Annotated in this window: 52 protein-coding genes and 1 other annotated feature (1 of these 53 running past the window's edge); of the genes, 45 read left to right on the forward strand and 7 right to left on the reverse strand. The window is 38.5% G+C overall.

The window, feature by feature from the left end:
• The 14 genes from dnaA (at position 1) to IGM09_RS00070 (ending at position 17,258) form a co-directional block, all read left to right on the forward strand.
• Positions 1–1,344, forward strand: coding sequence for a chromosomal replication initiator protein DnaA (gene dnaA, locus IGM09_RS00005; RefSeq protein WP_010707915.1), 1,344 nt, complete (start codon positions 1–3; stop codon positions 1,342–1,344).
• A 201-nt stretch (positions 1,345–1,545) separates the two neighbouring features.
• Entirely contained in the window at positions 1,546–2,676 is a 1,131-nt protein-coding gene (gene dnaN, locus IGM09_RS00010; protein WP_002356014.1) for a DNA polymerase III subunit beta, read from the forward strand.
• 578 nt (positions 2,677–3,254) lie between these two features.
• Complete coding sequence (yaaA, locus tag IGM09_RS00015; RefSeq protein WP_002356015.1) at positions 3,255–3,500, forward strand: S4 domain-containing protein YaaA; 246 nt, start codon at positions 3,255–3,257, stop codon at positions 3,498–3,500.
• On the forward strand, positions 3,487–4,614 hold the full coding sequence (recF, locus tag IGM09_RS00020; protein WP_002356016.1) for a DNA replication/repair protein RecF: 1,128 nt from the start codon (positions 3,487–3,489) through the stop codon (positions 4,612–4,614). The genes yaaA and recF overlap by 14 nt, the downstream gene beginning before the upstream one ends.
• Positions 4,611–6,560 carry a DNA topoisomerase (ATP-hydrolyzing) subunit B gene (gene gyrB / locus IGM09_RS00025; RefSeq protein ID WP_002359210.1) on the forward strand — a complete coding sequence of 650 codons (1,950 nt, stop codon included), beginning with the start codon at positions 4,611–4,613 and terminating at the stop codon, positions 6,558–6,560. The genes recF and gyrB overlap by 4 nt, the downstream gene beginning before the upstream one ends.
• Positions 6,561–6,615: 55 nt before the next feature.
• Positions 6,616–9,102, forward strand: a complete 2,487-nt coding sequence (gene gyrA / locus IGM09_RS00030) for a DNA gyrase subunit A (protein ID WP_010823334.1) — start codon at positions 6,616–6,618, stop codon at positions 9,100–9,102.
• 174 nt (positions 9,103–9,276) lie between these two features.
• Positions 9,277–9,579 carry a 30S ribosomal protein S6 gene (rpsF, locus tag IGM09_RS00035; protein ID WP_002356019.1) on the forward strand — a complete coding sequence of 101 codons (303 nt, stop codon included), beginning with the start codon at positions 9,277–9,279 and terminating at the stop codon, positions 9,577–9,579.
• Between the two features lie 44 nt (positions 9,580–9,623).
• Entirely contained in the window at positions 9,624–10,190 is a 567-nt protein-coding gene (gene ssb / locus IGM09_RS00040) for a single-stranded DNA-binding protein (protein ID WP_002364599.1), read from the forward strand.
• A gap of 25 nt (positions 10,191–10,215) precedes the next feature.
• A complete protein-coding gene (rpsR, locus tag IGM09_RS00045) occupies positions 10,216–10,455 on the forward strand; it encodes a 30S ribosomal protein S18 (protein WP_002356021.1) in 240 nt (79 codons plus the stop codon).
• Positions 10,456–10,611: 156 nt separating this feature from the next.
• Positions 10,612–12,636 carry a DHH family phosphoesterase gene (locus IGM09_RS00050; RefSeq protein WP_002363542.1) on the forward strand — a complete coding sequence of 675 codons (2,025 nt, stop codon included), beginning with the start codon at positions 10,612–10,614 and terminating at the stop codon, positions 12,634–12,636.
• 5 nt (positions 12,637–12,641) lie between these two features.
• On the forward strand, positions 12,642–13,094 hold the full coding sequence (rplI, locus tag IGM09_RS00055) for a 50S ribosomal protein L9 (protein WP_002356023.1): 453 nt from the start codon (positions 12,642–12,644) through the stop codon (positions 13,092–13,094).
• Positions 13,095–13,366: 272 nt separating this feature from the next.
• Complete coding sequence (gene dnaB, locus IGM09_RS00060; protein WP_002381331.1) at positions 13,367–14,734, forward strand: replicative DNA helicase; 1,368 nt, start codon at positions 13,367–13,369, stop codon at positions 14,732–14,734.
• A 237-nt stretch (positions 14,735–14,971) separates the two neighbouring features.
• Positions 14,972–16,264: an adenylosuccinate synthase gene (locus IGM09_RS00065; RefSeq protein WP_113826128.1), complete on the forward strand. Its 1,293-nt coding sequence runs from the start codon at positions 14,972–14,974 to the stop codon at positions 16,262–16,264.
• 124 nt (positions 16,265–16,388) lie between these two features.
• Positions 16,389–17,258 carry a DegV family protein gene (locus IGM09_RS00070; protein ID WP_002359214.1) on the forward strand — a complete coding sequence of 290 codons (870 nt, stop codon included), beginning with the start codon at positions 16,389–16,391 and terminating at the stop codon, positions 17,256–17,258.
• Between the two features lie 39 nt (positions 17,259–17,297).
• Here the strand turns inward: IGM09_RS00070 and IGM09_RS00075 are convergent, their stop codons facing one another.
• On the reverse strand, positions 17,298–18,929 hold the full coding sequence (locus IGM09_RS00075; RefSeq protein ID WP_002359215.1) for an ABC-F family ATP-binding cassette domain-containing protein: 1,632 nt from the start codon (positions 18,927–18,929) through the stop codon (positions 17,298–17,300).
• Between the two features lie 252 nt (positions 18,930–19,181).
• Between IGM09_RS00075 and IGM09_RS00080 the strand changes: the two genes are divergently transcribed.
• From IGM09_RS00080 to IGM09_RS00110, 7 genes are all read left to right on the forward strand, one after another.
• Complete coding sequence (locus IGM09_RS00080; protein WP_010713659.1) at positions 19,182–22,067, forward strand: sigma 54-interacting transcriptional regulator; 2,886 nt, start codon at positions 19,182–19,184, stop codon at positions 22,065–22,067.
• 202 nt (positions 22,068–22,269) lie between these two features.
• Positions 22,270–22,782: a mannose/fructose/sorbose PTS transporter subunit IIB gene (locus tag IGM09_RS00085; RefSeq protein ID WP_002385473.1), complete on the forward strand. Its 513-nt coding sequence runs from the start codon at positions 22,270–22,272 to the stop codon at positions 22,780–22,782.
• Positions 22,783–23,016: 234 nt separating this feature from the next.
• Positions 23,017–24,009 (forward strand): mannose/fructose/sorbose PTS transporter subunit IIA, encoded by a 993-nt coding sequence (locus IGM09_RS00090; protein ID WP_002356030.1) that lies wholly within the window; start codon positions 23,017–23,019, stop codon positions 24,007–24,009.
• Positions 24,010–24,043: 34 nt separating this feature from the next.
• Entirely contained in the window at positions 24,044–24,847 is an 804-nt protein-coding gene (locus tag IGM09_RS00095; protein ID WP_002356031.1) for a PTS mannose/fructose/sorbose transporter subunit IIC, read from the forward strand.
• A gap of 22 nt (positions 24,848–24,869) precedes the next feature.
• Complete coding sequence (locus IGM09_RS00100; RefSeq protein WP_002356032.1) at positions 24,870–25,781, forward strand: PTS system mannose/fructose/sorbose family transporter subunit IID; 912 nt, start codon at positions 24,870–24,872, stop codon at positions 25,779–25,781.
• Positions 25,782–25,942: 161 nt separating this feature from the next.
• Positions 25,943–26,320, forward strand: a complete 378-nt coding sequence (locus tag IGM09_RS00105) for a DUF956 family protein (protein ID WP_002356033.1) — start codon at positions 25,943–25,945, stop codon at positions 26,318–26,320.
• A gap of 247 nt (positions 26,321–26,567) precedes the next feature.
• Positions 26,568–27,095: an HdeD family acid-resistance protein gene (locus IGM09_RS00110; protein ID WP_002356034.1), complete on the forward strand. Its 528-nt coding sequence runs from the start codon at positions 26,568–26,570 to the stop codon at positions 27,093–27,095.
• A gap of 45 nt (positions 27,096–27,140) precedes the next feature.
• Here the strand turns inward: IGM09_RS00110 and IGM09_RS00115 are convergent, their stop codons facing one another.
• A complete protein-coding gene (locus IGM09_RS00115) occupies positions 27,141–27,344 on the reverse strand; it encodes a hypothetical protein (protein ID WP_002381332.1) in 204 nt (67 codons plus the stop codon).
• Between the two features lie 197 nt (positions 27,345–27,541).
• On the opposite strand from IGM09_RS00115, the gene IGM09_RS00120 reads away from it, so the two are divergent.
• From IGM09_RS00120 to mprF, 5 genes are all read left to right on the forward strand, one after another.
• Positions 27,542–28,312, forward strand: a complete 771-nt coding sequence (locus IGM09_RS00120) for a MurR/RpiR family transcriptional regulator (protein WP_010816225.1) — start codon at positions 27,542–27,544, stop codon at positions 28,310–28,312.
• A gap of 148 nt (positions 28,313–28,460) precedes the next feature.
• The gene (gene malX, locus IGM09_RS00125) at positions 28,461–30,029 is read left to right on the forward strand and encodes a maltose/glucose-specific PTS transporter subunit IIBC (RefSeq protein WP_002378674.1); all 1,569 of its coding nucleotides are present in this window, start codon (positions 28,461–28,463) and stop codon (positions 30,027–30,029) included.
• 14 nt (positions 30,030–30,043) lie between these two features.
• Positions 30,044–31,258 (forward strand): MalY/PatB family protein, encoded by a 1,215-nt coding sequence (locus IGM09_RS00130; RefSeq protein ID WP_033625233.1) that lies wholly within the window; start codon positions 30,044–30,046, stop codon positions 31,256–31,258.
• A 99-nt stretch (positions 31,259–31,357) separates the two neighbouring features.
• Positions 31,358–31,738: a RidA family protein gene (locus tag IGM09_RS00135; RefSeq protein WP_002356039.1), complete on the forward strand. Its 381-nt coding sequence runs from the start codon at positions 31,358–31,360 to the stop codon at positions 31,736–31,738.
• A 192-nt stretch (positions 31,739–31,930) separates the two neighbouring features.
• Entirely contained in the window at positions 31,931–34,522 is a 2,592-nt protein-coding gene (gene mprF, locus IGM09_RS00140; RefSeq protein WP_002370602.1) for a bifunctional lysylphosphatidylglycerol flippase/synthetase MprF, read from the forward strand.
• 36 nt (positions 34,523–34,558) lie between these two features.
• On the opposite strand, the gene IGM09_RS00145 is transcribed toward mprF, so the two are convergent.
• The 3 genes from IGM09_RS00145 to IGM09_RS00155 form a co-directional block, all read right to left on the reverse strand.
• Positions 34,559–37,174 (reverse strand): YfhO family protein, encoded by a 2,616-nt coding sequence (locus tag IGM09_RS00145; protein ID WP_002370603.1) that lies wholly within the window; start codon positions 37,172–37,174, stop codon positions 34,559–34,561.
• A gap of 543 nt (positions 37,175–37,717) precedes the next feature.
• Complete coding sequence (locus IGM09_RS00150; protein ID WP_002408152.1) at positions 37,718–38,227, reverse strand: ClbS/DfsB family four-helix bundle protein; 510 nt, start codon at positions 38,225–38,227, stop codon at positions 37,718–37,720.
• A 7-nt stretch (positions 38,228–38,234) separates the two neighbouring features.
• Positions 38,235–38,702: a VOC family protein gene (locus IGM09_RS00155; RefSeq protein WP_002364587.1), complete on the reverse strand. Its 468-nt coding sequence runs from the start codon at positions 38,700–38,702 to the stop codon at positions 38,235–38,237.
• A 64-nt stretch (positions 38,703–38,766) separates the two neighbouring features.
• On the opposite strand from IGM09_RS00155, the gene IGM09_RS00160 reads away from it, so the two are divergent.
• Positions 38,767–39,714: a helix-turn-helix transcriptional regulator gene (locus IGM09_RS00160; RefSeq protein WP_002389777.1), complete on the forward strand. Its 948-nt coding sequence runs from the start codon at positions 38,767–38,769 to the stop codon at positions 39,712–39,714.
• Between the two features lie 91 nt (positions 39,715–39,805).
• Here IGM09_RS00160 and IGM09_RS00165 read toward each other — a convergent pair whose 3' ends face one another.
• Both IGM09_RS00165 and proB read right to left on the reverse strand, forming a co-directional pair.
• On the reverse strand, positions 39,806–41,059 hold the full coding sequence (locus tag IGM09_RS00165) for a glutamate-5-semialdehyde dehydrogenase (protein ID WP_080270557.1): 1,254 nt from the start codon (positions 41,057–41,059) through the stop codon (positions 39,806–39,808).
• Complete coding sequence (gene proB / locus IGM09_RS00170; RefSeq protein WP_002389550.1) at positions 41,046–41,861, reverse strand: glutamate 5-kinase; 816 nt, start codon at positions 41,859–41,861, stop codon at positions 41,046–41,048. The genes IGM09_RS00165 and proB overlap by 14 nt, the downstream gene beginning before the upstream one ends.
• A 319-nt stretch (positions 41,862–42,180) precedes the next feature.
• Between proB and IGM09_RS00175 the strand changes: the two genes are divergently transcribed.
• The 18 genes from IGM09_RS00175 to glmU all read left to right on the forward strand — a co-directional run.
• Positions 42,181–42,666 (forward strand): dUTP diphosphatase, encoded by a 486-nt coding sequence (locus IGM09_RS00175; protein WP_002361472.1) that lies wholly within the window; start codon positions 42,181–42,183, stop codon positions 42,664–42,666.
• Positions 42,667–42,744: 78 nt separating this feature from the next.
• Positions 42,745–44,115 (forward strand): DNA repair protein RadA, encoded by a 1,371-nt coding sequence (gene radA, locus IGM09_RS00180; protein WP_002356050.1) that lies wholly within the window; start codon positions 42,745–42,747, stop codon positions 44,113–44,115.
• A 100-nt stretch (positions 44,116–44,215) separates the two neighbouring features.
• Positions 44,216–45,361: a PIN/TRAM domain-containing protein gene (locus tag IGM09_RS00185; protein WP_002368622.1), complete on the forward strand. Its 1,146-nt coding sequence runs from the start codon at positions 44,216–44,218 to the stop codon at positions 45,359–45,361.
• An 18-nt stretch (positions 45,362–45,379) separates the two neighbouring features.
• The gene (gene ispF, locus IGM09_RS00190) at positions 45,380–45,853 is read left to right on the forward strand and encodes a 2-C-methyl-D-erythritol 2,4-cyclodiphosphate synthase (RefSeq protein ID WP_002356052.1); all 474 of its coding nucleotides are present in this window, start codon (positions 45,380–45,382) and stop codon (positions 45,851–45,853) included.
• A gap of 52 nt (positions 45,854–45,905) precedes the next feature.
• Positions 45,906–47,363 (forward strand): glutamate--tRNA ligase, encoded by a 1,458-nt coding sequence (gene gltX, locus IGM09_RS00195; protein WP_002381335.1) that lies wholly within the window; start codon positions 45,906–45,908, stop codon positions 47,361–47,363.
• Positions 47,362–47,568, forward strand: a binding site (T-box leader). It overlaps the preceding gene by 2 nt.
• A 64-nt stretch (positions 47,569–47,632) precedes the next feature.
• On the forward strand, positions 47,633–48,172 hold the full coding sequence (gene epsC / locus IGM09_RS00200; RefSeq protein WP_002356054.1) for a serine O-acetyltransferase EpsC: 540 nt from the start codon (positions 47,633–47,635) through the stop codon (positions 48,170–48,172).
• Entirely contained in the window at positions 48,165–49,577 is a 1,413-nt protein-coding gene (cysS, locus tag IGM09_RS00205; protein ID WP_010713655.1) for a cysteine--tRNA ligase, read from the forward strand. The genes epsC and cysS overlap by 8 nt, the downstream gene beginning before the upstream one ends.
• Complete coding sequence (locus IGM09_RS00210; RefSeq protein WP_002356056.1) at positions 49,574–49,972, forward strand: Mini-ribonuclease 3; 399 nt, start codon at positions 49,574–49,576, stop codon at positions 49,970–49,972. The genes cysS and IGM09_RS00210 overlap by 4 nt, the downstream gene beginning before the upstream one ends.
• Positions 49,962–50,819, forward strand: coding sequence for a 23S rRNA (guanosine(2251)-2'-O)-methyltransferase RlmB (gene rlmB / locus IGM09_RS00215; RefSeq protein WP_002378685.1), 858 nt, complete (start codon positions 49,962–49,964; stop codon positions 50,817–50,819). Before IGM09_RS00210 ends, rlmB begins: the two co-directional genes overlap by 11 nt.
• A gap of 14 nt (positions 50,820–50,833) precedes the next feature.
• Positions 50,834–51,364 (forward strand): NYN domain-containing protein, encoded by a 531-nt coding sequence (locus IGM09_RS00220; RefSeq protein ID WP_010713654.1) that lies wholly within the window; start codon positions 50,834–50,836, stop codon positions 51,362–51,364.
• 85 nt (positions 51,365–51,449) lie between these two features.
• Complete coding sequence (locus IGM09_RS00225; protein WP_002383498.1) at positions 51,450–52,016, forward strand: sigma-70 family RNA polymerase sigma factor; 567 nt, start codon at positions 51,450–51,452, stop codon at positions 52,014–52,016.
• 57 nt (positions 52,017–52,073) lie between these two features.
• Entirely contained in the window at positions 52,074–52,376 is a 303-nt protein-coding gene (locus tag IGM09_RS00230; protein WP_025189153.1) for a Veg family protein, read from the forward strand.
• Between the two features lie 180 nt (positions 52,377–52,556).
• Entirely contained in the window at positions 52,557–53,408 is an 852-nt protein-coding gene (gene ispE, locus IGM09_RS00235; RefSeq protein WP_002356061.1) for a 4-(cytidine 5'-diphospho)-2-C-methyl-D-erythritol kinase, read from the forward strand.
• Between the two features lie 163 nt (positions 53,409–53,571).
• Entirely contained in the window at positions 53,572–54,525 is a 954-nt protein-coding gene (locus tag IGM09_RS00240; RefSeq protein WP_002367576.1) for a metal ABC transporter substrate-binding protein, read from the forward strand.
• Positions 54,526–54,550: 25 nt separating this feature from the next.
• Positions 54,551–55,243 carry a metal ABC transporter ATP-binding protein gene (locus IGM09_RS00245; protein WP_002356064.1) on the forward strand — a complete coding sequence of 231 codons (693 nt, stop codon included), beginning with the start codon at positions 54,551–54,553 and terminating at the stop codon, positions 55,241–55,243.
• A 161-nt stretch (positions 55,244–55,404) separates the two neighbouring features.
• A complete protein-coding gene (locus tag IGM09_RS00250; RefSeq protein ID WP_002383493.1) occupies positions 55,405–56,244 on the forward strand; it encodes a metal ABC transporter permease in 840 nt (279 codons plus the stop codon).
• 143 nt (positions 56,245–56,387) lie between these two features.
• Entirely contained in the window at positions 56,388–57,209 is an 822-nt protein-coding gene (gene purR / locus IGM09_RS00255; RefSeq protein ID WP_002381336.1) for a pur operon repressor, read from the forward strand.
• Between the two features lie 201 nt (positions 57,210–57,410).
• A protein-coding gene (gene glmU / locus IGM09_RS00260) for a bifunctional UDP-N-acetylglucosamine diphosphorylase/glucosamine-1-phosphate N-acetyltransferase GlmU (protein WP_002356067.1) crosses the window boundary here: on the forward strand, positions 57,411–57,671 show its 5' end (the start). Its footprint extends 1,125 nt past the window's final position; the window shows 261 of its 1,386 coding nt (coding positions 1–261); the start codon lies at positions 57,411–57,413; its stop codon lies beyond the right edge, outside the window.

Raw genomic sequence — 57,671 nt, forward strand, 5'->3', positions numbered from 1 at the left:
ATGCCCGACGTGGAAAGTTTTTGGCATAGCCTTGAAGAAGCCTATCAAGCGATTTTGTCGGCGCCAAGTTTTGATGCTTGGATTAAAACCACACGCCCTTTGAAATTAGACAACAATCAATTGTGGCTAGAAGTCCCTTCTGCAGTTCATCGTGATTACTGGGAAAAAAATCTTTCGGCAAAAATTGTCGAAACTGGATTTAAATTGACCGGTGCAGAAGTGATGCCCCATTTTGTTGTTGCCGATGAAAAAGACGCAGCACTGGCACAAGAACTCGAAGAACCTGCCGAAGAAGAAATTGTTTTTAGTGAACAAAGTAAAAAAGCGATGCTTAATCCTAAGTACACTTTCGACACCTTCGTTATTGGTAAAGGAAACCAAATGGCTCACGCTGCAGCGCTTGTTGTTGCGGAGGATCCGGGTTCGATTTACAATCCCCTTTTCTTCTATGGTGGTGTAGGGTTAGGGAAAACCCATTTGATGCATGCCATTGGTCATCAAATGTTAGTGAATCAACCAGATGCCAAAGTCAAATATGTTAGTAGCGAAACGTTTACGAATGAATTTATCAACTCAATTCAAACAAAGACATCCGAACAATTTCGGAAAGAATATCGCAATGTTGACTTATTATTAGTCGATGATATTCAATTTTTGGCGGAAAAAGAAGCAACATTGGAAGAATTTTTCCATACCTTCAACGATCTTTACAATGAAAATAAACAAATTGTTTTAACAAGTGATCGCCCGCCGAATGATATTCCAAAATTACCTGAACGATTAGTTTCTCGCTTTGCTTGGGGTTTGTCTGTTGATATCACCCCGCCTGATTTAGAAACACGGATTGCAATTTTGCGCAAAAAAGCAGATGCCGAGCGTTTAGAAATTCCGGATGATACACTAAGTTATATCGCTGGTCAAATTGATTCCAACATCCGTGAATTAGAGGGTGCTTTGGTCCGCGTTCAAGCCTTTGCAACTATTAATGGAGAAGATATTACCACTAGTTTAGCGGCGGACGCCTTGAAATCTCTAAAATCAGTTGGTAGTAAAAATCAATTGTCCATCTTACAAATTCAAGAAGAAGTATCCAAATATTATCATGTGCCTCTTAAAGATTTAAAAGGGAAAAAACGGGTGAAAACAATTGTAGTTCCTCGTCAAATCTCAATGTATCTTGCTAGAGAAATGACCGACAATTCCTTGCCAAAAATTGGTGCCGAATTTGGCGGCAAAGATCATACAACGGTAATTCATGCGCACGAAAAGATTCAGCAATTATTGGAAAAAGATCCAGCGATTCAAAAAGAAGTCAGTGAAATTAAAAATTTATTGAACTCTTAGGATGTGGAAAACTAAACAAAAAAGAATAAAGTTATCCACAACTTATACACAAGTGGATAACTTAGTAAAATCAATGCTCTTTTGACTTTTCCACAGAATCAACATGCCCTATTACTTTTATTATTTATTTATATATAATATACAAAACAGTGGCGTACAAAATTAGAACGTATTGAAAATACTTAAAAAGGAGTTTACATTATGAAATTAACGGTCAAACGAAGTGTCTTTTTACAAGAATTACAAACTGTTCAACGAGCAATTTCTTCTAAAACAACGATTCCAATCTTAACGGGTGTTAAAATTGTGTTATCAGAAGATGGCTTATCACTTACTGGGAGTAACGCGGATATTTCAATTGAAAGTTTTTTAAGTAAAGATGATGAAAAAGCTCAAATGACGATTGAACGCACAGGTAGCATCGTTTTACAATCTCGTTTCTTTGGCGAAATTATTCGTAAATTACCAGAAGATATGTTCACAATGGAAGTTCTAGATAACAATCAAGTTGCAATTACTTCAGGAAAAGCTGATTTTACGGTCAATGGATTAGATGCTGACAATTATCCGCACTTACCAGTAATTGATACTCAAAACCAAATGAAATTACCTGTTCATTTATTGACAAAAATTATTAGTGAAACAGGTTTTGCTGTATCGATGCACGAAAGTCGTCCAATTTTAACTGGGGTTCACTTTATTTTAGAAAATCAAAAATTACTTGCCGTTGCGACAGATTCACATCGTTTAAGTCAACGTGTGATCCCGACAGAACAAGCAGTAGAAGACTTTAACATTGTAATTCCAGGAAAAAGTTTAACTGAACTTTCTCGTTCATTAACCAATGAAGAAGAAATGGTTGAAATCAGCATTATGGAAAATCAAGTGCTATTTAAAACAGAAACAATGTACTTCTATTCTCGTTTGTTAGAAGGAAATTATCCTGATACCAACCGTTTAATTCCAACTAGCCATAACACGCAAATTGAATTTTATGTACCAGAACTGCTTTCAGCAATCGAACGTGCCTCTTTACTTTCTCATGAAGGACGTAACAATATTGTTCGCCTTTCAATTTCACCAGATTCTGTTGTTTTATATGGAAATTCACCTGAAATTGGAAAAGTCGAAGAAGCGTTAAACTATGAAAATGTTTCTGGTGAAGCGTTGGATATTTCTTTCAACCCAGATTATATGAAAGATGCGTTGCGAGCGTTTGGCGATATGAATATTACCGTGAAATTCCTTTCTCCAATTCGTCCGTTTACATTGGAGCCAACCGAAACAGAACTAGATTTCATTCAACTAATTACACCGGTTCGTACAAATTAATCATGTTTAAAAAAGACCTTCGGAAAATCACTATGATCGCCGAAGGTTCTTTTTTGTCGTCTGTTTAAAGCCGATAAACGCTGCTAGATAAGCTTTTTAAAACTAGAATAGCTTTTACGCTAATATGATTGTGAATGTTTGAACTATCGTTTGACGAATAAATTCTGCCTTTTTTTCGTGGATAAAGAAAAAAGCCCTTTAATTTTTCGTTTAAGAGCTGTTCATTTTTTTATGAACATTTCCTAGTGAAAGAAGTTTACGTTGCTTAAAACGACGCTCAGACCTCTACAAGCTACTTTTCTTCATTGCGCGCCCTCTTCGTTTGTCTTTGAGTTACCCCTAATTGTTTTTTAGTTAAACGCTACGCGTCATTTCTGCCAAATCAGGCCCCTTTTTTCTCAAGAAAATATCAATTTCCGTTTTAAAATGCTTTTTAAGAGTTTTTTTATCCTAATAATATTTTCGGTCATTTAGAATTAAAATTGCTTAGAATGAAAATTAGACAGATAAATTTGTTTTCTCTTATGAAAAAGGGTATAATATATATGAGAACGTATTAGAAAAAAGAGGGATGCACATTGAAAAAAACGTTTGTTTTAGCAACTGAGTATATAACGCTTGGTCAGTTTCTTAAAGAAATCAACGTCATTGGTAGTGGCGGCCAAGCCAAATGGTATTTGGCAGACAATAGCGTGTTTGTTGATGGCGAGTTGGAAAATCGTCGCGGACGGAAACTTTATGCGGGCATGATGATTGAGATACCTGAAGAAGGTACTTTTTTTATGGTGAAAAACGGAAACGAGTCCGACGATGCGGCTGAATGAGCTGACACTTCAGCATTATCGTAATTATGAAACAGTCAGTTTAGATTTTCCAAAAACGTTAAATCTTTTTTTAGGCGAAAACGCCCAAGGAAAAACCAACTTGTTAGAAAGCATTTATGTTCTAGCAATGACACGAAGTCATCGAACCAGCAATGAAAAAGAATTAATTGGCTGGGAACAAGCAGCAGCTAAAATTAGCGGTGTGGTTGAAAAAAAGACAGGCACCGTGCCGTTGGAAATTTTAATTTCCAACAAAGGACGTAAAACCAAGGTTAATCACATTGAGCAAAAAAGGCTCAGTGCGTACATTGGGCAACTGAATGTTATTTTATTTGCCCCAGAAGATTTATCTTTGGTGAAAGGCTCACCTCAAGTCCGCCGGAAATTTATTGACATGGAACTCGGACAAGTGAGTCCTATTTATCTTTATGATCTTGTCCAATATCAGTCTGTTTTAAAGCAACGGAACCAATACCTAAAACAACTAGCTGAAAAGAAACAAACAGATACTGTTTATCTGGATATTTTGACAGAGCAGCTAGCTGAATTTGGCGGGAAAGTTCTATACGCTCGGTTAGGTTTTCTTAAAAAATTAGAACACTGGGCAAACTTACTCCATCAAAAAATTAGTCATGGACGCGAAACGCTCACCATTGACTACGCATCAAGCATCCCAATTGACAACACGGATCTTTCCTTAGAAGCACTTCAAAATCAATTGCTCCAACAATTAATGAACAATCGTAAGCGTGAATTGTTTAAAGCGAATACTTTTTTAGGCCCTCATCGTGACGATTTGCTATTTATTGTCAATGGTCAAAATGTTCAAACGTATGGCTCACAAGGCCAACAGCGGACGACAGCTTTAAGTATTAAATTGGCAGAGATTGATTTGATGCATTCAGAAACAGGAGAATATCCTGTGTTATTACTAGATGATGTCATGAGTGAATTAGATAATGAACGTCAAATTCACTTGTTAGAAACGATTGAAGGCAAAGTTCAAACGTTCTTAACGACAACTAGTTTAGATCACATAAAAGACAAGCTAACAGTTGAACCAGATATTTTTTATGTTCAACAAGGCAAGATAGAAAGGAATTCAGCGACATGACAGAAGAAGAAAAAAACATGAGAGAACGTGCGCAAGAATATGACGCTAGTCAGATTCAAGTTTTGGAGGGCTTAGAAGCTGTCCGGAAACGTCCTGGTATGTACATAGGTTCTACTAGTGGCGAAGGGTTACACCACTTAGTATGGGAAATCGTTGACAACTCTATCGACGAAGCCTTAGCAGGATTTGCTAAATCAATTCAAGTAATTATCGAACCAGACGATAGTATTACTGTTATCGATGATGGTCGTGGAATTCCAGTCGGGATTCAAGCCAAAACTGGTCGCCCAGCTGTGGAAACAGTGTTTACAGTGCTACATGCCGGCGGGAAATTTGGCGGTGGCGGCTATAAAGTATCAGGTGGCTTGCACGGTGTTGGTTCCTCTGTTGTTAATGCTTTATCGACCAGTTTAGATGTTCGTGTTTATAAAGATGGCAAAGTGTATTACCAAGAATATCGTCGTGGTGCGGTTGTTGATGACCTAAAAGTTATCGAAGAAACGGATCGTCACGGAACCACTGTTCACTTTATTCCAGATCCTGAAATTTTTACAGAAACAACCGTTTATGATTTTGATAAATTAGCAACACGGGTTCGTGAATTAGCCTTTTTAAATCGAGGCTTACACATTTCAATTGAAGACCGTCGTGAAGGACAAGAAGATAAAAAAGAGTATCACTATGAAGGCGGGATTAAGAGTTATGTTGAGCATTTAAATGCCAATAAAGACGTTATTTTCCCAGAGCCAATCTTCATTGAAGGAGAGCAACAAGATATTACAGTGGAAGTGTCAATGCAGTATACAGATGGCTACCACTCAAATATTTTAAGTTTTGCCAACAATATTCATACTTATGAAGGCGGAACGCATGAATCTGGTTTTAAAACTTCTTTAACACGTGTGATTAATGACTATGCACGTAAACAAAAATTGATGAAAGAAAACGATGAAAAATTAACTGGGGAAGATGTTCGTGAAGGTTTAACCGCAGTGGTTTCCATCAAACATCCCGATCCTCAATTTGAAGGACAAACGAAAACGAAATTAGGGAACTCAGAAGTACGGACCGTTACGGATCGTTTATTCTCAGAATACTTTACAAAATTCTTGATGGAAAATCCAACAGTCGGTAAACAAATTGTCGAAAAAGGTATGTTGGCCTCAAAAGCTCGTTTAGCCGCTAAAAGAGCCCGTGAAGTCACCCGTCGTAAAGGCGCGTTAGAAATTAGCAACTTGCCAGGGAAGCTGGCTGATTGCTCAAGTAAAGATCCGGAAAAATGCGAATTATTTATCGTCGAAGGAGACTCGGCCGGCGGTTCAGCAAAACAAGGACGTAGCCGTGAATTCCAAGCCATTTTACCAATTCGTGGGAAAATCTTGAATGTTGAGAAAGCCAGCATGGATAAAATTTTAGCCAATGAAGAAATTCGGTCATTATTTACAGCTATGGGAACAGGCTTCGGCGAAGATTTCGATGTTTCTAAAGCACGTTATCACAAACTAGTGATTATGACCGATGCCGATGTCGATGGTGCGCATATTCGAACGTTGTTATTAACCTTGTTCTATCGCTTCATGCGGCCAATTGTTGAAGCTGGTTATGTGTATATTGCCCAACCACCACTATATGGTGTGAAACAAGGGAAAAACATCACCTACGTTCAACCGGGCAAACATGCTGAAGAGGAACTAGCAAAAGTGTTAGAAGAATTACCTGCTTCACCAAAACCAAGTGTTCAACGTTACAAAGGGTTGGGTGAAATGGATGATCACCAACTTTGGGAAACAACAATGGACCCAGAAAAACGATTAATGGCGCGAGTGAGTGTCGATGATGCCATTGAAGCTGACCAAATTTTTGAAATGCTAATGGGCGATCGTGTGGAACCACGTCGTGCGTTTATCGAAGAAAATGCCCATTACGTGAAAAACTTGGATATTTAATGTGTCGCAACGTTGTAAGAGACGCTAGAACATATATTTAGAGGGGAAAAAATTCATGAGTGAAGAAATTAAAGAAAACATTCAAGACGTCAATCTGACCAGCGAAATGAAAGAATCTTTCATTGACTACGCAATGAGTGTTATCGTAGCCCGCGCGTTACCTGACGTTCGTGACGGTTTAAAACCTGTTCATCGCCGAATCTTATATGGAATGAACGAATTAGGGGTAACCCCTGATAAACCACACAAAAAATCAGCCCGGATTGTTGGGGATGTTATGGGTAAATATCACCCCCATGGGGACAGTGCGATTTACGAATCAATGGTGCGGATGGCACAACCTTTTAGTTATCGGGCTATGTTAGTTGACGGCCACGGAAACTTCGGTTCCGTCGATGGTGACGGCGCTGCCGCTATGCGTTATACCGAAGCACGTATGAGTAAAATTGCTTTAGAAATGCTACGAGATATTAACAAAAATACAGTCGATTTCCAAGGAAACTATGATGATTCAGAACAAGAACCAGTAGTTTTACCTGCTCGTTTTCCAAACTTACTAGTTAACGGAACAACGGGGATTGCGGTGGGGATGGCAACAAATATTCCACCACACAATTTAAGTGAAGTGATTGATGCAACAAGTTTATTGATGGACAATCCTGATGTAACGACGAATGAATTGATGGAAGTGTTACCTGGACCAGATTTTCCAACAGGCGGTTTAGTGATGGGGAAATCAGGGATTCGCCGAGCATATGAAACGGGGAAAGGTTCGATTACAGTTCGTGCAAAAGTTGAATTGACTGAAATGCCGAATGGAAAAGAACGTATTTTAGTAACTGAATTGCCTTATATGGTGAATAAAGCCAAATTAATCGAACGAATTTCTGAATTACACAGAGATAAACGAATTGAAGGAATTACTGATTTGCGGGATGAATCTTCTCGTGAAGGCATGCGGATCGTCATCGATGTTCGTCGAGATGTGAGTGCCTCTGTTGTATTAAACAACTTATACAAAATGACTGCCTTACAAACATCTTTTGGTTTTAACATGTTAGCCATCGAAAAAGGCGTACCGAAAATTTTAAGCTTGAAACGTATTTTAGAAAATTACGTCGAGCATCAAAAAGAAGTCATTACTCGCCGGACGATTTTTGACAAAAACAAAGCAGAAGCACGGGCGCATATTTTAGAAGGTCTACGAATTGCCTTAGATCATATCGATGAAATCATTGCCATTATCCGTGGATCACAATCAGATGACGAAGCAAAAGCAACGTTAATTGAACGCTTTGAATTTTCAGATCGTCAAGCGCAAGCGATTTTAGATATGCGTTTACGCCGTTTAACAGGCTTAGAACGCGACAAAATTGAAAATGAATATCAAGAGCTATTGAAATTCATTGCGGACTTAGAGGACATTTTAGCCCGCCCAGAACGCGTCATTGAAATCATTAAAACAGAGTTAAATGACGTTCGCACAAAATTTGGTGATGCACGACGCACAGAATTATTAGTAGGTGAAGTCTTAAGTCTTGAAGATGAAGATTTAATCGAAGAAGAAGAAGTCGTGATTACATTAACCAATAACGGCTACATTAAGCGGATGGCAAACTCTGAATTCCGGGCGCAACGCCGTGGCGGACGTGGTGTCCAAGGCATGGGCGTTCATGATGATGATTTCGTGAAAAACCTAGTTTCTTGTTCAACACACGACACATTATTATTCTTTACGAACACTGGGAAAGTTTACCGAGCAAAAGGTTACGAAATCCCTGAATACGGTAGAACAGCAAAAGGAATTCCAGTGATTAACTTACTGGGAATTGATTCTGCAGAAAAAATTCAAGCGATTATTTCTGTTGAGGGCAAAGCGGAAGCCGGTAAATACTTGTTCTTCACAACCTTAAAAGGAACCGTCAAACGGACAGCCGTAACAGCCTTTTCTAATATCCGTAGTAATGGATTAATCGCCATTAGCTTAAAAGAAGATGATGAGTTAGTTAACGTAGTAACGACTAATGGCAATCAGAAGATGATTATCGGAACACATGCAGGATACTCTGTCACATTTGATGAAAATACTGTACGTGATATGGGCCGGACAGCATCAGGTGTTCGTGGAATCCGTCTCCGCGAAAATGATTATGTGGTCGGCGCAGCGATTCTGGATGAAAATAAAGAAGTCCTAGTCATTACTGAAAATGGTTATGGTAAGCGTACAAAAGCTTCTGAATATCCAGTTAAAGGACGTGGCGGTAAAGGGATTAAGACAGCAAATATCACTGAGAAAAATGGTCCATTAGCTGGTTTAACCACGGTCAATGGGGATGAAGATATCTTATTGATTACGAACAAAGGCGTCATTATCCGCTTTAACGTTGATTCTGTTTCTCAAACAGGACGCGCAACATTAGGGGTTCGTTTAATGAGAATGGAAGATGGTGCCAAAGTGGTAACAATGGCCGTTGTAGAACCAGAAGAAGTGGGAGAAGAAATCGTTGAAGTTGTAGAAACAACATCAGAAACAGAAGAATAACATAAAAAAGTTTCGCCAGTTGGCGAAACTTTTTTATTGGGGCTTTTCAAAACTATTTCTTGCTTTTGTCCATCAATTAGCATATAATTAGAGATTGTGAACTACCTTTTTAGGTATGTTCTCCTTGCTCTTAGCCAACTAAGAGCCTTGAAGTCCATAGGGAGGTGAAAATCAATGAGTCAAGATACGAAGTACGAAATCATGTACATTATTCGTCCGAACATTGATGAAGAAGCAAAAACTGCTTTAGTAGAACGTTTCGACACAATCTTAAAAGATAACGGAGCAGAAGTTATCGAATCTAAAGATTGGGAAAAACGCCGCTTAGCATATGAAATGAACGGATTCCGTGAAGGCATCTATCATATCGTTAATGTTACTTCTCCATCAACAGCTGGCGCAATCAACGAGTTTGATCGTTTAGCAAAAATCAATGACGATATTATCCGTCATATGATCGTGAAGGTAGAAGCATAATTTGTTTCACATGAAACATTTATTGACGAAAGGAGATGTTTTGAATGATTAATAACGTTGTATTAGTCGGAAGATTGACAAAAGATCCTGACTTACGTTACACCGCTAGTGGTTCAGCTGTTGCGACCTTTACACTTGCTGTAAACCGTAACTTTACGAATCAAAATGGTGACCGTGAAGCAGACTTTATCAACTGTGTGATTTGGCGTAAACCCGCAGAAACAATGGCTAATTATGCCCGTAAAGGTACATTATTAGGTGTTGTCGGAAGAATTCAAACTCGTAACTACGAGAACCAACAAGGTCAACGTGTCTACGTAACTGAAGTGGTTTGTGAAAACTTCCAATTGTTAGAATCTCGTTCTGCTTCAGAACAAAGAGGAACTGGCGGCGGTAGCTTTAATAACAACGAAAATGGTTATCAATCACAAAATCGTAGCTTTGGTAATAACAATGCCGGTTCTGGATTTAATAACAACAACAATAGTTTCAATCCATCATCTTCTCAGTCGCAAAACAATAACGGTATGCCTGATTTCGATAAAGATTCTGATCCATTTGGTGGCTCAGGTTCATCTATCGACATTTCAGATGATGATTTACCATTCTAAACGAATTTGATAGGAGGGAACAAGAATGGCACAACAAAGAAGAGGCGGACGTAAACGTCGTAAAGTCGACTACATCGCAGCAAACCACATCGAATACATCGATTATAAAGATACTGAATTGTTAAAACGATTCATTTCAGAACGTGGCAAAATTTTACCACGTCGTGTTACAGGTACTGGCGCTAAAAACCAACGTAAATTAACGATTGCTATTAAACGCGCACGTATCATGGGATTATTACCATTCGTTAGTGACGAACAATAATTTTATGACAATTTCCAGAACCAAAGAGCTTGCTCTTTGGTTCTTTTTTATCTTGACTAGTGTTTCACGTGAAACATAACAAGGTTCGCAGAATGAAGTGTTTTGTGATAAAATAAAGGATGAAATAACTAGTGAATCACCAGAGCAATATGCTCGTTGGAACAAGTCGCCTCAAAGGTCTGCAGAAAGATTGGAGGCAAAAAAATGCAAAAGAAGAGAATTCAAAAAAACGGTTTCTTAATTGTTGTGGGTCTTCTCTTAGTAGAATTTCTCCTCTATTTCTTACTAACAAATAAATGGCTGCTATTGGCGGTAATTATCGCATTAGATATCTTTCTCTTAGTGGTTATTCGGCTGTTGATTAGAGATGTAGAAATTACAAACGTAGAAAAGATTCAAGAAGCAAGTTCCATTGCTGAACAATCGTTGGATTATGTTGTAAATGAAGTACCTGTGGGAATTATTACGTATAACGGGGAAACACGCGCGGTAGAATGGCTTAATCCTTATGCTGCTTCTATTTTTAATAAAGACAATCAGCTAACGTTAACCGCTAGCCAAGTTACGTCTTATTTAGAATTAGCAGAACGAAACCAAGATATTTTTACGATTGACGAAAATACCTATCGCTTTAGCGTCAATAAAGAACAACATACAATTACTTTTGAAGATATCACTAAAGAAAGTAATTTGTATCAAGAAAAAGTCGAAATGCAAACGGCTATTGGCATTGTGTCTGTCGATAATTATGATGATGTCACCGATACAATGGATGAGAAAGAAATTTCTTATTTGAATAGTTTCATTACGACGATGGTTTCTGATTGGATGGACCAATACAAAGTTTTTTATAAGCGAATCAACGCAGAACGTTATTTTTTCATTGCCCAATGGGAAGATATTCAAAAAATGATGGACGAAAAATTTTCTATTTTGGATACGATCCGTAAGGAATCAGCTAACCATGAAGTAGCCATTACGTTAAGTATGGGGATTGCTTATGGGGGGCCAACATTAGATCAAACCGGGACCACGGCTCAAACAAACCTAGATACAGCTTTAGTACGTGGCGGCGATCAAGTGGTTGTAAAAGAAGCCAAAGATGAAGCGAAGCCGTTATTTTTTGGTGGAAAAACGGCAGTAACGACGAAACGTTCCCAAGTACGTTCTCGCGCAATGAGCATGGCAATTAAGGGAATTATTGCGGAATCTGCTGACATCTATATTATGGGCCATCGTTATCCAGATATGGATGCGTTAGGTTCAGCATTTGGTGTTGCTCGTTTAGCTTCGTTTAATAATCGAAAAGCGTGGATTGTTTTAGATGAAAATGAAATCATTCCCGATGTCAAAAGAGTGTTAGAGGCGATTAAAGAGTACCCAGAATTAGAAGAGCGCATTATTAGTCCTAAAGAGGCAATGAAGCGCAAGAAAGAAAGTAGCTTATTAGTTATGGTAGATTACCATAAACCGTCTCTATCGATCTCACAAGAGCTCTATGAGCGTTTTGATAAAGTGGTAATCATTGATCACCATCGACGAGGAGACGAATTTCCAGCAAAACCCTTGCTTTCTTATATTGAATCTTCTGCCTCTTCTGCTTCAGAATTAGTCACAGAATTGATCGAATACCAAAGTAATAGCGCAAATAAACTGCAGGCCTTTGAAGCAACCATGATGTTGGCGGGAATTGTGGTTGATACGAAAAGTTTCAATACACGAACGACAGCGCGAACATTTGATGTGGCTAGTTATTTACGAACTTGTGGAGCAGACTCATCTTTAGTACAATATCTATTAAGTTCTGATCTTACAAGCTATCTGGAAATGAACAACTTAATCTCTAAAAGCGAATATGTCACAAAAGATACCGTCGTTGTTGCCGGGAGTGAAGACAAAGAATATGATAGTGTCACAGCTGCCAAAACAGCGGACACATTACTTTCTATGGCAGGGATTAATGCAGCATTTGTCATTACCAAGCGGACGGATCAACAGATTGGCATTAGTGCTCGGAGTAATGGTTCAATTAATGTCCAAATTATTATGGAAAATTTAGGTGGTGGCGGTCACTTTACTAATGCGGCAGTACAATTATCAAACGTAACAGTAGCAGAAGTAAAAGAGCAACTACTTGATGTAATTCGTCAAAATATTAATGAAATGTATGAACAGGAGTGAAGGAAATGAAAGTCATTTTTTTACAAGACGTTAAAGGAAAAGGAAAAAAAGGGGACGTAAAAGAAGTGCCAACTGGTTACGCCCAAAACTTTTTAATTAAAAATGGTTATGCGAAAGAAGCCAATAAAGGGAGCATGAGTGCGTTAGCGGGTCAAAAGAAAGCCCAAGAAAAACATGAAGCAGAAGTTTTAGCACAAGCAAAAGAAATGCAAGCCTTTTTAGAAGATGAAAAGACTGTTGTAGAGATTAAGGCAAAAGCTGGAGAAGACAGCCGTTTATTTGGCTCAATTCCTTCAAAACAAATTGCAGAAGCCTTAAACAAACAATACAATGTAAAATTGGATAAACGCAAAATCGAATTAGCCAACCCAATTCGTTCTCTAGGTTACACTAACGTACCAGTCAAACTACATCATGAAGTTACAGCGAAAATTAAGGTTCATGTCGTAGCGGAATAATACAATCGATAAAAAAGAAGCCGATTTCTCCGGCTTCTTTTTTATGCAAAATAAATTACTCAAATTATTTTTATAATATTTAAAAATCAAATACACAACAATTTAAATTAACGAAAGTATTATATTTTTATTAATTGTATATTTTTAAAAATTGGAAAGTGAACTAAAAATAGAGAAATCAGCAGAGAAAAAATGTACTTTTTTTAATGAAATTGTGTTAAAATGGATAGACTAAATGAACCAGAAAGTAAGACATCGTGGGAGAGAACAAAATGAATGAATTATTGCAAGATAGGGTACCGCCACAAAATATTGAAGCGGAACAAGCCGTTTTAGGTTCTATTTTCTTAGATGCAGATGTGCTAATAGAAGCGATGGAATATGTGGAACCTAAAGATTTCTATCGTCGTAGTCATCAGTTGATTTTCCAAACGATGATGACCTTAAGCGACCGAAATGAAGCGATTGATGTAGTAACAATCAAAGATCGCCTAGAACAAGAGAATTTGTTAGAAGATGTTGGCGGACTAAGTTATCTGTCAGATTTAGCTTTAGCTGTACCGACAGCTGCCAATGTCATTTATTATGCAAAAATTGTTGAACAAAAATCGTTGCTGCGCAACTTAATCCAAACCGCTACAGAGATTGTAACTAAAGGCTTTGAGCAAGGTGAAGATGTTGAATCTATTTTGGATGATGCAGAACGAAGCATTTTAGAAGTCTCTGAAAAGCGGAATCGCAGTGGCTTTTTATCAATTTCAGATGTTCTAAATACAACTATTGCGAATATTGACCAATTATACCAAAATGATGAAGAGATTACTGGTTTACCTACAGGCTATCAAGCATTGGATAAAATGACTGCTGGCTTGCAAGCGGAAGAGCTAATCATTCTAGCGGCCCGTCCAGCGGTAGGGAAAACCGCTTTTGCATTAAATATTGCCCAAAATGTCGGCACCAAAACAGATAAAGCTGTCGCTATTTTTAGTTTAGAAATGGGGGCAGAGTCATTAGTGAACCGGATGCTTTGTGCAGAAGGATCCATTGAGGCCAGCCATTTAAGAACAGGGCAATTATCTGAAGAAGAATGGCAAAACTTAATTATTGCGATGGGTAGTTTGTCCCGTGCGAATATCTATATTGATGACACACCAGGGATTAAAATTACCGAAATTCGTGCGAAATGTCGTAAATTAGCACAAGAAAAAGGCAACCTAGGTCTAATTTTGATCGACTACCTACAATTGATTGAAGGAACTGGAAAAGAGAACCGCCAACAGGAGGTTTCTGATATTTCACGTCAATTAAAAAAATTAGCGAAAGAATTAAAAGTCCCAGTTATCGCTTTGTCACAGCTTTCTCGTGGCGTGGAACAACGTCAAGATAAACGTCCTGTGTTAAGTGATATTCGTGAATCAGGTTCCATTGAGCAAGATGCCGATATCGTTGCCTTTCTTTATCGTGATGATTACTACGATCGTGGTGAAGGAGAAGACGGCGATCATGAGCCACCAGAAGTTGACAATGTTGTAGAAGTTATCATTGAGAAAAACCGTAGTGGTGCGCGTGGAACGGTCGAATTACTTTTCATTAAAGAATATAATAAATTTTCTTCGCTTTCGCCGAGGACAGAATTTTAAAAAAATGAACTCATTTTTTGAGTTCGTTTTTTTGCTTATTAAGGGATTAAAATCAGAGAGTAAAACACGAACAATATTCGTATATTTTATTATTTTACAAAAACATAACTAAAAATGTTCGTATTTTTGACAGAAACGCTTTTGATTGTGAAAGAATATTCGATTTTTACCCTTGAAAGGGACTGGTTTTACTGGTACAATGATTCAGGACAAAAAAATTATGAACGAGGTGTTCGAATGTCATCAGTAGTAGTTGTTGGAACGCAATGGGGCGACGAAGGTAAAGGAAAAATTACAGACTTTCTAAGTGAAAACGCAGAAGTGATCGCTCGTTACCAAGGCGGAGATAACGCCGGACATACCATTAAATTCGACGGCGTAACGTATAAATTACATTTAATTCCTTCAGGGATTTTCTATAAAGAAAAAATTAGTGTAATTGGTAACGGCGTAGTTGTGAATCCAAAATCTTTAGTAAAAGAATTAGCTTATTTAAAAGAAAATAATGTTGCCACTGATAATTTACGTATTTCAGATCGTGCCCATGTCATCTTGCCGTATCATATTAAATTGGATCAATTGCAAGAAGATGCGAAAGGTGAAAACAAGATTGGGACAACGATTAAAGGAATTGGCCCAGCCTACATGGATAAAGCAGCACGGGTGGGAATCCGTATCGCTGATTTATTGGATAAAGAAATTTTTGCGGAACGTTTGCAAATTAACTTAGAAGAAAAAAATCGTCAATTCGTTAAAATGTTTGATAGCGAAGCCATTGAATTTGATGATATTTTTGAAGAATACTATGAATACGGACAACAAATTAAACAATATGTTACAGATACTTCGGTTATTTTAAACGATGCATTAGATGCTGGAAAACGGGTTTTATTTGAAGGGGCACAAGGTGTCATGTTGGATATCGATCAAGGAACCTATCCATTTGTTACTTCCTCTAATCCAGTAGCTGGTGGCGTAACTATCGGTAGTGGCGTTGGTCCATCAAAAATTAATAAAGTGGTTGGTGTCTGCAAAGCGTACACTTCACGTGTCGGTGACGGCCCATTCCCAACAGAATTATTTGATGAAACAGGAGAAACCATTCGTCGTGTCGGTAAAGAATACGGAACAACAACAGGACGTCCGCGTCGTGTCGGTTGGTTTGATTCAGTAGTTATGCGTCATTCAAAACGTGTATCAGGGATTACAAACTTGTCATTAAACTCGATTGACGTGTTAAGTGGTTTAGAAACGGTGAAAATTTGTACAGCTTATGAACTTGATGGTGAATTAATTTATCATTATCCAGCAAGCTTGAAAGAATTAAGCCGCTGTAAACCAGTTTATGAAGAATTACCAGGTTGGTCTGAAGATATCACTGGTTGGAAAACTTTAGCCGATTTACCAGCTAATGCTCGTAACTACGTGCATCGGATTTCAGAATTAGTTGGTGTGCGCATTTCAACATTCTCTGTAGGTCCAGACCGTAACCAAACGAACGTTTTAGAAAGCGTTTGGGCACAAATTTAAGCAGATTTTTAAGGGAACGTAAAGGATGGCTTATGCCAGTTCAGCCTTTACGTTCTTTTTTAATTTTATATAAAAATGAAAAACTATGGTAAAATAAAAGAAAACATGAAGGGGGCAATTGTCCGTGAATTATCAATTAGTGACAGATTCTTGTTGTGACTTGCCGTATACATACTTAAAAGAAAACCAAGTACCTTTTATTAGCATGAATATTCAAATTGACGGGAAAGAATATCGCGATGATTTAGGTGAAACGTTTGATTATCAGAACTTCTTAACGGCTATTAAAAATGGAAGTATGCCCACTACCTCTCAAGTTAATGTAGGACGCTACAATGAATTTTTCCGTCCTTTTGTGGAGCAAGGGTTACCGGTGATTTATTTAGCTTTTTCATCTGGGTTAAGTGGCTCTTATCAAAGTGCGTTGCAATCAGTAGAGATGTTAAAAGAAGAATATGATAATGTAGAAATTCATATTATTGACACAAAAGCAGCTAGCTTAGGTCAAGGGATGTTAGTCCGAGAAGCCATTCGATTACAAACAGATGGTCATTCATTAGGAGAAGTTGTTGCCTATCTTGAAGAGCAAAAAATGAAACTTCACTCGTGGGTAACGGTAGATGATTTAAAACATTTAGAACGTGGCGGACGGATTTCTAAAACAGCGGCTGCACTTGGTGGCTTAATGAACATTAAACCAATTATTCGCGTGGATGCGGCAGGCAAACTAGCATCCGTTGGTAAAACTCGTGGACGAAACAAGTCCTTGCAAAAGATTGCGCAAGAAACGATTCAAGGCATTGTAGAGCCAATGAAACAAACACTGTTGATTGCATATGCAGGAACGAAAGATGACGCGGAAAAAGTCAAAGAATTAATTGAAAAAGAAATAGAAGTTAATGAGATACTGATTTATCCTCTAGGACCCACCATTACTAGTCATACCGGAATAGGTTGTATTGCTGTGTTTTCTTTTGGTGAAAAAAGAAAATAAAAAATAGAGAAGTCATTAAAAAATGACTTCTCTATTTTTTTAATAATCTGAACTGAATAAAACGTCCATTTGTTTTTGAATTTCTGGGTTTTCCAAGAATTCGTCATAGGTTGTTTCTGCCCGATCAATGACCCCTTTATCAGAAACAGCAATAATTCGGTTCGCTAATGTTTGGATAAATTGGTGGTCATGTGAAGCAAAAAGAATTGAACCAGTGAAAGCCATCAACCCATCATTTAACGCAGTGATTGATTCTAAGTCTAAGTGGTTCGTTGGATCATCTAAAACTAAGACATTGGCTTTGGAAAGCATTAATTTTGAAAGCATGACACGCACTTTTTCGCCTCCGGAAAGAACATTGACTGGTTTTAGTACCTCTTCACCAGAGAATAACATCCGACCTAAGAAACTACGTAAGAACGTATTGTCATCTTCTTCTTTACCAGCAAATTGACGTAACCAATCTAAAATGGTTAATGGCTCTTCAAAGTCTTTGCTGTTGTCTTTTGGTAAATAAGCTTGGCTAGTTGTAACGCCCCAACGAACAGAACCTGTATCGGGAGTAATTTCGCCCATAATCACTTTGAATAACGTAGTCGTTGTAATATCTGAGTCAGCGATGAATGCCACTTTATCATCTTTTGTTAAGTTGAACGAGATATTATCTAAGATTTTTTTGCCATCAATCGTTACAGAGACATTTTCAACTTGTAATAAGTCATTGCCGATTTCACGTTCTGGTGTAAAACCAACGAATGGATAACGACGAGAGGAAGGTTGAATATCATCTAAGGTAATTTTATCTAACATTTTTTTACGAGACGTTGCTTGTTTTGATTTTGAGGCATTGGCGCTAAAACGAGCGATAAAGTCTTGTAATTCTTTGATTTGTTCTTCTTTTTTGGCATTAGATTGTGCTTGCAATTTTGTCGCTAGTTGGCTTGATTCCAACCAGAAATCATAGTTACCAACGTAAAGTTTGATTTTACTAAAGTCTAAATCTGCCATGTGAGTGCAGACTTTGTTTAGGAAATGACGGTCATGGGAAACCACGATAACGGTATTTTCAAAGTTGATTAAAAATTCTTCTAACCAATTGATTGAGCGGGTGTCTAAACCATTTGTCGGCTCGTCTAATAGTAAGACATCTGGTTTACCAAAAAGAGATTGAGCTAATAATACTTTGACTTTTTGACCAGCTGTTAATTCGCTCATTTTTTGATCATGTAATTCTTCTGGAATGTTTAGCCCTTGGAGTAAAACAGCTGCTTCAGGTTCTGCTTCCCAACCGTCAAGTTCAGCAAATTCGCCTTCTAGTTCTGCGGCACGAATCCCATCTTCATCTGAAAAATCTTCTTTCATATAGATAGCATCTTTTTCTTTCATTACTTCGTAAAGACGTTTATGTCCCATAATTACAGTTTCTAAAACAGTGTAGTCTTCGTAGTCAAAGTGATTTTGTTTCAGCGTTGCTAGTCGCTCATTAGGACCCATTGAAACCACGCCAGTTGTCGGTTGAATCTCACCTGATAAAATTTTAAGAAACGTTGATTTTCCTGCACCGTTTGCGCCGATTAAGCCGTAACAGTTGCCAGGAGTAAATTTAATATTCACTTCTTCAAAAAGTTTACGATCTGGAAATTGTAAACTTACATCATTAACAGTAATCAATTGTTTTCCTCGCTTTTAATATATTCTTGAACCTCTCTGCATTATATCGGCTACAGAACCTTTTTTCAAGGAGTTTCAATCTTTTTACAGAAACGAATAAAAAGGTGGGTTTTTTATAGAAAAAAGGCGCTTTTTTAAAATGTTTCATGTGAAACAGAATTTTTTTTCATGAAAGGGTTTTTAGTGTATTTTTTTAATGATACACTGTATCATGTAAATTAATTAGTGTATCGATTAAAGGAGCCATCAAAAATGAAGCGGATTGAAAAAATCTATCAATATGTTAAAGAGCAAACGAAGAATTTAACGCCAATGACCTTAACAAGTGATGCGGGAGTCACGACACAAGAAATTTCAGAACGTTTAAACATTCAGCGGACCAATGCTAGTAAAGATTTGAATCAACTGGTTCGTGAAGGGCGCTTGAAAAAATTATCTGGTCGACCAGTAAAATATGTCGCGCAGGTGGCGTTTCAGCATCGACCATTAACCAAGCCAGTTAAAAGTTATCGGGAAAAATCAATGGATCACTCCACAAAAACTTTTATCGAACCATTGGTTGAACCAGTAGTCACGACCAGCAAAACCCCAGAAGTTGAAGATATTTTCAAAAAAATTATCGGTTCAGCTGGAAGCATGAAAACGCCGGTTGAACAAGCCAAAGCAGCGATTTTATATCCGCCAAAAGGCTTGAATTGTTTAATTACTGGACCAACAGGTTCTGGGAAAACTTATTTTGCTCATGCCATGTTTCAATTTGCGAAGCTGAACCAAATTGTGGCCAAAGAAAAAGAGTTTGTGGTGTTTAACTGTGCAGACTATGCGCATAATCCAGAACTTTTGATGTCGCACTTATTTGGGTATGTAGAAGGGGCCTTCACAGGCGCTACGAAAGCAAAAGAAGGGATTATTGATGAAGCAGATGGCAGCATTCTGTTTTTAGATGAAGTACATCGGTTACCACCCGAAGGACAAGAAATGATTTTTTATTTTATGGATCACGGCGTGTACGCGCGTTTAGGTGAAACAGTGAAATCACATCATGCGGATGTTCGGATTATTTGTGCTACGACGGAGAATCCTACTTCTTCTTTATTGAATACTTTTGTGCGACGCATTCCGATTATCATTCAATTACCGAACTTTAGTGACCGTCCTGCGAAAGAAAAAATTGACCTCCTAAAAGTGATGGTTTCAATGGAAGCAGCGCGGATTCAACGGCGAATCTCTTTGTCAGAAGATGTGGTCAAAGCGTTAATCGGAAGTGTTTCTTATGGAAATGTCGGTCAGCTAAAATCGAATGTGCAACTTGTGACTGCGCGAGGGTTCCTTAATCAGATGGAACAAGAGGAATTAATGATTACGATGGACGAATTAACGGACAATATTAAAGAAGGCATTATGCAACTTGCCAGTAATCGAGAAGTATTGTCGGAGTTGTCGAAATATCTGGAACCGCAATTAGTGGTATCACCAAATGAATCTTTAGTAGCTATTCAGTCAGATGCCTATGAATTGCCTTACAATCTATATGAGATTATTGGAGATAAAGCGGCTCTCTTAAAAGCAGACGGCTTGGACCAAGAACTAATTAATAATTTTATTACAACGGATATCAATGTTCATTTAAAATCTTTCTACAAAGATTATGGGTTCACCTTTGATACAGAAAATAAATTGGCCGAAATTGTGGACCAACGAATTATTGATGTCACTAAGAAAATTTATAATTTTGCAGCGAAGCGGTTATCGTATTCGTTTCAACCCAACTTTATTTATGCAATGAGTTTACACATTAGTTCTTTCTTGAAACGCATCCAATTAGGCAAAGATCCTAAGCATCCTTTAAATGAAAGTATTCGAAATATGGTTTTAGATTATCCAACAGAGTTTGAAACAGCGAAAGAAATTAAAAATATTATTGAAAGTAGTTATCAGATGGAGATTCCTGAATCTGAAAGTTACTATTTAGCTGTTTTGCTCATTTCTTTAAGAGAAAATCCTGAGGCTGGCCGGATTGGCATTGTCGTGGCTGCGCACGGAAATAGCACCGCTAGCAGTATGGTACAAGTGGTTTCTCAATTGTTAAATGTTGATAATTTGAAGGCTGTGGATATGCCGTTAGATATGCCACCGAAAGAAGCTTTGCGTAAAATCGTTGAAGCAGTTGGTGAAGTGAATGAAGAAAATGGCGTACTATTATTAGTGGACATGGGTTCATTAAGTACGTTTTCAGAAGAAATTGTACGCCAGACAGGCATTGATGTGCGGACAGTAGACATGGTGACCACGCCAATTGTTCTTGAAGCGGCCCGCAAAACCGCATTAATTGATACGCAATTGGAAACACTTCACGAGTCTTTAAAAAACTTTCATGGCTATGCCGATATTCGCCAAAGTGAAACGAAACAAATCATTGAAAATTGGAAAACAAGAGCAATTATTGCTATCTGCGCTTCTGGAGAAGGAACTGCGCGCCGAATGAAAGAGCTTATTGAGGAAGCTGTCTTGCCACAAATAGACTGGCATTTAGAAGTGATTCCTTTGTCCATTGTAAATATGAAAGAAGTCTTGCCTAAAATTCAAGAAGACTATGAAATTATTGCGACAACTGGGATTACCAATCCCAAAATTGGAGTTCCTTATATTTCCATGGAAAATTTCTTTTCCGGTGAAGCAGAAAAAATTATTCAGCAATTACTAGCAGAGCGGAAAGAAGAAGTAATGAATAAGCCGTTGGACGAAGCGGCAGCAAAAGAAATTTGTCTCAAATATATGGAGCAAAGTTTCACTTTCATTAATGGAAAAAAAATCATTGAGCTGTTGTGGTCATTCGCTAAAAATATCCAAACCCAATTAGCGATGCCAGAAGAGTACACATTTTACATCAATTTGATTATGCACACATCGGGCATGTTGGAGCGTATTTTACGGAATGATACACTGACGGTTTCAGAAAAGGAACTTGGTCGATTGGTTCAAGAACCAATTTATCCAGTGATTGTGGCCTCAATTGAGACTATGGAAGAAGCTCTTAATATGGATATTCCAGCAGAAGAAGTTTATTTTATCGCACAGTTAGTCAAAAATGCCCAGTGTATCGAAGATAAAATCACCGAAATTGATACACTAGATTAATACAGAAAAATAGATACACTATTTATTAGTGTATCTATTTTTTAATTTTCTTAAAAAAACCTATAATTTTCTAGGTTTCGAACCGATACACTAAAGTTGGCACGAAACTTGCTTATAATAAGGTGTCCCTTTTTACCTAAAATTTTTAAGTAAAAAGACAAAGGTCCTAACCTTTAAAAATGAATTTAAAGGAGCATTCCCGATGGTAATGGATATTCGTTTAGCTCGAATTGATGATCGATTAATTCATGGCCAAGTAGCAACTGTTTGGGCAAAATTGACGAACATTAATCGCATTTTAGTGGTTAGTGATTCCGTTGCTCATGACAATTTGAGAAAAGCCTTGTTGGTTCAAGCTGCTCCACCTGGTGTCAAAGTAAATGTCATCACTGTTCAAAAAATGATTGATGTTTACCCTGATCCTCGTTTTGATTCGTTTCGAGCCATGTTGTTATTCACTAATCCTTTGGACGTGAAACGAGTGGTCGAAGGCGGTGTACAACTAACTTCTGTGAATATTGGCGGAATGAGTTTCAGCACAGGCAAGCGAATGATTACGAATGCAGTCGCAGTGGATGCCAACGATTTAAAAGCATTTCTGTTTTTAAATGAACAAGGTATTGAATTGGAAATTCGAAAAGTCGCAGCAGACAGCCAAGTGAATTTGATGGATTTACTGAAAAAAGAGCGTAGCAAAGAAAATAACGCCAGCTGACGTTCATTTTTACAGACGAAAGACATTGAAAGGATGTGGTGGCCTAGGACCAACATCATTGCTTCATGAACTGTATTGATAAAGGCAAGTGCTGATGTTGAAAAAAATCAAGAACTATTGAAATTTTTTCATTTATTTTTGTCAGAATCTGATTTATCTGATTTTTTTCAAAAAGTGAAAGCGTTTAGCAGTACAACCATGAAAAAAAACATCAATTATACAGGAGGTATAAAAATGGTAGGAATTATCCTAGCAAGTCACGGTGAATTTGCTGAAGGGATCTTGCAATCTGGTGCAATGATCTTTGGCGAACAAGAAAATGTAAAAGCAGTTACGTTAATGCCTAGCGAAGGTCCCGATGATGTAAAAGCAAAAATGCAAGAAGCCATTGCATCGTTTGACAATCAAGACGAAGTACTATTTTTAGTTGACCTATGGGGAGGAACACCATTTAACCAAGCGAACTCATTGTTAGAAGATCATAAAGACAAATGGGCAATCGTTGCAGGTATGAACTTACCAATGGTTATTGAAGCATATGCTTCTCGTTTCTCTATGGAATCAGCACAAGAAATTGCGACACACATTCTTGAAACAGCAAAAGATGGTGTCAAAGTTAAACCAGAAGAGTTACAACCAGCAGAAGCACCAAAAGCTGCTGCGACAGAAGATGCACAGCCAAAAGGTTCGTTACCACCAGGTACAGTTGTTGGCGATGGCAAAATTAAATTCGTGCTAGCACGTATTGATTCACGTTTATTACATGGTCAAGTAGCAACAGCTTGGACAAAAGCAACACAACCAAACAGAATTATTGTTGTTTCTGATGCCGTTGCAAAAGATGACTTACGTAAGAAATTAATCGAACAAGCAGCTCCTCCAGGAGTAAAAGCCAATGTTATTCCAATCAGTAAAATGATTGAAGTAGCGAAAGATCCACGTTTTGGCAATACAAAAGCATTATTATTATTTGAAAATCCTGAAGACGTCTTAAAAGTGGTTGAAGGCGGCGTAGAAATCCCAGAAGTAAACGTTGGTTCAATGGCTCACTCTGTTGGAAAAGTCGTTGTAAGCAAAGTATTATCAATGGGTCAAGAAGACGTTGATACGTTTGATGAATTAAAAGCCAAAGGCATCAAATTTGATGTGCGTAAAGTGCCAAATGATTCAAAAGCGAATATGGACGAAATTTTGAAAAAAGCAAAAAATGAGTTAGCAAACGCGTAACTCGCCAAATACAAATCAAAATAGGAGGCTTATCATGTCTGTTATATCAATTATTTTAGTTTTACTCGTTGCCTTTCTAGCTGGTATGGAAGGGATTTTGGATGAGTTCCAATTCCACCAACCGTTAGTAGCATGTACATTAATCGGATTAGTTACTGGTAATTTAGAAGCCGGAATTGTTTTAGGTGGTACTTTACAAATGATCGCGTTAGGTTGGGCGAACATCGGGGCTGCCGTTGCACCGGATGCCGCTTTAGCATCTGTTGCCTCAGCAATTATTTTAGTTTTAGGTGGCCAAGGTGTTAAAGGTGTTCCTTCAGCGATTGCCATCGCAGTTCCTTTAGCGGTTGCAGGTTTGTTCTTAACAATGATCGTTCGGACAGTTGCGGTTCCAATCGTTCACATGATGGATGCGGCTGCTGAAAAAGGCAACATTAAACAAGTTGAAATGTTACACATTTTCGCTGTATGTTTACAAGGTATTCGTATTGCGATTCCAGCAGGTGCTTTACTATTCATTCCTGCTGACACTGTTCGTAATTTCTTAGAATCAATGCCAGCTTGGTTAACTGATGGTATGGCTATCGGTGGTGGTATGGTCGTTGCCGTAGGTTATGCATTAGTAATCAACATGATGGCAACAAAAGAAGTATGGCCATTCTTCATTATCGGTTTCGTAGTCGCAGCGATTTCTCAATTAACATTAATCGCATTAGGTGCTTTAGGTGTCGCTTTAGCTCTTATTTACTTGAACTTATCTAAAATGGGCGGTTCTTCTAACTCAAATGGCGGAGGCAACTCTGGCGACCCATTAGGCGATATTTTAAACGACTACTAATTCTGAAGGAGGAGCAAAGAAAATGGCAGAAAAAATTCAATTAACTAAAAAAGATCGTTTAGCTGTAGCTTGGCGTTCAACATTTATCCAAGGTTCTTGGAACTATGAACGTATGCAAAACGGCGGCTGGGCATTCTCAATGATTCCAGCAATCAAAAAATTATATAAAACGAAAGAAGAACGTTCAGCGGCGTTAAAACGTCACTTAGAATTCTTTAATACACACCCATACATTGCCTCACCAATTCTTGGTGTAACATTAGCTTTGGAAGAAGAACGTGCCAATGGCGCACCAGTTGATGACGTAGCGATTCAAGGGGTTAAAGTTGGGATGATGGGTCCTTTAGCCGGTGTCGGTGACCCAGTTTTCTGGTTTACTGTTCGTCCAATGTTAGGAGCTTTAGGTGCTTCCTTAGCAATGGGTGGTAACATCTTAGGCCCAATCTTATTCTTCGTTGCTTGGAACTTAATTCGTTGGTCATTCATGTGGTATACACAAGAGTTTGGTTACAAAGCAGGTTCTAAAATTACTGATGACCTTTCAGGTGGTTTACTACAAGATATTACAAAAGGTGCTTCTATTTTAGGGATGTTCGTACTGGCCGCATTGGTTCAACGTTGGGTATCGATTAAGTTCTTACCAATTGTTTCACAAGTTAAGTTAGACAAAGGTGCTTATATCGAGTGGGATAAACTTCCTGCTGGCGGTGAAGGAATGCATAAAGCCTTTGAACAAGTGAACCAAGGCTTGGCGCTTTCACCAACGAAAGTTACTACTTTACAAGATAACTTAGATCAATTGATTCCAGGTCTAGCACCATTACTACTTACATTCTTATGTATGTGGTTATTGAAGAAAAAAGTTAGCCCAATCGTTATCATTCTTGGTTTATTCGTAGTCGGCGTAGTCGGCCACTTAATCGGCTTATTATAAGAATGACGAGGTAAGTTTATTACTTCTAATCAAAAAAAGCGGAAGAGAAGTCGAGAAACTTTTCTTCCGCTTTTTTAAACAAAGATGTAATTTTGTTTGTTTCGATCAGGAAAGAAACGTATAATAAAGAGGAATTAGTCGAATGAAATGGAGCAGATAACATGGTACAATCATTAAACACAAAAGTTGATTTAGTTATAGATGCGACGGCATTTACAGGATTAACAGATTATGGACAAATTATGATAGGTGACCGCGGGTTTGAATTTTACCATGCCAAAGATCCACGTAAGTTTATCCAAATTCCGTGGGAAGAAGTCGATTACGTGTTGGCTTCAGTAATGTTCAAAGGAAAATGGATTCCTCGTTATGCGATTCAAACCAAGAAAAATGGGACGTATACGTTTGCTTCAAAAGAGCCGAAGCGAGTGTTACGAGCTATTCGTGAATATGTTGACCCAGATCATATGGTCCAATCTTTGAGTTTCTTTGATGTCATAAAAAGAGGGATTCTCTCGATTGGGAAAAAGAAAAAATAATTTATAACTGTTACTTTTTTATAAACTAGATGAAAAAGTAACGGTTTTTTTGCGGGAAAACGAGGGACTTATTTATACAAAAAAGGCACAATTGTGCACCAAAAAAGAGACAATCAAGTGATACGTTGTTTTTAATGGAGTTATCATTGAAATGGTTTTCAGAAAGCACGATGAAAATATTTGACACCTTGTAAAATAGTAGTAACATAATAAGTGTAATAAATTATTTTATAGAGGAGTGAGTGTCATGGAACAACGACAACATCATGGAATGGACTGGGGTTCATTAGTATTAGGAATTCTATTTGTTCTGACTGCATTAATTTCTTTCCAAAATCCTGCCGGTAATTTAATTGCCATTGTGATGGTTTTTGCGATTTTTGCTATTATTAAAGGGATTTTTGAAATTTTTGTACGTAATCGTATGAAAGAATTGCTAGGCTACAAAGCTTATGCACCGATCATCTTAGGGATTATTGATATCCTAATTGGTGTTTACTTATTGTTTAACTTAAATATTGGTGTCGCTGTGTTACCATTTGTTTTTGCAATTTGGTTTTTATTCGACTCAATTTTCGGCTTATTTACTTTAGATTTTGCTAAACGAGTAAGTACAGGTTACTTCTGGTTCACATTAATTGTTGATGTTTTAGGGATTATCTTAGGTGTAATGTTATTATTTAATCCATTGTCTTCAGCATTAACTCTAAGCTTCTTAGTTGGCTTCTACTTTATGATGTTTGGTATTAGCAATATTGTATATGCTTTTAGATAAAAGAAGTAAAAAAAACAGGTTTTCCGAAAAGGAAAACCTGTTTTTTTAATAACGACGGCGGCAGTTACCATTATTTCCCGAAATTGTTCGAACAAGCCACACGATAATCGCTACGGGAACTAAAATTTTTACTGCTAGCCACAATAAGCTTCCCACGATACCGACAACGGCACTAAAGAGTGAACCGACAACTAAAAATAAAAGGACCACTAAAAGAATATTTATAAACATTGGTCGTTGATTATTCATACGTACTACCTCCAAATTTTTCCTGTTTTCTATATACAGAGTATAGCAAGAACGCGCAATAAGTACCTCCATCGGAAGGCTGATTTTTTTCTCTGGCGAATGATGGAGCCGCTGTTGGTTATTTTGGACTTTCTTATTGAAATAATCAGAATATTCTGGTGTATAATTATAAAAAAGGATTTAAAGTGAGGGATTGGATGACGACTGAGGGATTAATCGCTTTGTTAGAAAAGAAACGAAATGATTTAAGTAAAATTGAAAATCAAGTACTGGATTATATTTTGACGCATATGACGGAAATTAGTTCACAAACCATTTATGAGGTGGCGCAGGCGTTGTTTGTTTCAACAGCCACTATTTCTCGGACAGCCAAACACTTAGGTTATCGAGGCTTCCAAGAATTAAAATATGCGATCGTCCAATCGGTGCAGAGCGAGAGCACAGAAAGCGATAGTCGTAGTTTTCAAGCCATTACGCAACAATTGATCGCCAACGTGCAAGATAGTTTTCAACAGATGGATGAAGCCAAAGTCGCGGAAATGCTAAAAATGATTGAGTGCGCGAATACGATTGAAGTGTTCGGTGTTGGTGGCAGTTTTCCTATTTGTACTGATTTTGCACGAAAGCTAACATTTTTAGGAAAAAAAGCCTATGCACGATCTGATTGGGATGAACAAGCGGCAGCAGTTAAGAATCTGGATGGACGGGATTTAGCCATTTTTGTCAGTTATACAGGAGAAACTAAGGGGATTTTAGCGTATGCACGTGTAGCGCAGGAACAGCAAGTGCCGATGATTAGTTTGATTTCGACTAAAGGAAGCACCTTGGAAAAATTGTCGACGACGACGTTATTTGCCAAAGGGACGACACGTTATCATCAGCGCGTGGATTTAAGTTCAAGAATTGCTGTCATTTGTTTGTTCGATACGGTTTTATTAATGTACGCAGAGGCAAAGCAGCCGCGGTAATTTTATGCAACACCATACTAAATGATGTAAGGGGATACAGAAAAAGTGTAGCCTCTTTTTTCTTTGTTTTGGGCTAGTTATAATGAGGGCAATGAATGTAAACGCAATCATTTTTAGTTTTGTAAAGAATGAATGGAGGAGTTAAGAAATGGCAGTAAAGAAAAAGAAAGCGACTTTCTGGGAGTTTTTCCAAGGATTAGGCAAAACGTTTATGTTGCCAGTGGCTTTATTAGCTTTTATGGGGATTTTGTTGGGATTAGGAAGTTCTTTTTCCAGTGAATCTATGATTGAAACAATCCCGTTTTTAGGAAAGCCCGCAGTAAAAATTATTTTCCAATTTATGTCGACAATTGGTGGTTTTGCGTTTGCCTATTTACCTGTCATGTTTGCAATGGCCATTCCGTTGGGGTTAGTTCGGAAAGAAAAAGGAATTGCTGCGTTTTCAGGTTTCGTAGGCTATACGGTGATGAATTTAGCGATTAATTTCTATTTAGTGCAGACGAATCGCCTCGTGGATCCTGAACAGTTGCGGGAAGCTGGCCAAGGAATGGTTTTTGGGATTCAAACGATTGAAATGGGCGTTCTCGGTGGAATTATCGCGGGGCTTATTGTCTATAAGTTGCATAATCGATTTTATACGGTGCAACTACCAGATAGTTTTGCCTTCTTTTCTGGCGCACGGTTTGTGCCAATTATTACTTCATTAGTGATGGCCTTCGTGGGCTTAGTCATTCCGTTAGTTTGGCCACTTTTCGCGCTAATGATTATGGCGATTGGCCAACTTATCCAACGTTCTGGTATTTTTGGGCCTTTTCTGTTTGGGTCAGGGGAACGTCTACTGTTACCGTTTGGGTTGCATCATATTTTGGTTTCCATGATTCGTTTTACTGAAGCAGGGGGTTCAGCGGTGGTGGCTGGCAAAGAAGTGTTTGGTGCGTTAAATATTTTCTATGCAGAATTGCAAAATAATTTACCGATTTCACCAAGCGCAACAGCTTTCTTGTCACAAGGGAAAATGCCGACCTTTATTTTTGGCTTACCAGCGGCGGCACTTGCGATGTATCATACTGCAGCTCCGGCGAATCGACATAAGATTAAAGGCTTACTCCTTTCGGGTGTAATTGCTACGGCTATCACTGGCATTACAGAACCAATTGAATTTTTATTCTTATTTATTAGTCCATTATTATGGCTGTTTCATGTCATTATGACTGGTCTAGGTTTCATGGTAATGGCTTTATTGGGTGTTGTGATTGGAAACACTGATGGCGGGCTACTGGACTTTGTTATTTTTGGCTTGTTACAAGGAACTTATACAAAATGGTGGTGGGTTCTCATTGTCGGCGCTATCTGGTTTGTTGTTTATTATTTCGTCTTTAAAACAGTCATTGTAACCTTTGATTTAAAAACACCTGGACGAGACAAGGTCTTAGATGAGACTGAATATACCGATCAAGAAGTTCAATATAAGAAAACGGGTGGCTATGATGCGCCTGGGATTTTAGCGGCTTTGGGTGGGCAAGAGAATATTCAAGCTATTGATAATTGCATTACGCGTTTACGTTTAGTGTTAGCAGATGCTAATAAAGTAGATGATGACAAATTAAAGCAATTAGGGGCTTTAGGCGTCGTGCATTTAGATGCGCAGAATGTGCAAGTGATTATCGGAACCAAAGTGACAACGGTCCGTAATCAATTAGAGATGATTTTAGGTTAGAAAAAAGACAGAAGGTGAAGAGTGTGTCGTTTGATAAAGCAATTGATCGACGAGGAACGTATTGTACACAGTGGGATTTTGTAGAAGATCGATTTGGGGAAGCGGACTTGCTTCCCTTCACTATTTCCGATACGGATTTTGCTGTGCCAGAGGCAGTTCTGGCAACATTACAGGAGCGTTTGAAACATCCCGTATTTGGCTATACGAGGTGGAACCATCCACAATTAAAAGAAGCAATTCAAACGTGGTACCAGACAAGATTCCAGACGAAGATTGAAGAACACTGGATTATGTATACCCCGACCGTTATCTATGGGATTTCTGCGTTGATCCAATTATTAACTAATGAAGGGGAGGGCATTATTTTACAAACACCTGCGTATGATGCATTTTTTAAAGTTATTCAGGAAAATAAGCGGCAAGTAGTGGCAAATGAACTGCTTTATCAAGAGAAGCGCTACAGCATTGATTTTATTGATTTAGAAAAAAAACTAGCGCAACCAGAAAATCGCTGTTTGCTTTTATGTTCCCCGCATAATCCAACAGGACGTGTTTGGGAGCAATGGGAATTAGAGCGAATGGTTTCATTGTGCCAACAGTATGATGTGTTTTTACTTTCTGATGAAATTCATATGGATATCGTTAATAAAGGCCAAGTTCATCGACCAATTACGCAATTTGGTTATAAAAAATCTGCCATTATTACCAGTGGCACGAAAACCTTTAATTTTCCAGGGCTGATTTTTGCTTACGCCCTAATTCCAGATAACGAATTACGTGACGCTTTTCAGCTCAAATTAAAAAATGCCGATGGTCTATCATCAACAAGTATTTTGGGAATGCTAGCAACCATGACGGCCTATCAAAAATGTGGTACTTGGGTTGACGAGTTGAATGATTATTTAGCGGAGAACCAACGTTACGTGAAAGATTTTTTACAGACATATTTGCCAAAAATTAAAGTGACGGAGCTGGAAGCCACTTACTTAATGTGGTTGGACGTATCAGCGGCAGTTCCAGATGTGGCCCGCTTACAAGAGGCTTTAGTTTCTGTGGGGAAAGTCGCCATTATGGACGGCTCGATTTATGGCGGTAATGGACAACGATTTTTACGGTTAAATATTGGCTGTTCGCAAGCAAAACTACACGAGGGACTTGAAAGGATGCGCCAAGGTTTTGAAGCTGTTTTACAAAAGGATGGCACATCATCAGCGCTTGGGAATAATTGAGAAAAGATAGCATTCCGAAAATGGTTGCAGTACAATGGAAAAATAGAAACAAATAAAATAACAAAAAGTAACAACTTGTCATTTACTGGGGGAAAAGAAATGAAAACAATTAAAACAAAGCAAGCACCACAAGCAATTGGACCATATTCACAAGCAAAAATTGTGAATGGTTTATTGATTACTTCTGGTCAGATTCCACTGGATCCTGAAACAGGCAAGGTGGTTGGGACAACGATTAAAGAACAAACCAATCAAGTACTGAAAAATATTCAAGGGATTTTAACAGAAGCTGGTAGTGATTTTGCTCATGTAGTCAAAACGACATGCTATTTACAAAATATGGCGGATTTCACGGCATTCAATGAAGTCTATGCTGAGTATTTTAGTGCGGAATATCCTGCACGCACAACGATTGAAATCTCTAAATTACCGATGGATGTGTTGGTGGAGATTGAGATTATCGCAGAAGTAGTGGCGTAAAAAATACAGTTAAAAGAGTGAGAAAAAAATCGTCTTAGATTTTTTTCTCACTCTTTTTTTTCAATAAAACAATACGATTCAGCCAAAATGTCTAGCCGTGCTGGAAAATTTTCAGCAAATAGGCTACCATGGAAGAAAATCGATAAAACGAAAGTTAAATGAATAGAAAAGAGATATGAAAGAGGCTATAAGATGAAAAAAAATATTAGCCAACTAACGCAGTGGTTGAAAGAACACAGTTTATTATTGAAACTAATTTTTCTTGGTTCTGTATTAGTTTTCGTGGCTAACCAAGTGACACATATCGCTCAAGGCATGACCTGGGCGGATATTTTTTCCACGATGGAACAACAAAGTACGGGGCGTTTAATTGGTATGGTCTTGGCAGGACTATTAGGGGTTATTCCGATGCTCCTTTATGACTATGTAGTCGTTAAATTATTGGAAAAAGAAGGTAAGCCACCAATGAAACGAATGGATTGGTTAACTTCGGCTTGGGTCACCAATACCATTAATAACTTAGCGGGTTTTGGCGGCGTGGTTGGTGCAACGCTACGGATTAATTTTTACGGAAAAGATGTACCACGGGGCAAGGTTGTAGCAACGGTCTCAAAAGTTGCTCTGTTCTTGATTTCAGGGTTATCTATTTTATCTTTTGTGGCGTTTGTTGATTTATTTTTTATTCGAACCCAAAATGTTTTTCGTGAATATTGGGTTTGGTTATTATTGGGCAGCCTGATTGCGCCAGCGCTCTGGTTTTTCACGTATTTAAAACGGCGAACATTGTTTAAAACATTTTTTCCAAAAGCGGTGCTCCTATTATTCGGCGCTTCATTAGGTCAATGGCTAGGTGGGATGTTTGCTTTCTTAATGATAGGTCGTTTGATGCAGGTACCAGTTTCGATGGTTTCTGTTTATCCAATGTTTGTTATCGCTACGTTAATCGGGATGTTAACCATGGTTCCTGGTGGTATGGGAACGTTTGATGTCTTAATGATTTTGGGCTTGTCACAATTAGGGATTGATCGATCACAAGCGGTCGTCTGGTTGTTGTATTATCGTTTGTTTTATTATGTGACGCCTTTTATGACAGGAGTTATTTTGTTCTTGCAACAAGCAGGCATGAAAGTTAATCAATTTTTTGATAATTTACCTCGGTTATTTTCACAAAAAGTGGCGCATTTTATTTTGGTGGCGGCGTTATATTTTGCAGGGATTATGATGGTTCTATTGTCGACTGTGACGAATTTGTCGAATGTCAGTCGTTTATTCCAAGTGTTACTTCCCTTTTCTTTTAATTTTTTAGATCAAACATTGAATTTATTTGTAGGATTCTTGTTATTAGGTTTAGCTCGAGGCATTTCTATGAAAGTGAAAAAAGCTTATTGGCCTACAATTATTTTACTAGGATTTTGTATTGTAAATACGGTGGCACGAACGACTTCGTGGCAGTTAATTGCTGTTTATGCTGTTATTTTATTGGCGGTTATTTTGGCTCGTAAAGAATTTTATCGTGAAAAGTTTGTTTATTCATGGGGCGCTTTAACGGTAGATAGTATTTTGTTTGGCTGCTTGTTTATCGGTTATGCGGTTGCTGGCTATTACGCCGCACGACCAGCTGGTGGCAATCAAGTTATCAATCACTTTTTGTTGTTTCCGTCAGATGATGTTTGGTTTAACGGATTGATTGGTTTAAGTATTTCCTTGATTGGTTTATTCTTTTTGTATCAATATTTAGCCGAAACAACTGTTACTTTAGGTGAGGGGTTTGAGGAAGCGCGGTTGACACGCTTTTTGGAAAAATTTGGTGGCAACGAAGGCAGTCAATTTTTGTATTTAAAGGATTATGGTCATTTTTATTACCAAGAAGAAGGCGAAGATCAAGTACTTTTTGGGTTTCAAATGAAGTTTAATAAATGCTTTGTCTTGGCGGATCCAATTGGGCAACGAGAGAAATGGACAGCGGCGACACTGGCGTTTATGGATCAAGCTGATTTGTTAGGCTATCAATTAGTTTTTTATCGTATTTCGGAAGAATATGTTATGAATCTTCACGATTGCGGCTTTGAATTTATGAAAGTTGGGGAAGAAGGCTTGATTCAATTTGATGAGCCGTCAACAGTGAATCAAACAGCTTGGACGGAAACAGTGACTGAAAAAATAGCAGCAGAAGCAGCGGATTTTCAGTTTGAATTTTATCCCGAAACGATTAGTGATGCCTTATATCAAGAGTTAGAACGAGTTTCTGCGGACTGGTCACGGAATCAAAAAGAGCGCTACTTTATTGGTGGACGGTTGGATCCCGAGTACTTGAAATGCAGTAGCGTGGGCTTGGTGAGACAGAAACAAACGGTCATCGGTTTCATTACTGGAAAAGAAATGGAAAAAGGCAAAAGTATTTCGTATGATTTGTTACGTATTCGTTCAGACGCACCTGCTTTTACTAGAGAATATTTGTTCACTCATTTTATTGAAACCTATCAACAGCAGGGCTATCAATTAATTGATATTGGGATGGCGCCGTTGGCTAACGTAGGGGAGAGCAAGTACTCTTTCTTAAAAGAACGCTTTGTTAATATTTTTTACAAGTATAGTTATCAAATTTATGCGTTTCAAGATACACGCAAGCGCAAAGAACAATATGTCACTAGTTGGCAACCACGTTATTTTGCTTATCCTAAGCGGACCAGTGTACTCTTTGCTTTTGTGCAACTTTCCTTGTTGATTACGAAAGGAAGACATCAAAGTGTTTCGCTTGTGGAAGAAGCAATGACTGAAATTTAAAAAAATCACGCGATGACTTAGCCATCGCGTGATTTTTTATTTGTCTTCTTTTTTACGGTTTCGTCTAGCTGGAATCAAGGTTACGTAGGCAACGAAACCACCAGTACATAGAACGAATAACACGATGCCAGGAATCAATCCTTCTGGTAAATAAGAGAACTGAATAGTATGGGTTCCAGCGCTGACAGGAACGCTTAGAAAGGCATCTTTAAAGGCTTTTGGGGTAACTTTTTTGCCATCAATTTTGACACGCCAACCTTTGTCATAAGGAATTGTAGTGACGAGTACTTGATCTTTGTCGGCGGTAAAGGTACCTGAAGCAGAGCGTTTGCCAGTGGTTAAATCAACGCCTTTTTCTTGCACGGCGGAAATGGCTTTTTCAAATGCATTGGTATTTAAGCCAACTACTTGCGGCTGAACAAAACTTACTGCTTTGGTTCCATAAAAACTTACTTTGAAGTTAACGGTTGTATCTTTGGGATAGTAACCTAAGTTATAATATTGGCCAGTAATGCCAATTTGTGATTGCTGACTCGAGCCGTTCACGGTGACCGTCGCAGTGGAACTTTCCAATTGAGCAAAATCTGTTGGGAATAAACTCAAATAAGCTTGCGTATTGGCGGGCACATTGACTGTATAAGAAATCTCTTTGGCTACGTTATGTTGTTTCTCCGTAAAAGTTACGCCAGCTGTATTTTGCGTAATTGTCACGTTATTTTGAAGCGTCATCGTTGGTTGATAAAAGGTAAAATACCGTTCATTAGTATTGGCTAAAGCATTTAGTAAATTTGTTTGACTACCTAAATTATCATTGAGAGGTTGCCGAACATTGTAAATCTCTTTGTCTGCTAAAAATCCTAACGGCAAAGCATTTTCGTTACGATAAAGCTGATATTTACCAGCAGCTGCTTGTCGCTCAAAGCCGAATTTCATTGGATTGTTTTCAGCAATATTGTATTTAATGCCCATCAAAGCATCCATTAACAAGGTATTATTTTGGTAACGAATATTTAAATTCGTGCCTCGCGAGCGGAAACCTAAGGCGTTTAGGTATGTTGAAGAATGTCGGTTCCGTACGGAAGAAAACATGCTAATGCCACTGTAGCCATAGTTAATGCCGTCATTGGCCGAAACACCATTTAAATTTTCCAAGCGGTAAAAGGTATCATTTTCTTTTTTTGTTTGATCGACTAGATTTTTTAAGTCAGGATAAGGCTCAGAATACAAGCTGCGTGATGCGTAGTTCCAATCATCTAAAATACCAGTGACCATCGCCCGTGTATTAATGATTGCTTCACCAGAAACGAGCAGCAATAACAAAATCACTAAGTATTGCATAGGCGCTTTTTTCAATTGATAAAAAGCAATTCCGAAAAAGTATAATAGTAAAAAAGTTGCCGTTAATACGAAAGAGGTTAAAGTCACATACGTATAACTAGTAGCACCTTTTGTGCCCATTGCAAGAGCAAAAATTGCTAAAAGAATCAAAATCAAGCCGCTTAAGACGCCGAGATCATCCTTTTCAAATTTTTCCCAACCATAACCAGCAAGCAAAATAACTAGGAATGAAAAGAGGAAACTATAGCGGAAAAGAAACATGTTCGGCGCATGCATACCGTGCCAGAATAAATTTAAGGGCGTGATGTAAAAGCTAGCAATCAATAGGACAAACAAACTGCCAAAAAGTAGTTTGTTTTTCAATGGAATTTCTTTCGTAACGAAATAGAAGAGACAAAAAATCAAAGGCAACAACCCAATGTAAATAAAAGGAATGGACCCATATTTGGTTGTATCGTAAACGCCAATCATATTTTTCATAATAATATCTAAAAAGGCAGTCGCTTCTGTTTTAAAGGTTGTAATTTCAGAAAGAGTTTCACCATTGGTTCGTAAATCTAAGACAGCAGGTAAGACCATAATCATAGATGCTCCACCAGCTAAAAGAGAAGTAGTAAAATACGCAACGATTCGAGATTTATATCGTTGCCAGTCTGTAAACGTTCGTGCAAAATAGTACAGGAAGGAAAACAACCCAATCATAAAGCCAAAATAATAATTTGTAATGAAAAGCAAGAAATAACTGACAAACAATAATGTCGGTTTTCGTTGGTCCATTAAACGATGAATTCCTAAAATTACGAGTGGCAGATAAATAAAGGCATCCAGCCACATAATTAATTCTGAATGGGCCACAATGAAGGACATTAGCGCATAAGACACACTTAAAGTCACATGGGACCATTTAGGAATCTTAAAGGTTTGTTTTGCCAAGAACCAAAAACTCAAGCCAGCACTCCCAATTTTCAACAACGTTAGGAAATAGAGCGCATCAGGCATGTTTTGATTGTTAAAGAAAAAGACGAGCGGCGTAAATAAGCCACCAAGATAATAGGAAATTAAGGACAAGTAGTTTAGTCCCAAAGAAGCATTCCACGTATAGAAAAGACTTTGTTTTCCATGAAGAACATTGTTAAAGCTTGCGTGAAAATTTGAAAATTGAGAAAAGGCATCGCTGGCTAAAACACTGCGACTACTTCCTGGATAAATCCCAATACTCAAATAGATAATTGCCATAATTAAAAATGGAATGAAGAAACTGGCTAACATATAAGGCCAGTTGTTTTTTAAAAACTGCCTACTTTTATTTTTCATAAATAACCTCACCTGATTTTTCGAAAGTACCTATAGTTTATCATACTCTTTATTTGATGTACCAATAGAAGAAAAACTTTAAAATTTTATTAGGATCCTAAGGGTGGAGTGAAGAAGAATTAGTAGTAAGGGATTGACATTCAAATGCTAAATCACTAGATTAAACAACGGATATTCTCCGAAAAATTGCTGAAAACACCCTGTGGATAACTTTGTGCATAACTCTGTTGAAAACCACAAAAAAGCTTTTTATCTCGGTTTATCCACAAGGATAAGTTTTCGAGTTGCTAAAAAAAATAGACGCAAGTTCAGAAGTCCTGCTTGCTAAAACTAAAGGAATCCCTAAAGTTGAAAGAAGATGAAAACGTTATTAAAACAACGTTTTCATCTTCTTTTTTCTAGAATTTACAAAGATTTAATGTCGAACAAATAAGCACTGTGGAAAAGTTTTTTGGAAAAAACAAGAAATTTCATCCACAAAGTTTTCTGTGGAGAATTTAAAAATGCTTGTCAAGCTTTTTTTGAAAAAATGTGGATAACTTTTTAAAGACACACTTTTTTCCATTTGCGAATTTGCGTTCGGAAACTAGTAAAAGGGGCAACGCTATTAATGTGAATCCATTTCCAAAGAGGCCATTGTGCTTTGGTGGTCGCCCAAGCCCGTTGTTGAGGTAAAAATAATTCGTCTTCGGAAAGCGAGTCAATCCAATGAAGTAATTTTTCTAAGATGTCTTGCAACGCAATCAGCTGACTTTCTAAACTCATTTGTCCATAGGTTTGATAAAATGATTGATAGAGAGCGCCCAGTTGATTCCATTTATAACCTTCAGCTGGCGTTTGAACGGTCAGACCACGTTGTTCTTGTTCTTCCCAAGAAAGCAGCAAGTTGAGCCAGCCTAATTGATAGGCTAAGTTCTCTGAAGGTGTTTTAGCTACTGTTTCAATTCGGTGATCTTTAAGTGTTTCAGGAATTTCTGCAAATTCAGCTAAATATTTTTGTGAAGCTATTTGAATGGCCTCAATCAAGGCTTCTTTTGATTCATAGGTTCGCATTCTTCGGCTAACGTCCTTTCTTGGTAGGATCTGCTTGTTTTTCTTGAGTAATTTGAGTGACTAAACCAAAAGGATCTTTCACAATCGCATAAAATGTTGCAAATTCATTTTCAATTGGTTCTTGGATAATACAGGATTCGGGATGGCGCGTGAGTTTTTCAAAAATTGTTTTGGCAGAGTGACGGCTATTGACGGTTAAGCTGAGGGTCAATTGTTCTGTGGGCGTGGTATTCATTCCTGCAAACAAAGGATTATCAGCTAGTTGTAATTGAAAAGTGTCCATTTGTAAAATCGAGTGAGAAAGCCAGTGTTCTTCGCCAGCGGGAATGGTCAAAGAAGGATTTAAGCGCTCTTTAAATTCTTGATTAGTAATTTTAAAAAGAATATCACCAGCAAAGGCTTCTTGGTAAAACGTCAAGGCTTCCGTTGCTCGTCCATTTAAGACCATAAAAAGGGCAAATTGTGTGTTTTTCATTGTTTGAACCTCCTAAGATTGATAAGATAAGCATAACAATAAAAGGTGTCAAAAAGTGACACCGATGGAGGGAAAAATGAAAAAATCAGAACGTTTAAATCAGGAACTTTTTTTCTTGAGAACCCATCCTCAGTTTAATTTAAATCAGTTAATGAAAACTTTTGGGATTTCTAAAAGCACGGCTTTGCGGGATATTGAAGCTTTGGAAAATTTAGGCGTGCCGCTATATGTGGAGAATGGTCGTTATGGTGGCTATCGAGTTTTAAACAAACCGTTGTTGCCGCCGATTTATTTTAACGAAAATGAAGTGTTAGCGATCTTTTTTTCGTTACAATTACTGAAATTAGTCGCAGAGTCACCGTTTGGTCATTCCTATCAGCAAATTAAGCAAAAATTATTGCATTCTTTAGATGAACCAACCCAATTTAAAATCAGTCAAATGAGTAAGGTCGTCTATTACGAAGGAATTGAACAAGTAGAAGCACCAGGCAATTTAGAGCAGCTGTTTCATTGTATTTTGGCGCAACAAGTAATTCAGTTTAACTATACCAGATATGAAGCAACAACGAAAAAAATCTTACCAACCCGGTTAACTATTTTAGAAGGGTATTGGTATTGTTCAGGCTATGATGTGACTAAAAAGGCTTGGCGTACTTACCGCTGTGATTTTATGGAGGCTATTCAGCAGTTAAACCAAACACTGGATTTTACGACTGAAGAACTGAAAGAATCGTATCGCCATCAACAAACGACGGCACGTACGATTCCATTTAAAGCAATCATTACAGAAAAAGGCAAAGAATTTTTTTATAAACATCGCTTTGACAATATTCAGTTGGAAGAAACGCCCACGCAGTGTTTTTTAGTTGGACAGATTCATCCAACAGAAACACAATTTTTAGCCAACTATTTTATGGGCTTTGGTGAAGAAGTGACAATTTTAGAGCCAGTACAAGTGAAACAAGCGTATGTAGAAAGTATAATGAGGATTCAAAAAAAATATCAAGAATAGATTGTGGAACTGTGAACAATCTCATGTGTAAAAATGCACATTGGAGAGGAGAAAGAAAAACCCTTGATTTTTAAATCAAGGGTTTTTCTTTCTAAGAACGTGCTTGCCCATTTCCATAAATAACATATTTTGTCGAAGTAAGCTCTGCTAGACCCATAGGTCCACGGGCATGTAATTTTTGCGTACTAATGCCGATTTCGGCGCCAAATCCAAATTCAAAACCGTCCGTGAAACGAGTTGAAGCATTCGCATAAACGGCGGCTGCATCCACTTGTTGTAAAAATTGTTGTGTGGCAAAGTAATTATCACTAATAATACTTTCAGAATGTTTTGTATTGTAGCGATTAATATGCTGGATGGCTTCGTCCAAAGAATCAACGACTTTCACTGCTAAGATAAAGTCGAGAAATTCCGTTTCCCAATCTTGTTCAGTCGCTGGAATGGCTTCTTCAAAAATTGCTAACGCACGTTCATCTGCCCGAAGTTCCACGTGAAACTCCTTCAAGGCTTTTTCAATTGTTGGTAAAAAGGCTTCAGCCACTTCTTGATGAATTAATAACGTTTCGGCGGCGTTACAGACGGAAGGACGTTGACATTTAGCATTGACAATAATTTCAGTTGCCATTGTTAACTGGGCGTCTTTGTCCACGTAAATATGACAATTGCCTGTTCCTGTTTCAATAACAGGCACAGTGGCTGTTGTCAAAACAGTTTTGATTAAGTTGGCGCCGCCACGCGGAATGAGGACATCCAAGTAGTCATTTAAGCGCATAAGTTGTTGGGCTGTTTCTCTAGAAGTATCATCAACAAATTGAATGAGATGGGGAGAAACGGCTTCTTGGATTAGCGCTTCTTGTAAAATTGTCACCAATATCTGATTGGAGTGAAACGCTTCTTTTCCGCCTCGAAGAATAACAGCATTTCCTGATTTGAAACAAAGGCTAGCGGCATCTGTTGTCACGTTTGGCCGCGATTCATAAATGATTCCAATAACACCTAAAGGCACGCGTTGTTGCCCAATTAACAGCCCCGCTTCATTGCGCCACATTTTATCTACTTCCCCAATTGGATCGGGTAAAGTAGCGATTTGGCGTATGCCCTCGGCCATCGCTGTGATCCGTTCTTCTGTTAAACGTAAGCGGTCTTGCATTGTTTCAGAAATTCCGTGGGTAGCGGCTTGCTCTAAATCTAATGCGTTTGCTTGTAAAATGCGGGGCGCATTGGCTTCAATGGCTGCGGCCATTTTGTTTAACAAAGTATTTTTTTGACGAGTATCCATCAAGCCTAGCGTATAAGAGGCTTCTTTAGCTTGTTGCCCTAGTTGCTTTAAATCAGTCACTTTCATGCCCTCCTTTAATAAATAACGTACCGATATCTTTTCCTTCTAAAATTTCAAAAATGATTTTTGGCTGCTTTCCGTTTGCTAAAATCATCGCCTGTTGATTAGCTAACACACGTTCAGCAGCTTTTAATTTACTAGACATCCCACCAGTGCCAAAGCGGCTCCCCTTGCCACCGGCTAATTGGAACAAGTCTTCATTAATTTCATTGATTTCAGAAAATAATGTGGCTTCTTTGTTGACAGTAGGGTTATCTGAAAAGAAACCATCAATATCTGATAACATAACTAACAAGTCAGCTTGAACAATTTGGCAGACAATGGCAGACAATTGATCGTTATCCCCGAACTTGGTTAAGTGATCCAATTCTTCAATTGCGACAGTATCATTTTCATTGACGATAGGAATAATATTCATTTTTAACAGTTGTTCAAAAGTATTGGTAACATTATTGCGACTTTCAGGATATTCAATAACATCACGAGTTAATAAAACTTGTGCCATTTGTTGGCTATAGGTTGAAAACCGCTGATTATAAATGTTCATTAATTCTGCTTGGCCGACTGCAGCGACTGCCTGTTGTTCTGGAATTGTCGTTGGGCGCACAGATAGATTTAATTTATTCAGTCCGACACCAATTGCGCCAGAAGAAACTAAAATAATTTCTTTGCCTTGGTTGCTTAAATCACTCAAAGTAAAGGCTAATTGATCTATTGCTTTTAAGTTAATATTGCCATTGGGATAAATCAGAGAACTGGTTCCGACTTTGATCACAATTCGTTTGGCCTGTTGGAGTTTGTTTCTCATAAGTGCCTCGTTTCTTTTTACAGTAAAATTTGACACTCATTATAACAAAATCAGCGGCTACTAGAAAGTGCTAAATAATGAATAGTAAAGAAAGTTTAATGAAAGTGTGAACTTTTTGAGGGAATCTTGGGACTTTTTGGGATTTGGTCTGTTTATTTTAAGAGAAGATGATAGACTAAAAGAAGGAAAATAAACAAAAATTCTCCTCTTTTTTGCGTAGTCTAGATTAACTGGGCTTTTAGAAATGAGAAACTTACTAAAAACAACCAGAGTATCAGAGATTATGGTAAAATAGGAGTAGTTTAGACAGTAGGGGAGAATGAATATGAAACAACGTGGTTTTGAGATTATTTCTAAGTATCAAGAAGAGGGCTTGAGTGTCCCACAACGAGCAACAAAAGGTGCCGCGGGGTATGATTTTCAAGCAGCCGAAACGGTCGTTGTACCAAGTCTTTGGAAGTTACAACAAGCTGGAGAAAATCCCAAACCAATTTTAGTTAAAACAGGGATTAAGGCGTATATGCCTGATTCTGAATATTTAGAATTGGTGAGTCGTTCTTCGAACCCGCTAAAACGGTTCCTACTTTTAGCGAATGGTGTCGGAGTCATTGACAGTGATTATTATAATAACGAGAATAACGAAGGACATATCATGTTCCAATTTTTAAACTTTGGATATGAAGATGTTGTCATTGAGAAAGGTGAACGAATTGGCCAAGGGATTTTTAAACCGTTTTTATTAGCGGATGATGACCAAGTCGAGGCAGAAAGAACGGGCGGTTTTGGTTCGTCTGGACAAAAATAAAGCCCATTTTTTCAGTAGGCAACGTTATTCAAACCATTTAATAAATGTTAAAATAAACAACAGATAAGGAGATTCTACATGGCAAAAAAAGCAAAAGTTCAATTTGAATGTCAAAGCTGTGGGTATGTGTCTCCAAAATATCTCGGCCGCTGTCCTAATTGTGGACAATGGAATTCGATGGTGGAAGAGGTTATTCAAGATACTTCTGATCGTCGTGCTAGAGTAAGTTTGACTGGTAAAAAGACACAACCACAACGGCTATCTGAAGTCGTACCTAAAAAAGAGCCGCGTGTAAAAACTGAATTAGTGGAGCTGAATCGGGTTTTAGGTGGTGGCGTTGTTCCAGGTTCGTTAGTTTTAATCGGTGGCGATCCCGGAATAGGTAAGTCAACATTGCTCTTACAAGTATCGCAACAATTAGCAGCCACAGGTGGCACGGTTTTATATGTTTCTGGTGAAGAAAGTGCTGAGCAAATTAAATTACGAGCGGAGCGTCTAGGCACCGTCAACGAGACATTTTACTTATACGCAGAAACAGATATGCACGAAATATCACGAGCTATTGAAAAATTAGAACCAGATTATGTCATTATTGACTCGATTCAAACAATGACGCAGCCAGATGTTACCAGCGTTGCTGGTAGTGTCAGTCAAGTCCGAGAAACAACTGCCGAATTATTGAAACTGGCAAAAACGAATGGGATTGCCATTTTTATTGTCGGACACGTAACGAAGGAAGGGTCTATCGCAGGGCCACGGATGTTGGAACATATGGTAGACACGGTTCTTTATTTTGAAGGAGATAAGCATCACACCTTTAGAATCTTACGGGCTGTCAAAAATCGGTTTGGCTCAACGAATGAGATTGGTATTTTTGAAATGCAGACACATGGATTGGTTGAAGTTATGAATCCTTCTCAGGTCTTTTTAGAAGAACGTTTAGAAGGAGCCACCGGATCTTCAATTGTGGTAGCAATGGAAGGTTCACGCCCCATTTTGGTGGAAATCCAAGCCTTAGTTACCCCAACGATGTTTGGCAATGCCAAGCGAACGACCACCGGGTTGGACTTTAATCGCGTTTCTTTAATCATGGCGGTTTTAGAAAAACGGGCAGGCCTTTTATTACAAAACCAAGATGCGTACCTAAAAGCGGCTGGTGGAGTCAAAATTAATGAACCAGCTATTGATTTAGCGTTAGCAATCAGTATTGCTTCTAGCTATAAAGAAAAAGGAACCTCATCTTCGGAATGTTTCATTGGTGAGATTGGTTTAACTGGTGAAATTCGCCGCGTGAATAGTATTGAACAACGAGTGCGTGAAGCGCAAAAACTAGGCTTTACAAAAGTCTATGTCCCTAAAAATAACCTTGGTGGCTGGGAAGCGCCTGAAGGGATTGAAATTATTGGCGTTTCAACAATTGGTGAAACGTTAAGAAAAGTTTTTAAATAATGAAAGTAGAAATAATCCGTTTAGGTTGTTGGTGGCGTATGATTTTTGTACGCCCCACAACACTAGACGTCTTTATTAAATAAATGAGGAGGATGGCTATATGCAAAAACGAATCATCACGTTGCTGATGATCATTGCTGGTGCAAGTTTAGGAATTTCTCTTTTCCCAATGGCTTGGGAAATGGCTAAGCAAGGCAATAACAGTTGGTTAAACAATAACTTTACGAACGGATTAATCGGTGCAATTATTTTCTTTATTTTATCTTTAGGGTTAGCAAAGTATATTGTTTCCGCTGTCAAAAAAATCGAAGCAGCTTTAAATGAAATGAGTTTAACCTATTTATTATTTGGAAGTATTGGTGCCATCATTGGTTTAACAATTGGCGTCATTATCTCCATTCCAATGTACAACTTACAAATTCCTGTCGTGAATAGTTTACTACCAATTCTAGTTATGATTATTCTGGGTTACTTAGGTTTCCGAATGGGAACAACACGGATTGAGGAGTGGAAAAAAGTTTTCACACCTCGTCAAAAGAAAGCAAATACGGAAGACACCGAAGGACAAATGTTGGAACGTAAAGTGGAAGACAACTTCCATAAATACAAAATTTTAGACACCAGTGTCATCATTGATGGCAGAATCTACGATATCGCTAAAACAGGCTTTTTAGAAGGTGTTTTGCTCATCCCTAACTTTGTTTTATATGAATTACAATACATTGCTGATTCTGGAGACAGTTTAAAACGGGTGAGAGGTCGTCGTGGCTTAGATATTTTAAATGCTTTACAAAAAGAAGAAGGTATCTCTGTTGAGATGTATGACGGAGATTTCGAGGATATCTCTGAAGTAGACAGTAAATTAATCAAATTAGCAAAATTATTAGATGGCGTGGTTGTGACCAATGACTACAACTTAAATAAAGTCTCTGAATTTCAAAATGTGCCTGTTTTAAACATTAATGCTTTAGCTAATGCTGTGAAACCAGTGGTGATTCCAGGTGAAACGATGAATGTGATGGTTGTAAAAGCCGGAACAGAGCGTCAACAAGGGGTCGCTTACTTAGATGATGGCACAATGGTTGTGGTAGAAGATGGCCAGCATTACATGAATGAGCAAATCGAAGTGGTCGTCACAAGTGCTTTACAAACCGCAGCTGGGCGTATGATTTTTGCCAAACCGGCGCATGCGGGTCGCGGAATTAATGATCGCAAGGATAACCATCCTAAAAACGATAAAAATTAAGCAAAGTGAGGACTTAGTATGATTCGAATCGGTCAAGGTTTTGATGTTCATCAATTAGTTCCGCAACGACCTTTAATTATTGGTGGGGTTACTCTTCCTTATGAAAAAGGTCTGTTAGGTCACTCAGATGCTGATGTTTTAACACATGCAATTATTGATGCAATCCTTGGTGCCGCTGGTCTGGGTGATATTGGACAACTGTTCCCCGAAACCGATCCGCAGTTCAAAAATGCGAATTCTGTAAACTTATTAAAAAAAGTAAATGAAAAAGTTGGGCGGTCGGGCTTTACTATTGGCAATATTGATTGTACAATTTTAGCGGAAGAGCCAAAGATGAGCCCATACTTGGCAGAGATGAAAAAGAATCTAGCCGCGAGTTGCCACTTAGCGGTCACACAAGTGAACATTAAGGCAACGACCATGGAAGCGATGGGCTTTGTTGGTAAAAAAGAAGGAATCGGCGCAATTGCCGTTGCTTTATTGGAAAAATAACTGAAAACGACGTTAAACCGTCTGTTTTTAAAAAATGGAAAGAGGAATGAACATGACGAAAGTTCGTGTGCGTTATGCACCAAGTCCAACTGGACACTTGCACATTGGGAATGCAAGAACAGCATTATTTAACTACTTATTTGCCCGCCACAATGACGGAGAATTTATCATTCGTATCGAGGATACCGACCAAAAACGGAACATCGAAGACGGCGAGAAAAGTCAGTTGGAAAACTTAGCATGGTTAGGGATGGAATGGGATGAATCACCTGCTCATCCGGGAGAATATGGTCCATATCGTCAATCAGAACGTAAAGAAATTTACCAACCATTGATTGATCAATTATTAAGTAGCAATCGTGCGTATAAGTGTTATTGTACGCCAGAAGAATTAGAAGCAGAACGTGAAGCACAACAAGCTCGTGGGGAAATGCCTCACTACGCAGGCACTTGTGCGAATTTAACACCTTCTGAACAAGCAGCCAAAGAAGCGGCTGGTCTAGAACCAGTGATTCGCTTCCGTGTGCCACGTAACACAGAATACAAATTTGATGACATCGTGAAAGGTGAAATTACTTTTGAGTCAGATAACATTGGTGGCGATTTTGTCATCCAAAAACGCGATGGGATGCCAACGTATAACTTTGCCGTTGCAGTAGATGATCACTTAATGAAAATTTCTCACGTTTTACGTGGCGATGATCATATTGCTAACACACCAAAACAATTAATGATTTACGAAGCGTTTGAATGGACACCACCTGTCTTTGGCCATATGACCTTAATCATTAATTCAGAAACTGGCAAAAAATTGAGCAAACGTGATGAAACAATTTTACAATTTATTGAACAATACCGTGAATTAGGTTACTTACCAGAAGCCATGTTCAACTTTATTGCTTTACTAGGATGGTCTCCTGTTGGCGAAGAAGAAATCTTCTCACAAGAAGACTTGATTAAATTGTTTGATGAACAACGCTTAAGCAAGTCACCAGCGGCCTTTGATGCGAAAAAATTAGAATGGATTAACAATCAATACATGAAACAAATGGACTTAGGTGAACTAACAGATATGTGTATTCCTTATTTAGTCGCTGACGGTCGTGTTGAAGAAAATCCATCTCCTGAAAAAATCGAATGGTTAAAACAATTAGTTAGCTTGTATCAACCACAAATGAGTTATGCAGCTGAAATTGTGGAACTATCAAACTTGTTCTTTAATGAACATCCAGTTTTAGATGATGCTGCGAAAGAATTCTTGCAAGGAGAAACAGTGCCAACTGTGTTACATGCGTTTAAAGAACAATTAGAAGCCTTGGACGTTTTCGATGTACCAAGTATTAAAGCAGCGATTAAAGCCGTCCAAAAAGAAACCGGCGTTAAAGGCAAAAACTTGTTTATGCCAATTCGAATTGCTGTTTCTGGACAAATGCATGGTCCTGAATTAGGCGAAACCATCGAATTATTAGGCAAAGAAAAAGCATTAGATCATTTAAATAAAGTGTTATAAAAACACAAAGAATAGAAGAAGTAGACAATCAGATGGATTTCAGAGACGCTGTGGGTGGTGAGAACAGCGAGCATCTTTTGTCGAAATGCATCTATGAGTGGCTTTGGTGAAAAAAGTAACCGAAGACGTCGGCAGGCGTTAACTGTATCGAGGCAAGAGCTAGTTCTTGTGAAGAAAAGTGGAACCACGCATGGGCGTCTTTTAAGCAACGTTTTTTTGTTGCTTAAAAGACGTTTTTTATTTTTGTATAGTAGAAAGGAGTTCACCCTATGAGTTGGTTGAAACGTAGCGTCGCAGCTGTTAAAAGAAACGATCCTGCAGCGCGGACCACACTAGAAGTTCTTTTAACGTATCCTGGCTTGCACGCCCTGTTTTGGCATCGCTTGTCTCATTTCTTATATAGGCATCAGTTGTTTTTGTTGGCGAAGATTCATGCACAATTTTGGCGTTTCATAACGGGCGTAGAAATTCATCCCGGAGCCACAATTGGAGCGGGGGTTTTTATCGATCACGGCATGGGCATTGTGATTGGGGAAACCGCGGAAATAGAAGAAGATGTTGTTTTGTTTCACGGAGTGACGTTAGGTGGGACCGGTCGTGATACGGGTAAACGCCATCCAACAGTGAAAAAAGGAGCGATGATTTCGGCACGAGCTCAAATTTTAGGGCCAGTTGTGATTGGTGAACGTTCAAAAATTGGGGCGGGTGCTGTTGTTATTTCAGACATCCCAGCAGATGCTACAGCTGTGGGTGTTCCTGCGAAAGTCGTTCGTCTAAATGGAAGAAAGGTGGAAAAAGGGCATGATTAAAATTTATAATACATTGACCAGAGAAAAAGAAGTATTTACGCCAATTGAGGCGCATAAAGTTCGGATGTATGTCTGCGGACCAACCGTGTATAACTATATCCATATCGGTAATGCGCGCAGTGCGATCGCCTTTGATACAATTCGTCGTTATTTTGAATATCGTGGGTATGAAGTGAATTATGTCTCGAACTTTACAGATGTCGATGATAAAATTATCAAGGCAGCTAAAGAATTGAAAATTACTGCGCCGGAAGTGGCGGAGCGTTTTATCAAAGCCTTTGAAGAAGACACGCAAGCATTGAATGTCCAACCAGCAACGCTACATCCCCGGGTGATGGACCACATGACTGATATCTTAGCTTTTATCGACGTTTTAATTGAAAAAGGTTTTGCTTATGAGGTCGCAGGTGATGTGTATTATCGCACCCGTAAATTCCCTAATTATGGTAAATTAAGCCATCAATCGATTGATGAATTAGAAGTGGGGGCAAGTCAACGAACTGGCGTTGAACAACAATTAAAAGAAGACCCATTGGATTTTGCTCTTTGGAAAAGTGCCAAAGAAGATGAAATTTCTTGGGATTCTCCTTGGGGTAAAGGACGTCCCGGCTGGCATATTGAATGCTCTGTCATGGCGACAAAACACTTGGGAGAGACGATTGATATTCATGGCGGTGGACAAGATTTAGAATTTCCACATCATGAGAATGAAATTGCACAGAGCGAAGCCAAAACAGGCCATACCTTTGCCAATTACTGGATGCATAACGGCTATGTCACAATTGGTGAAGACGATGAAAAAATGAGCAAATCCCTAGGTAACTTCATTACTGTTCATGAAATGATTCAAAAAGTGGATCCGCAAATTTTACGTTTCTTTATGTCCACCACCCAGTACCGTCGCCCGATTCGTTATAGCGAAAGCACTCTAAAAGAGGCAGCAGCCAATTATCAAAAATTGAAAAATGCGTTTGAAAATTTACGTTTTAGACAAGCAGATGCGGTCGCAAGTTTGCCAGAGGATGAACACTATTTAGCTCAATTAAACGAATTAGAACAACGTTTTATTACGGAAATGGACGATGATTTCAATGCAGCTAACGGGATTACGATCGTTTATGAATTAGCGAAGATGATGAATCAGTACAGTGAACAAGCGACAGTTTCGGAACCAGTTCTAGTGGCGATGGATAAGCTTTTCAGTGGCTGGTTAGCTATTTTTGGTTTATTCTTTAAAAACGAAGAATTAGTGGATGCACAAGTCGATGCGTTAATTGAAGAACGGAACCAAGCACGGAAAGACCGTGATTTTGCCCGAAGTGATGAAATCCGCGATTTATTAAAAGAACAAGGCATTGTTTTAGAAGATACTCCGCAAGGAACGAGATGGAGAAGAAGTGAATGAGAGATTACAAACAATTAAACGGTTTAGCTTTGGCCTATGTTGGCGATGCGATTTATGAAATTTACATTCGTGATTATTTAGTTTCCTTGGGACAAACGAAACCGAATGTTTTGCATCGCATGGCGACACACTACGTGTCAGCAAAAGCCCAAGCAAGCTTAATGCAAGCGATGTTAGCGGGAGAAATGCTAACGGAGGAAGAAGAAGTGATGTACAAACGCGGTCGGAATGCTAAAAGTCACACCTTTGCCAAAAATGCTGATGTGACGACCTATCGGGTAGCGACCGGTTTCGAATCCTTGATGGGGTATTTACATTTGACACAACAAAAAGAACGTTTAGAAGAATTAATTAACTGGTGTATCAAGAAAGTAGGTGAAACCAATGAAAAATGAAAAATCTCGTCCTTTTAAAAAAGGTAAGAAACGTCCAGAACGTTCAGATAAGCGTTCAAAAGAACGGAACCCACGACCAGCGACAGCAGGTGCTGATGGAACCTCAGAAGAGCTAGCAGATAACTTTGTCTTTGGTTTCCATGCGACTGTTGAGGCGTTGCAGCAAGGACGCGGGAATAAATTGTTTTTACAAGAAGATGCTCGTGGCGAGAAAATTGAGCAATTAAAACAAGCAGCGAAAGAACAGGCTGTTCCAGTTAAATGGGTGCCTAAAGCAAAATTAGATACGATGAGTGATCACGGCGTGCATCAAGGTATGGTTTTAGCAATCACGGCGTATCAATATTTAACTTTAGAAGAATTATTGGAACAAACAAAAGAAAAGACAGCAACACCATTTTTCCTAATTTTAGACAGTCTAGAGGACCCACATAACTTTGGTTCAATTTTGCGAACAGCTGATGCGACAGGCGTGGACGGTATTATCATTCCGAAACATCGTGCAGTGGGAATTACACCAACCGTAACCAAAGCGTCAACAGGGGCCGTGGAACATATTCCAGTGGCTCGTGTAACGAATCTAGCGCAAAGTATTGCAACGCTAAAAGAGAATCAATTTTGGATTTTTGGTACAGATATGTCTGGGACGGATTATCGTCGCTGGAATACACAAGGCGCAATTGCCTTAATCATCGGAAATGAAGGTCGTGGCATGAGTCAAGGTCTTCATAAAGAAGTGGATGAATTATTAACGATTCCAATGACTGGACACGTTCAAAGCTTAAACGCTGGTGTGGCTGCAGGCTTGCTAATGTATGAAGTCTATCGTGGCCGCAACCCATTATAGAAGAAGGCGATTGTATGAAAAAACAATTGTTAATCGTTGATGGCTATAATATGATTGGTGCTTGGCCAGAATTGGTCCAGTTGAAAAAGCAAGAGCGTTTAGAGGATGCGCGTGAACTGCTTCTTAGTCGTCTGTCCAACTATGCCAAATATGAAGGGTTGGAAATCATTGTGGTCTTTGATGCCCAATTAGTCCCAGGCATTCAGCAAACGTACAAAAAGTACCTTTTGACCGTGGTTTTCACCAAAGAAGATGAAACAGCAGATAGTTATATTGAACGTCTAGCTGGTGAAAAAAATGATCGTTTAACGCAAGTAACAGTCGCAACGAGTGATTTGGCTGAACAATGGATGGTCTTTTCACAAGGTGCATTGCGGACTTCGGCCAATGAACTTTACAAAGCTGTCCAGAAAACAGAAAAGACGATTGCCATTCATGCAACGGATATCCATTTCCAGCAATTTCGTCGAAATTCTCCATGGAACGTGGAGCAGTTATCAAAACTTTCTGAGAAGCTAGAAGAATTGTCTCAAAAAAAAGATTAAACAAATGTTCGCTTAAGTCATAAATTTCTAACATGCTATGCTCTCCTAAATCATTCGATACGTTTATCGAAAAGGAGGGCTTTTTATGTTAGAACAGATTCAGCAAGCATTAGCAGGAGACCAAGAACAATTTCAAGCTTTATATGGGCAATATCAGCCAGTGATTTATAAGTGCATGAAAAAATACTATTTAAAAGATTATGATACTGAGGACTGGCTTCAAGAAGGGCGAATTGTCTTCTTTCGGACGTTAGAACGATTTGATTCAGAAAAACAAGCATCATTAGGAAAGTTTTTTAAACGAAATTTTGAAAATCACGTACATAGCTTAATTCGCCATCAATGCGCCTATAAGCGGCGAACAGATACCTTGTCTATTTCTCTGGAACAACGATTAGAAAGCGCTGGTGAAGAGTTAGTGGACTATTTAGGGACAACGGCCACCGACCCATTAGGTCAATTAATGATTCAAGAAAAATTGGCAGCTTTTCCGACACGTCTTTCCTCGTTGGAACAACAAATTTTAAACGCATACTTAAAAGGCTACACGTTAGAAGAAATCGCTAAAGTACGTGGGGGAACTTTTTCAGCTGTCCGAAGTGCCTATGATCGTGCCAAAGCAAAAATGAAATATACATTAGAAAATGAATAAAAATTCGACAAAACAGCCGGTTTGTCGAGCAAAAGTAGTTGCAAACAGACTTCTAGTATGATAAACTTGAAATTTTTTAAAAAAAGTGATATAATATTTCTCGAGGTGAATGCAATGCCAACAACGTTATCGTCAATTAAGAAAGATTTGGAAGGCCGTATCGGCAGTGAAATTATGTTAGTTGCTCAGACTGGAAGAAAGCGCCAAACAGAACGTAAAGGAATCTTAACGGAGACTTATCCATCTGTTTTTGTTGTTGACTTGGATCCAGACGAGAACTCATTTGAACGTGTATCTTATAGCTATTCAGATGTTTTAACACGCACCGTTGAAATCGAATTCATCGGTCAAGCCGTATAATTTAGAAAGTCCGCTTAGGAGTGAAGGAAGAGCCCTTCGTTCCTAAGCTCTTTTTAATTTCAGCCATCTGTCGTCAGAGAAAGAGCAATCTTCGGTGTACTTCTTCATGGACATATGATAGAATCTAAAAGATTAAAATGTTGGTAGACAAAAGATTAAGGAAGGTGAATCAGGGAACCGATGGAAATAATCGAACGAGCTCCTGCGAAAATTAATCTTGGGTTAGATGTTCTGCATAAACGTGTGGATGGCTATCATGAAGTTGAATCTATTTTTGCAAGTGTAGATTTAGCCGATCATTTAACTTTTGAAAATCTAGAAGAAGACATCATTCGTATTGAAACGGACAGCTCTTTTTTACCCGTGGATCGACGGAATCATGTCTATCAAGCAGTTGACTTATTAAAGCGTACCTATAATATTCATAAAGGAATTAAAATATATATTGAAAAACGTATCCCCGTGGCAGCTGGTTTAGCAGGGGGGAGCAGTGACTGTGCCGCAGCATTACGAGGCTTGAACAAACTGTGGAATCTGGGGTTGACGATGGACGAACTCTGTGAAATTGGCAGCCAAATTGGTATGGATGTTCCTTATTGTTTAAGGGGCGGAACAGCCTTTGCAAACGGACGTGGGGAGAAAATTGAAGCATTACCGACCATGCCTCAATGTTGGATTGTGTTAGTTAAACCGAGAATTAGTGTATCCACTAGTACCGTTTTTAATGATTTAGCGGTAGATGAATTGCACCATCCAGATATTGCTGGACTAAGAATAGCCATCGAAAATGGTGATTATACTGGGATGACCCAAACGGTTGGCAATGCGTTGGAAAGTGTCACGATTGCCAGACATCCGATCGTGCAACAAATCAAGGATCGCATGCTGAAGTACGGCGCTGATGCAGCGTTGATGAGCGGCAGTGGACCGACAGTCTTTGCTTTATGTGAAAAGAAAACACGAGCACAACGGATTTATAATGGACTTAAAGGCTTTTGCGAAGAAGTTTATTTGGTTCGGACATTGAAATAAAAAACAACAGAGCGTGGAGCAAAAAACCAAAGTGATTTTTGTCCCACGCTCTGTTGTTTTTTTAAATTTATTCCTTGACGTCCCGTGATCCATTTGGTACATTATTCCTGGCAAATCGTAAATATTACGGTTTATAATAGGTAAATCGAAAAGAGGACAGAACATGACGAAAATCTACCGCCGTTTGATAATCGGCGTTACTTTAGCAATCAGTGCTTTTCTTTTAGCTAGCTGTGGGCAAACCACACAATCGCCAAAAGAGAAGAAAGAGCTCACGGTAATGACTACTTTTTATCCGATGTACGACTTCGCAAAACAAGTCGTTGGTGATGAGGGAGAGGTTGAGCTGTTGATTCCAGCTGGAACGGAACCACACGATTATGAACCAAGCGCAAAAGACTTAGCGAAAATTACTGATGCGGATGTCTTTGTTTATAATAGTAAAGAGCTAGAAACTTGGGTTCCGAATGTTATTGAAAACTTGGACACGAAAAAAGTTTCAATCGTGGAAGCCAGTCAATCCATTCAATTGATGCAAGGAACAGAAGAGGAAGAATCTGGCGAAGAAGGTCATGAAGGCCATAACCATTCCCACGAACTGGATCCGCATGTCTGGTTAGACCCCGTGTTAGCGCAAAAAGAAGTGACAGCGATTCGGGATGCGCTTATCAAAAAATATCCTGAGAAAAAAGCCGTATTTGAAAAAAATACCGCTGCTTATTTGGAAAAATTGACTGCGCTAGATAAGGAATACCAAGCTGCGTTTGCAGGCGCTAAAAATCGGACCTTTGTGACGCAACATGCTGCATTTGGCTATTTGGCGAAACAATATGGCTTGACCCAAGAACCGATTGCTGGGATTTCTCCAGACCAAGAACCTTCGCCAAGTCGTTTAGCCGAATTAAAAAAATATATTAAAACAAACAATGTTTCTGTGATCTATTTTGAAGCATCGGCTTCTACAAAAGTAGCCAAAACATTGGCAGACGAGACAGGCGTCGAATTAGCCGTATTGAATCCTTTAGAGAGTTTAACTCAAAAAGAACAAGAAGCAGGCGAGAACTACGTGTCTGTCATGAAAGAAAACCTCGCTGCTTTACAAAAAAGCATTCATTAATCTGGCAACAGAAAGGAGCCAACTTATGCATTATATTGAAGTCGAAAATTTAACCTTCTATTATGATGATGAACCTGTTTTAGAAGATGTTTCTTATTATGTTGATCCAGGGGAATTCGTTATTTTAACAGGAGAAAATGGCGCTGCCAAGTCAACGCTGATCAAAAGTACCTTAGGGTTATTAAAACCAACAAGTGGCAAAATTACGGTCGCTAAAAAAAATAGTGCTGGTGAAAAAATCAGCATTGGCTACATTCCACAACAAGTCGCTTCTTTCAATGCGGGCTTTCCTAGCACCGTCATTGAATTAGTACGTTCAGGTCGCTTTCCCAGAAATCGTTGGTTCAAACCGTTGACGAAAAAAGATCATCTTCATGTGGAAAAAGCTTTGAAATCAGTGGACATGTGGGAAATGCGCCACAAACGAATTGGCGAGCTTTCTGGCGGGCAAAAGCAACGAATTAGTTTAGCACGAGTGTTTGCGACCGATCCAGATTTGTTTATTTTAGATGAGCCAACAACAGGTATGGATGAACAATCGCGAAACGAATTTTATCAATTGTTGCAACACAGTGCGCATGAACATGGAAAAGCTATTTTGATGATTACGCATGATCATGAAGATATCAAAACCTATGTGGATCGTCAAATTCGTCTTGTCCGCAAAGAAGATTCGAAATGGCGTTGTTTCCATATGAGTGAAGAATCGTATACGTAAAGTTTCCAATAAAACGTTATCTGGCTCGATCATAACGAAAGCCAAGGAACGGCTTAAAGAAATGTTGGAAAAATTTAAAAAATAAGCAGGAATTAAAAAATTAATTCGCTTAAACGTCGCTACAATGGTAGTGTTCATTTTAGCGGTAAGGAGTGAATCGTATGGCAGAAATGCTTTCTTATGCATTTATGCAAAAGGCCTTTTTAGCAGCACTGTTTATCTCAGTGATTGCCCCAATGCTCGGCGTCTTTCTAGTTATTCGCCGACAATCTTTAATGGCAGATACCCTTTCACATGTGTCATTAGCCGGTGTGGCACTAGGCTTCTTTTTTAATTGGAATCCTAATTTAATGACCTTAATTGTCGTGATTGTGGCTGCAATCATTCTAGAATATTTACGAATGATTTATAGCACCTATTCAGAAATTTCGATTGCTATTTTAATGTCAGGCGGTTTGGCTTTGGCGTTAGTTTTGATGAATTTAACAGGAGGCAATTCAGCTGCTAGTATTCAATCGTATTTATTTGGTTCCATCGTCACGATTACGTGGGATCAAGTGGTTATGTTGGCAATTTTATTCGTAGTTTTAGTTCTATTGTTTATGTTATTTAAACGTCCAATGTATGTTTTAACATTTGATGAAGATACTGCTCATGTTGATGGGCTACCTATTCATTGGATGTCGATGCTTTTTAATGTAATTACTGGCGTGGCGATTGCTGTGATGATTCCGATCGCGGGAGCCTTGTTAATTTCAGCAATTATGGTCTTACCAGCTGCAATAGGTATGCGAATTGGTAAAGGCTTCAACACGGTGATCATCATCAGTGTGTTTATGGGCTTGATTGGCATGCTAACAGGGTTGACTAGCTCGTATTATTTGGAAACACCACCGAGTGCAAGCATTACCCTAATTTTTATTGGTTTATTCTTATTAGTCAATATTTATCGCCGAGTGGTTGTCATGGTCCAACGAAAACAAAAAATGCAAAGAAACTAAGGAGAAAAACGAAAGTTTTTCTCCTTTATTTCTTTTTTTTAAAAGAAATGGCGAACTATTTTCAGTTATTTGAAAAAAATCCTCGAATTTTTCGGTTAAACCCCTTATAATAAGGAACGATAGAATGAAAAGGAGTGACGAATTTGAAAATTCGGAGAAGTGAACGATTAATCGATATGACCCAGTATCTTTTAGATCATCCCCATACATTGGTTTCTTTGACATATTTTGCTGACCGATACCAATCTGCCAAGTCTTCCATTAGTGAAGATTTAGCAATTGTTAAAAAAACATTTAAAGAACGTGGAACAGGTATTTTAGAAACGATTCCAGGCGCTGCAGGCGGTGTCCGCTTTATCCCTGAAATTCCTTATGAGGAAGCGGAGCAGTTGATTATGGATTTGTGTGATCGTTTGTCAGAACAAGATCGCTTATTACCTGGGGGCTATGTTTATCTTTCAGATTTACTTGGGGAACCGAATTTATTAAGACAAGTGGGCCGGATTATTGCTTCTAAATATTTAGGCAAACAAATTGATGCGGTAATGACCGTTGCGACTAAAGGAGTGCCAATTGCGCAAGCTGTGTCTTATTACTTAAATGTTCCGTTTGTGATTGTTCGTCGCGATTCTAAGATTACTGAAGGTTCAACGGTGAGCGTGAACTATGTATCAGGGTCTTCAGAACGTATCGAAAAAATGGAACTTTCAAAACGCAGCTTAAAACGCGGCTCAAAAGTTTTAGTCGTGGATGACTTCATGAAAGGCGGCGGCACCGTCAATGGTATGAAGAGTATGATTGAAGAATTTGAAGCAGAACTTGTGGGCATTACCGTTTTTGCTGAGTCAAAATTCAATGGCCGTCGTGCAATCGATGACTACACTTCGCTATTGTACGTGGAAGATGTGGATACACAAACAAAAACGATTAGCGTAGTCCCAGGAAACTATTTCACAGAGAAATAATTTGAAAAAGAGCGTGGAAATGGTCCATTCCATTTTCAGGTTCTTTTTTTCTGTTTTATTCCTTTAAAAAAAGATGAGAAAATAAATTGGTCTACCTTTTAAATGCCTTATTTTGTTGAAAAAGACAAAAGAGTAAGATAAACTAGAAAAGGTATAATGAGGACGATTTAGAAGAAAATCAAACAATTTAGTTAATTTGAGGTGGCAAACGTGGAAAATAGATACGCAATTATTTTAGCAGCTGGTAAAGGAACACGCATGAAATCTAAACTTTATAAAGTATTGCATCCAGTTGCTGGTAAACCAATGGTCGAACATATTTTAGATCAAGTAGAACAAACAGAACCAACAGAAATCGTGACGATCGTTGGACACGGGGCGGAAATGATTAAAAGCCATTTAGGCGAACGTAGTCAATATGCCTTACAAGCTGAACAATTGGGAACTGGGCATGCAGTCATG

Source organism: Enterococcus sp. DIV0167 (genome assembly GCF_050541555.1).
In the GTDB taxonomy this organism is placed as follows: Bacteria; Bacillota; Bacilli; order Lactobacillales; family Enterococcaceae; genus Enterococcus; species Enterococcus faecalis.

Coding starts and splice junctions, on each gene's coding strand:
- dnaA (WP_010707915.1), top strand. CDS start 1: ATGCCCGACGTGGAAAGTTTTTGGCATAGCCTTGAAGAAGCCTATCAA.
- dnaN (WP_002356014.1), top strand. CDS start 1,546: ATGAAATTAACGGTCAAACGAAGTGTCTTTTTACAAGAATTACAAACT.
- recF (WP_002356016.1), top strand. CDS start 3,487: ATGCGGCTGAATGAGCTGACACTTCAGCATTATCGTAATTATGAAACA.
- gyrB (WP_002359210.1), top strand. CDS start 4,611: ATGACAGAAGAAGAAAAAAACATGAGAGAACGTGCGCAAGAATATGAC.
- gyrA (WP_010823334.1), top strand. CDS start 6,616: ATGAGTGAAGAAATTAAAGAAAACATTCAAGACGTCAATCTGACCAGC.
- rpsF (WP_002356019.1), top strand. CDS start 9,277: ATGAGTCAAGATACGAAGTACGAAATCATGTACATTATTCGTCCGAAC.
- ssb (WP_002364599.1), top strand. CDS start 9,624: ATGATTAATAACGTTGTATTAGTCGGAAGATTGACAAAAGATCCTGAC.
- rpsR (WP_002356021.1), top strand. CDS start 10,216: ATGGCACAACAAAGAAGAGGCGGACGTAAACGTCGTAAAGTCGACTAC.
- rplI (WP_002356023.1), top strand. CDS start 12,642: ATGAAAGTCATTTTTTTACAAGACGTTAAAGGAAAAGGAAAAAAAGGG.
- dnaB (WP_002381331.1), top strand. CDS start 13,367: ATGAATGAATTATTGCAAGATAGGGTACCGCCACAAAATATTGAAGCG.
- IGM09_RS00065 (WP_113826128.1), top strand. CDS start 14,972: ATGTCATCAGTAGTAGTTGTTGGAACGCAATGGGGCGACGAAGGTAAA.
- IGM09_RS00080 (WP_010713659.1), top strand. CDS start 19,182: ATGAAGCGGATTGAAAAAATCTATCAATATGTTAAAGAGCAAACGAAG.
- IGM09_RS00085 (WP_002385473.1), top strand. CDS start 22,270: ATGGTAATGGATATTCGTTTAGCTCGAATTGATGATCGATTAATTCAT.
- IGM09_RS00090 (WP_002356030.1), top strand. CDS start 23,017: ATGGTAGGAATTATCCTAGCAAGTCACGGTGAATTTGCTGAAGGGATC.
- IGM09_RS00095 (WP_002356031.1), top strand. CDS start 24,044: ATGTCTGTTATATCAATTATTTTAGTTTTACTCGTTGCCTTTCTAGCT.
- IGM09_RS00100 (WP_002356032.1), top strand. CDS start 24,870: ATGGCAGAAAAAATTCAATTAACTAAAAAAGATCGTTTAGCTGTAGCT.
- IGM09_RS00105 (WP_002356033.1), top strand. CDS start 25,943: ATGGTACAATCATTAAACACAAAAGTTGATTTAGTTATAGATGCGACG.
- IGM09_RS00110 (WP_002356034.1), top strand. CDS start 26,568: ATGGAACAACGACAACATCATGGAATGGACTGGGGTTCATTAGTATTA.
- IGM09_RS00115 (WP_002381332.1), bottom strand. CDS start 27,344: ATGAATAATCAACGACCAATGTTTATAAATATTCTTTTAGTGGTCCTT.
- IGM09_RS00120 (WP_010816225.1), top strand. CDS start 27,542: ATGACGACTGAGGGATTAATCGCTTTGTTAGAAAAGAAACGAAATGAT.
- malX (WP_002378674.1), top strand. CDS start 28,461: ATGGCAGTAAAGAAAAAGAAAGCGACTTTCTGGGAGTTTTTCCAAGGA.
- IGM09_RS00135 (WP_002356039.1), top strand. CDS start 31,358: ATGAAAACAATTAAAACAAAGCAAGCACCACAAGCAATTGGACCATAT.
- mprF (WP_002370602.1), top strand. CDS start 31,931: ATGAAAAAAAATATTAGCCAACTAACGCAGTGGTTGAAAGAACACAGT.
- IGM09_RS00145 (WP_002370603.1), bottom strand. CDS start 37,174: ATGAAAAATAAAAGTAGGCAGTTTTTAAAAAACAACTGGCCTTATATG.
- IGM09_RS00150 (WP_002408152.1), bottom strand. CDS start 38,227: ATGCGAACCTATGAATCAAAAGAAGCCTTGATTGAGGCCATTCAAATA.
- IGM09_RS00155 (WP_002364587.1), bottom strand. CDS start 38,702: ATGAAAAACACACAATTTGCCCTTTTTATGGTCTTAAATGGACGAGCA.
- IGM09_RS00160 (WP_002389777.1), top strand. CDS start 38,767: ATGGAGGGAAAAATGAAAAAATCAGAACGTTTAAATCAGGAACTTTTT.
- IGM09_RS00165 (WP_080270557.1), bottom strand. CDS start 41,059: ATGAAAGTGACTGATTTAAAGCAACTAGGGCAACAAGCTAAAGAAGCC.
- proB (WP_002389550.1), bottom strand. CDS start 41,861: ATGAGAAACAAACTCCAACAGGCCAAACGAATTGTGATCAAAGTCGGA.
- IGM09_RS00175 (WP_002361472.1), top strand. CDS start 42,181: ATGAATATGAAACAACGTGGTTTTGAGATTATTTCTAAGTATCAAGAA.
- radA (WP_002356050.1), top strand. CDS start 42,745: ATGGCAAAAAAAGCAAAAGTTCAATTTGAATGTCAAAGCTGTGGGTAT.
- IGM09_RS00185 (WP_002368622.1), top strand. CDS start 44,216: ATGCAAAAACGAATCATCACGTTGCTGATGATCATTGCTGGTGCAAGT.
- ispF (WP_002356052.1), top strand. CDS start 45,380: ATGATTCGAATCGGTCAAGGTTTTGATGTTCATCAATTAGTTCCGCAA.
- gltX (WP_002381335.1), top strand. CDS start 45,906: ATGACGAAAGTTCGTGTGCGTTATGCACCAAGTCCAACTGGACACTTG.
- epsC (WP_002356054.1), top strand. CDS start 47,633: ATGAGTTGGTTGAAACGTAGCGTCGCAGCTGTTAAAAGAAACGATCCT.
- cysS (WP_010713655.1), top strand. CDS start 48,165: ATGATTAAAATTTATAATACATTGACCAGAGAAAAAGAAGTATTTACG.
- IGM09_RS00210 (WP_002356056.1), top strand. CDS start 49,574: ATGAGAGATTACAAACAATTAAACGGTTTAGCTTTGGCCTATGTTGGC.
- rlmB (WP_002378685.1), top strand. CDS start 49,962: ATGAAAAATGAAAAATCTCGTCCTTTTAAAAAAGGTAAGAAACGTCCA.
- IGM09_RS00220 (WP_010713654.1), top strand. CDS start 50,834: ATGAAAAAACAATTGTTAATCGTTGATGGCTATAATATGATTGGTGCT.
- IGM09_RS00225 (WP_002383498.1), top strand. CDS start 51,450: ATGTTAGAACAGATTCAGCAAGCATTAGCAGGAGACCAAGAACAATTT.
- IGM09_RS00230 (WP_025189153.1), top strand. CDS start 52,074: ATGATAAACTTGAAATTTTTTAAAAAAAGTGATATAATATTTCTCGAG.
- ispE (WP_002356061.1), top strand. CDS start 52,557: ATGGAAATAATCGAACGAGCTCCTGCGAAAATTAATCTTGGGTTAGAT.
- IGM09_RS00240 (WP_002367576.1), top strand. CDS start 53,572: ATGACGAAAATCTACCGCCGTTTGATAATCGGCGTTACTTTAGCAATC.
- IGM09_RS00245 (WP_002356064.1), top strand. CDS start 54,551: ATGCATTATATTGAAGTCGAAAATTTAACCTTCTATTATGATGATGAA.
- IGM09_RS00250 (WP_002383493.1), top strand. CDS start 55,405: ATGGCAGAAATGCTTTCTTATGCATTTATGCAAAAGGCCTTTTTAGCA.